The 51,449-nt window shown below is 61.2% G+C and carries 53 protein-coding genes, 1 tRNA gene and 2 pseudogenes; 23 read left to right on the top strand and 33 right to left on the bottom strand.

The genetic code is table 11. From position 1 onward, the window contains the following. The first annotated feature begins 399 nt into the window (after nucleotides 1-399). Nucleotides 400-1,362, top strand: a complete 963-nt coding sequence (locus SYN65AY6A5_RS12995) for a Gfo/Idh/MocA family oxidoreductase (RefSeq protein ID WP_240531073.1) — start codon at nucleotides 400-402, stop codon at nucleotides 1,360-1,362. 28 nt (nucleotides 1,363-1,390) lie between these two features. Here the strand turns inward: SYN65AY6A5_RS12995 and SYN65AY6A5_RS12990 are convergent, their stop codons facing one another. The 3 genes from SYN65AY6A5_RS12990 to SYN65AY6A5_RS12980 all read right to left on the bottom strand — a co-directional run bounded on the left by SYN65AY6A5_RS12990 (nucleotide 1,391) and on the right by SYN65AY6A5_RS12980 (nucleotide 2,902). Beyond that, nucleotides 1,391-1,954: a (2Fe-2S) ferredoxin domain-containing protein gene (locus SYN65AY6A5_RS12990; RefSeq protein ID WP_168174267.1), complete on the bottom strand. Its 564-nt coding sequence runs from the start codon at nucleotides 1,952-1,954 to the stop codon at nucleotides 1,391-1,393. Continuing rightward, nucleotides 1,938-2,204, bottom strand: coding sequence for an Asr1405/Asl0597 family protein (locus tag SYN65AY6A5_RS12985; RefSeq protein WP_041438578.1), 267 nt, complete (start codon nucleotides 2,202-2,204; stop codon nucleotides 1,938-1,940). The genes SYN65AY6A5_RS12990 and SYN65AY6A5_RS12985 overlap by 17 nt, the downstream gene beginning before the upstream one ends. Before the next feature lie 146 nt (nucleotides 2,205-2,350). Next, nucleotides 2,351-2,902 carry a Dps family protein gene (locus SYN65AY6A5_RS12980; RefSeq protein ID WP_011431259.1) on the bottom strand — a complete coding sequence of 184 codons (552 nt, stop codon included), beginning with the start codon at nucleotides 2,900-2,902 and terminating at the stop codon, nucleotides 2,351-2,353. Between the two features lie 248 nt (nucleotides 2,903-3,150). On the opposite strand from SYN65AY6A5_RS12980, the gene SYN65AY6A5_RS12975 reads away from it, so the two are divergent. Further along, nucleotides 3,151-4,404, top strand: a complete 1,254-nt coding sequence (locus tag SYN65AY6A5_RS12975; RefSeq protein WP_011431260.1) for a GTPase — start codon at nucleotides 3,151-3,153, stop codon at nucleotides 4,402-4,404. Nucleotides 4,405-4,411: 7 nt separating this feature from the next. On the opposite strand, the gene SYN65AY6A5_RS12970 is transcribed toward SYN65AY6A5_RS12975, so the two are convergent. Together SYN65AY6A5_RS12970 and hslO are read right to left on the bottom strand one after the other, a co-directional pair. After that, nucleotides 4,412-5,434: a glycosyltransferase family 2 protein gene (locus SYN65AY6A5_RS12970; RefSeq protein ID WP_011431261.1), complete on the bottom strand. Its 1,023-nt coding sequence runs from the start codon at nucleotides 5,432-5,434 to the stop codon at nucleotides 4,412-4,414. 49 nt (nucleotides 5,435-5,483) lie between these two features. Next, a complete protein-coding gene (hslO, locus tag SYN65AY6A5_RS12965) occupies nucleotides 5,484-6,446 on the bottom strand; it encodes an Hsp33 family molecular chaperone HslO (RefSeq protein ID WP_011431262.1) in 963 nt (320 codons plus the stop codon). Nucleotides 6,447-6,819: 373 nt separating this feature from the next. On the opposite strand from hslO, the gene SYN65AY6A5_RS12960 reads away from it, so the two are divergent. The 5 genes and pseudogenes from SYN65AY6A5_RS12960 to ribB form a co-directional block, all read left to right on the top strand. Continuing rightward, nucleotides 6,820-7,107 (top strand): DUF6464 family protein, encoded by a 288-nt coding sequence (locus tag SYN65AY6A5_RS12960; protein ID WP_011431263.1) that lies wholly within the window; start codon nucleotides 6,820-6,822, stop codon nucleotides 7,105-7,107. Between the two features lie 281 nt (nucleotides 7,108-7,388). Continuing rightward, the gene (locus SYN65AY6A5_RS12955) at nucleotides 7,389-7,877 is read left to right on the top strand and encodes a M67 family metallopeptidase (RefSeq protein ID WP_011431264.1); all 489 of its coding nucleotides are present in this window, start codon (nucleotides 7,389-7,391) and stop codon (nucleotides 7,875-7,877) included. Nucleotides 7,878-8,087: 210 nt separating this feature from the next. After that, on the top strand, nucleotides 8,088-8,369 hold the full coding sequence (locus SYN65AY6A5_RS12950; protein WP_011431265.1) for a MoaD/ThiS family protein: 282 nt from the start codon (nucleotides 8,088-8,090) through the stop codon (nucleotides 8,367-8,369). Between the two features lie 2 nt (nucleotides 8,370-8,371). After that, nucleotides 8,372-9,535 (top strand): molybdopterin-synthase adenylyltransferase MoeB, encoded by a 1,164-nt coding sequence (gene moeB / locus SYN65AY6A5_RS12945; protein WP_011431266.1) that lies wholly within the window; start codon nucleotides 8,372-8,374, stop codon nucleotides 9,533-9,535. A gap of 216 nt (nucleotides 9,536-9,751) precedes the next feature. Further along, nucleotides 9,752-10,873, top strand: a pseudogene (gene ribB / locus SYN65AY6A5_RS12940) (3,4-dihydroxy-2-butanone-4-phosphate synthase); the annotation flags it as partial. Nucleotides 10,874-10,948: 75 nt separating this feature from the next. Here ribB and SYN65AY6A5_RS12935 read toward each other — a convergent pair. The 6 genes from SYN65AY6A5_RS12935 to SYN65AY6A5_RS14840 all read right to left on the bottom strand — a co-directional run bounded on the left by SYN65AY6A5_RS12935 (nucleotide 10,949) and on the right by SYN65AY6A5_RS14840 (nucleotide 13,497). Next, nucleotides 10,949-11,374, bottom strand: coding sequence for a hypothetical protein (locus SYN65AY6A5_RS12935; RefSeq protein ID WP_011431268.1), 426 nt, complete (start codon nucleotides 11,372-11,374; stop codon nucleotides 10,949-10,951). 136 nt (nucleotides 11,375-11,510) lie between these two features. Beyond that, nucleotides 11,511-12,500, bottom strand: coding sequence for a GntR family transcriptional regulator (locus tag SYN65AY6A5_RS12930; RefSeq protein ID WP_041438581.1), 990 nt, complete (start codon nucleotides 12,498-12,500; stop codon nucleotides 11,511-11,513). Continuing rightward, nucleotides 12,497-12,778: a transposase gene (locus SYN65AY6A5_RS14585; protein WP_240527397.1), complete on the bottom strand. Its 282-nt coding sequence runs from the start codon at nucleotides 12,776-12,778 to the stop codon at nucleotides 12,497-12,499. Before SYN65AY6A5_RS14585 ends, SYN65AY6A5_RS12930 begins: the two co-directional genes overlap by 4 nt. Before the next feature lie 119 nt (nucleotides 12,779-12,897). After that, complete coding sequence (locus tag SYN65AY6A5_RS14580; RefSeq protein WP_240527330.1) at nucleotides 12,898-13,116, bottom strand: transposase; 219 nt, start codon at nucleotides 13,114-13,116, stop codon at nucleotides 12,898-12,900. Nucleotides 13,117-13,124: 8 nt separating this feature from the next. Next, nucleotides 13,125-13,352, bottom strand: coding sequence for a hypothetical protein (locus tag SYN65AY6A5_RS14575; protein WP_240531074.1), 228 nt, complete (start codon nucleotides 13,350-13,352; stop codon nucleotides 13,125-13,127). Further along, on the bottom strand, nucleotides 13,252-13,497 hold the full coding sequence (locus tag SYN65AY6A5_RS14840; protein ID WP_228375326.1) for a helix-turn-helix domain-containing protein: 246 nt from the start codon (nucleotides 13,495-13,497) through the stop codon (nucleotides 13,252-13,254). The genes SYN65AY6A5_RS14575 and SYN65AY6A5_RS14840 overlap by 101 nt, the downstream gene beginning before the upstream one ends. A 439-nt stretch (nucleotides 13,498-13,936) precedes the next feature. Here SYN65AY6A5_RS14840 and SYN65AY6A5_RS12920 point away from each other — a divergent pair, with 439 nt between their 5' ends. After that, the gene (locus SYN65AY6A5_RS12920) at nucleotides 13,937-14,515 is read left to right on the top strand and encodes a DoxX family protein (protein WP_041438584.1); all 579 of its coding nucleotides are present in this window, start codon (nucleotides 13,937-13,939) and stop codon (nucleotides 14,513-14,515) included. Between the two features lie 38 nt (nucleotides 14,516-14,553). On the opposite strand, the gene SYN65AY6A5_RS12915 is transcribed toward SYN65AY6A5_RS12920, so the two are convergent. Genes SYN65AY6A5_RS12915 through SYN65AY6A5_RS12905 form a run of 3 tightly spaced genes read right to left on the bottom strand, consistent with a single transcriptional unit; the run spans nucleotide 14,554 to nucleotide 18,603 of the window. Further along, nucleotides 14,554-16,785 (bottom strand): RNA degradosome polyphosphate kinase, encoded by a 2,232-nt coding sequence (locus SYN65AY6A5_RS12915; RefSeq protein WP_240527815.1) that lies wholly within the window; start codon nucleotides 16,783-16,785, stop codon nucleotides 14,554-14,556. 1 nt (nucleotide 16,786) lies between these two features. Then, a complete protein-coding gene (locus SYN65AY6A5_RS12910) occupies nucleotides 16,787-17,746 on the bottom strand; it encodes a branched-chain amino acid ABC transporter permease (RefSeq protein ID WP_011431272.1) in 960 nt (319 codons plus the stop codon). Beyond that, the gene (locus tag SYN65AY6A5_RS12905) at nucleotides 17,746-18,603 is read right to left on the bottom strand and encodes a branched-chain amino acid ABC transporter permease (protein ID WP_011431273.1); all 858 of its coding nucleotides are present in this window, start codon (nucleotides 18,601-18,603) and stop codon (nucleotides 17,746-17,748) included. Before SYN65AY6A5_RS12905 ends, SYN65AY6A5_RS12910 begins: the two co-directional genes overlap by 1 nt. A 105-nt stretch (nucleotides 18,604-18,708) precedes the next feature. Here SYN65AY6A5_RS12905 and lptC point away from each other — a divergent pair, with 105 nt between their 5' ends. Together lptC and SYN65AY6A5_RS12895 are read left to right on the top strand one after the other, a co-directional pair. Then, the gene (lptC, locus tag SYN65AY6A5_RS12900; protein WP_011431274.1) at nucleotides 18,709-19,710 is read left to right on the top strand and encodes an LPS export ABC transporter periplasmic protein LptC; all 1,002 of its coding nucleotides are present in this window, start codon (nucleotides 18,709-18,711) and stop codon (nucleotides 19,708-19,710) included. 82 nt (nucleotides 19,711-19,792) lie between these two features. Beyond that, nucleotides 19,793-21,439 (top strand): sulfatase, encoded by a 1,647-nt coding sequence (locus SYN65AY6A5_RS12895; RefSeq protein ID WP_099884707.1) that lies wholly within the window; start codon nucleotides 19,793-19,795, stop codon nucleotides 21,437-21,439. 3 nt (nucleotides 21,440-21,442) lie between these two features. Here SYN65AY6A5_RS12895 and SYN65AY6A5_RS12890 read toward each other — a convergent pair whose 3' ends face one another. Beyond that, nucleotides 21,443-21,931, bottom strand: coding sequence for a DUF3531 family protein (locus SYN65AY6A5_RS12890; protein WP_011431276.1), 489 nt, complete (start codon nucleotides 21,929-21,931; stop codon nucleotides 21,443-21,445). A gap of 431 nt (nucleotides 21,932-22,362) precedes the next feature. On the opposite strand from SYN65AY6A5_RS12890, the gene fabG reads away from it, so the two are divergent. Beyond that, entirely contained in the window at nucleotides 22,363-23,106 is a 744-nt protein-coding gene (gene fabG / locus SYN65AY6A5_RS12885) for a 3-oxoacyl-[acyl-carrier-protein] reductase (RefSeq protein WP_228375524.1), read from the top strand. 5 nt (nucleotides 23,107-23,111) lie between these two features. Here the strand turns inward: fabG and SYN65AY6A5_RS12880 are convergent, their stop codons facing one another. The 6 genes from SYN65AY6A5_RS12880 to panB all read right to left on the bottom strand — a co-directional run bounded on the left by SYN65AY6A5_RS12880 (nucleotide 23,112) and on the right by panB (nucleotide 28,134). Beyond that, nucleotides 23,112-24,767, bottom strand: coding sequence for a gamma-glutamyltransferase family protein (locus SYN65AY6A5_RS12880; protein ID WP_099884705.1), 1,656 nt, complete (start codon nucleotides 24,765-24,767; stop codon nucleotides 23,112-23,114). 37 nt (nucleotides 24,768-24,804) lie between these two features. Beyond that, nucleotides 24,805-25,539, bottom strand: a complete 735-nt coding sequence (locus SYN65AY6A5_RS12875; RefSeq protein ID WP_168173333.1) for an HAD family phosphatase — start codon at nucleotides 25,537-25,539, stop codon at nucleotides 24,805-24,807. 57 nt (nucleotides 25,540-25,596) lie between these two features. Then, nucleotides 25,597-26,259 (bottom strand): YqiA/YcfP family alpha/beta fold hydrolase, encoded by a 663-nt coding sequence (locus SYN65AY6A5_RS12870; RefSeq protein WP_011431280.1) that lies wholly within the window; start codon nucleotides 26,257-26,259, stop codon nucleotides 25,597-25,599. Between the two features lie 14 nt (nucleotides 26,260-26,273). After that, complete coding sequence (gene secG, locus SYN65AY6A5_RS12865) at nucleotides 26,274-26,513, bottom strand: preprotein translocase subunit SecG (protein ID WP_011431281.1); 240 nt, start codon at nucleotides 26,511-26,513, stop codon at nucleotides 26,274-26,276. 566 nt (nucleotides 26,514-27,079) lie between these two features. Further along, nucleotides 27,080-27,211 carry a hypothetical protein gene (locus SYN65AY6A5_RS14735; RefSeq protein WP_255322492.1) on the bottom strand — a complete coding sequence of 44 codons (132 nt, stop codon included), beginning with the start codon at nucleotides 27,209-27,211 and terminating at the stop codon, nucleotides 27,080-27,082. A gap of 137 nt (nucleotides 27,212-27,348) precedes the next feature. Then, the gene (gene panB, locus SYN65AY6A5_RS12855) at nucleotides 27,349-28,134 is read right to left on the bottom strand and encodes a 3-methyl-2-oxobutanoate hydroxymethyltransferase (protein ID WP_011431283.1); all 786 of its coding nucleotides are present in this window, start codon (nucleotides 28,132-28,134) and stop codon (nucleotides 27,349-27,351) included. Between the two features lie 166 nt (nucleotides 28,135-28,300). On the opposite strand from panB, the gene SYN65AY6A5_RS14090 reads away from it, so the two are divergent. Together SYN65AY6A5_RS14090 and SYN65AY6A5_RS12845 are read left to right on the top strand one after the other, a co-directional pair. Then, nucleotides 28,301-28,387, top strand: a tRNA-Ser gene (locus SYN65AY6A5_RS14090). Between the two features lie 227 nt (nucleotides 28,388-28,614). After that, entirely contained in the window at nucleotides 28,615-29,364 is a 750-nt protein-coding gene (locus SYN65AY6A5_RS12845) for a phycocyanobilin:ferredoxin oxidoreductase (RefSeq protein ID WP_099812816.1), read from the top strand. 6 nt (nucleotides 29,365-29,370) lie between these two features. Here the strand turns inward: SYN65AY6A5_RS12845 and SYN65AY6A5_RS12840 are convergent, their stop codons facing one another. After that, nucleotides 29,371-30,198, bottom strand: a complete 828-nt coding sequence (locus tag SYN65AY6A5_RS12840; RefSeq protein WP_206336831.1) for a hypothetical protein — start codon at nucleotides 30,196-30,198, stop codon at nucleotides 29,371-29,373. Between the two features lie 452 nt (nucleotides 30,199-30,650). On the opposite strand from SYN65AY6A5_RS12840, the gene prmA reads away from it, so the two are divergent. The 4 genes from prmA to SYN65AY6A5_RS12820 all read left to right on the top strand — a co-directional run bounded on the left by prmA (nucleotide 30,651) and on the right by SYN65AY6A5_RS12820 (nucleotide 35,221). Further along, nucleotides 30,651-31,556, top strand: coding sequence for a 50S ribosomal protein L11 methyltransferase (gene prmA / locus SYN65AY6A5_RS12835; RefSeq protein WP_099884756.1), 906 nt, complete (start codon nucleotides 30,651-30,653; stop codon nucleotides 31,554-31,556). After that, entirely contained in the window at nucleotides 31,526-32,344 is an 819-nt protein-coding gene (locus SYN65AY6A5_RS12830) for a 16S rRNA (uracil(1498)-N(3))-methyltransferase (protein ID WP_011431287.1), read from the top strand. The genes prmA and SYN65AY6A5_RS12830 overlap by 31 nt, the downstream gene beginning before the upstream one ends. Nucleotides 32,345-32,424: 80 nt before the next feature. Continuing rightward, a complete protein-coding gene (gene hisS / locus SYN65AY6A5_RS12825) occupies nucleotides 32,425-33,684 on the top strand; it encodes a histidine--tRNA ligase (RefSeq protein ID WP_011431288.1) in 1,260 nt (419 codons plus the stop codon). Between the two features lie 7 nt (nucleotides 33,685-33,691). Next, a complete protein-coding gene (locus SYN65AY6A5_RS12820; RefSeq protein WP_011431289.1) occupies nucleotides 33,692-35,221 on the top strand; it encodes a hypothetical protein in 1,530 nt (509 codons plus the stop codon). Between the two features lie 14 nt (nucleotides 35,222-35,235). On the opposite strand, the gene SYN65AY6A5_RS12815 is transcribed toward SYN65AY6A5_RS12820, so the two are convergent. The 4 genes from SYN65AY6A5_RS12815 to SYN65AY6A5_RS12800 form a co-directional block, all read right to left on the bottom strand. Next, the gene (locus SYN65AY6A5_RS12815) at nucleotides 35,236-36,072 is read right to left on the bottom strand and encodes a universal stress protein (RefSeq protein ID WP_099812813.1); all 837 of its coding nucleotides are present in this window, start codon (nucleotides 36,070-36,072) and stop codon (nucleotides 35,236-35,238) included. A gap of 101 nt (nucleotides 36,073-36,173) precedes the next feature. Then, nucleotides 36,174-37,025 carry a hypothetical protein gene (locus SYN65AY6A5_RS12810; protein ID WP_206336971.1) on the bottom strand — a complete coding sequence of 284 codons (852 nt, stop codon included), beginning with the start codon at nucleotides 37,023-37,025 and terminating at the stop codon, nucleotides 36,174-36,176. A gap of 98 nt (nucleotides 37,026-37,123) precedes the next feature. Further along, nucleotides 37,124-38,260: a hypothetical protein gene (locus tag SYN65AY6A5_RS12805; protein ID WP_099884703.1), complete on the bottom strand. Its 1,137-nt coding sequence runs from the start codon at nucleotides 38,258-38,260 to the stop codon at nucleotides 37,124-37,126. Continuing rightward, complete coding sequence (locus SYN65AY6A5_RS12800; RefSeq protein ID WP_240527939.1) at nucleotides 38,257-39,864, bottom strand: hypothetical protein; 1,608 nt, start codon at nucleotides 39,862-39,864, stop codon at nucleotides 38,257-38,259. The genes SYN65AY6A5_RS12805 and SYN65AY6A5_RS12800 overlap by 4 nt, the downstream gene beginning before the upstream one ends. 307 nt (nucleotides 39,865-40,171) lie before the next feature. On the opposite strand from SYN65AY6A5_RS12800, the gene SYN65AY6A5_RS12795 reads away from it, so the two are divergent. The 3 genes from SYN65AY6A5_RS12795 (at nucleotide 40,172) to SYN65AY6A5_RS12785 (ending at nucleotide 45,012) form a co-directional block, all read left to right on the top strand. Next, on the top strand, nucleotides 40,172-40,552 hold the full coding sequence (locus SYN65AY6A5_RS12795; RefSeq protein ID WP_346426066.1) for a cupin domain-containing protein: 381 nt from the start codon (nucleotides 40,172-40,174) through the stop codon (nucleotides 40,550-40,552). 137 nt (nucleotides 40,553-40,689) lie between these two features. Beyond that, nucleotides 40,690-42,633: a cellulose biosynthesis cyclic di-GMP-binding regulatory protein BcsB gene (locus SYN65AY6A5_RS12790; protein ID WP_240531062.1), complete on the top strand. Its 1,944-nt coding sequence runs from the start codon at nucleotides 40,690-40,692 to the stop codon at nucleotides 42,631-42,633. Nucleotides 42,634-42,717: 84 nt separating this feature from the next. Continuing rightward, nucleotides 42,718-45,012, top strand: a complete 2,295-nt coding sequence (locus tag SYN65AY6A5_RS12785) for a glycosyltransferase family 2 protein (RefSeq protein ID WP_099884701.1) — start codon at nucleotides 42,718-42,720, stop codon at nucleotides 45,010-45,012. A 55-nt stretch (nucleotides 45,013-45,067) separates the two neighbouring features. On the opposite strand, the gene SYN65AY6A5_RS12780 is transcribed toward SYN65AY6A5_RS12785, so the two are convergent. The 3 genes from SYN65AY6A5_RS12780 to SYN65AY6A5_RS12775 all read right to left on the bottom strand — a co-directional run bounded on the left by SYN65AY6A5_RS12780 (nucleotide 45,068) and on the right by SYN65AY6A5_RS12775 (nucleotide 46,382). Then, nucleotides 45,068-45,427 carry a hypothetical protein gene (locus SYN65AY6A5_RS12780; RefSeq protein WP_099812809.1) on the bottom strand — a complete coding sequence of 120 codons (360 nt, stop codon included), beginning with the start codon at nucleotides 45,425-45,427 and terminating at the stop codon, nucleotides 45,068-45,070. A 234-nt stretch (nucleotides 45,428-45,661) separates the two neighbouring features. After that, nucleotides 45,662-45,784, bottom strand: a complete 123-nt coding sequence (locus SYN65AY6A5_RS14730; protein WP_276307366.1) for a hypothetical protein — start codon at nucleotides 45,782-45,784, stop codon at nucleotides 45,662-45,664. Next, entirely contained in the window at nucleotides 45,762-46,382 is a 621-nt protein-coding gene (locus SYN65AY6A5_RS12775; RefSeq protein ID WP_240527812.1) for a PhoD-like phosphatase N-terminal domain-containing protein, read from the bottom strand. The genes SYN65AY6A5_RS14730 and SYN65AY6A5_RS12775 overlap by 23 nt, the downstream gene beginning before the upstream one ends. 284 nt (nucleotides 46,383-46,666) lie before the next feature. Between SYN65AY6A5_RS12775 and clpS the strand changes: the two genes are divergently transcribed. Further along, complete coding sequence (clpS, locus tag SYN65AY6A5_RS12770; protein WP_099812808.1) at nucleotides 46,667-46,948, top strand: ATP-dependent Clp protease adapter ClpS; 282 nt, start codon at nucleotides 46,667-46,669, stop codon at nucleotides 46,946-46,948. Between the two features lie 15 nt (nucleotides 46,949-46,963). Further along, nucleotides 46,964-47,764: a CPBP family intramembrane glutamic endopeptidase gene (locus SYN65AY6A5_RS12765; RefSeq protein ID WP_099835760.1), complete on the top strand. Its 801-nt coding sequence runs from the start codon at nucleotides 46,964-46,966 to the stop codon at nucleotides 47,762-47,764. Between the two features lie 60 nt (nucleotides 47,765-47,824). Here the strand turns inward: SYN65AY6A5_RS12765 and SYN65AY6A5_RS12760 are convergent, their stop codons facing one another. Both SYN65AY6A5_RS12760 and SYN65AY6A5_RS12755 read right to left on the bottom strand, forming a co-directional pair. Further along, on the bottom strand, nucleotides 47,825-49,312 hold the full coding sequence (locus tag SYN65AY6A5_RS12760) for a sodium:solute symporter family protein (protein WP_099812806.1): 1,488 nt from the start codon (nucleotides 49,310-49,312) through the stop codon (nucleotides 47,825-47,827). Further along, nucleotides 49,305-49,490, bottom strand: coding sequence for a hypothetical protein (locus SYN65AY6A5_RS12755; protein ID WP_240527811.1), 186 nt, complete (start codon nucleotides 49,488-49,490; stop codon nucleotides 49,305-49,307). The genes SYN65AY6A5_RS12760 and SYN65AY6A5_RS12755 overlap by 8 nt, the downstream gene beginning before the upstream one ends. 138 nt (nucleotides 49,491-49,628) lie before the next feature. Here SYN65AY6A5_RS12755 and dprA point away from each other — a divergent pair, with 138 nt between their 5' ends. Further along, nucleotides 49,629-50,786, top strand: a complete 1,158-nt coding sequence (gene dprA, locus SYN65AY6A5_RS12750) for a DNA-processing protein DprA (RefSeq protein WP_099834769.1) — start codon at nucleotides 49,629-49,631, stop codon at nucleotides 50,784-50,786. On the opposite strand, the gene SYN65AY6A5_RS12745 is transcribed toward dprA, so the two are convergent. After that, complete coding sequence (locus tag SYN65AY6A5_RS12745) at nucleotides 50,725-51,099, bottom strand: SOS response-associated peptidase family protein (RefSeq protein WP_240531061.1); 375 nt, start codon at nucleotides 51,097-51,099, stop codon at nucleotides 50,725-50,727. The two genes, dprA and SYN65AY6A5_RS12745, sit on opposite strands and share 62 nt — an antisense overlap. 101 nt (nucleotides 51,100-51,200) lie before the next feature. Then, nucleotides 51,201-51,335: pseudogene (locus SYN65AY6A5_RS12740) on the bottom strand (IS200/IS605 family transposase); the annotation flags it as partial. Nucleotides 51,336-51,449: the final 114 nt, after the last annotated feature.

The raw sequence follows: 51,449 nt of genomic DNA, 5'->3' as shown, positions 1-51,449 counted from the left end.
GAGAGGGCTGGAGCCAGGGATTTTCCCCAACAAGCTGGAGAAAGGGAGATCCCTGGGGCGGTGGTGGAAGGGATCTCTTCTTTGACACTCCCACCCAGGGGATTCTTACGCAGCCCAAAATGGACTCGCAAAGGCGCTGTCAAGACGCCCCTAGACAGTCCCTTGAGGCATAACCTCAAAGTTCTGCTTACTTCGGACTTAAGTTCCTCCAGGTTAGTTATTGCCGCGCGGGTTTTGCACCGCAGTAGGTCGTTTTCCTGGAGAAGCTCTGTACTAAAAGAAGCAACTAAAGTGGCTCAAGGGCTTTTCCGCCTCGCACCCAAGTACGGGGCTACCAAGCTATCCTTTTGTGTAATGCTACAGAAAGAGACAAGCAGGGGAAGGAAACAGGCCTTGCGGGTGGGGATCATTGGCACTGGCTATGCAGCTCGCTCACGGGCAGAAGCCTTGCGCAAAGATGGGCAGGTGCAGATTGTGGCAGTTGCTGGCCGAACCCCTGAGCGAAGTGCTGCTTTTGCCGCCGAGTTTGGGGCGGCGGCCTATTCCGACTGGTCTTCCCTGTTCTGCGAGCAGCCGCTGGATTTGGTGTTTGTTAGCACCATCAATCGGGATCATGCGGCCATCGCCCGTGCCGCCCTGGAGGCCGGGATCCACACCGTTGTGGAATATCCCCTGGCCCTGAGCGTTGCCGAAGCTCGCTCCCTGGTGCAATTGGCAGCGGAACGGCAGTTGCTGTTGCACGTAGAGCACATAGAGCTCCTCAGCGGCGTTCACCAGTTGCTGAGACGGGAGCTGGCAGGGCTGGGCAAGTTGTTTGCCGTTCGCTACATTACCCTCACTGCCGCCCACCCTGCCCCCGACCGCTGGACTTATCGGCCCGACCAGTTTGGCTTCCCCCTCACAGGGGCTGTCTCCCGCATCCACCGCCTGGTGGACTTGTTGGGAAAGGTAGAGCGGGTGAGCTGTCAACTGCGCTACGACGGTCCAGACTTGCCCCACCGCTACAGCAGTTGCTACTGCACAGCCCACCTAAGTTTTGCCAGTGGGCTGCTGGCGGTGTTGACCTATGGCAAAGGGGACTCCCTGTGGTGCTCCCAGCGCCTATTGGAGTTCCATGGCCAGCGGGGGGGCCTGCTGATCAACGGCGAAGAGGCGACCCTGTTGCGCCCTGGCAGCGCCCATCCCCTGGAGACCGGATCTCGCCACGGCCTGTTTGAGCAAGATACCCGCATGGTGCTGGCTCACCTGCGCTGCGGCAGCCCTCTCTACGTGGATCCGGAGAAGATACTCCACGCCCTAGCTGTGGCCGAGGCCGCCGAGCGGTCTGCCCAAACCCAGCAGGTTGTCTGCGTCCAGGATTAGATCCCTTAGCAGCAGGCGACGTTGCCGCTCAAGGAGAAGGAACTGGGTCTGCCAGCGGAAAGTGCCGCTGCAACAAAGCCGGGATCCCTTGCGGAGAAACGCTGCTGTAGCGAGCCTTGTCGGGCAGGAACACCACGTTGGGCCCCCGTTTGCAATCTTTCATGCAGCCCACTCCCTGCACCCGGATGGTCTCCGGGTAGGCCGCCAAGTGGGCCTGCAGAGCCTGCATCACCGCCATCGCCCCCCGCCGACAGCAATCAGACTTCTGACAGACCAAGACAACGCCTTTCCTCCCTTCCTCCGCTCCGGGAGCGGCCTTGGGGGAAGCCTGGACAGGAACCACGCGGCAGAGCACCCATTTCTCTCGCCCCTTGAATGGATCCACCTCCCGCTCCCCGGCGATCTGAAGCCTATCTCCGGGTTTGAGGCTGCGGTAGAGCTCAGAACGCAGCGGCTTGGGGATCTTGCCAGCAAACACTTCTGCCCCGGCCTGCCAGCGCAAGTACTTGAGCTTGCCATCCTTATCGGGAAGAAATCCCAGGAACTGGCCCTCTGCCTCAAACGGGATCCTTTGCTTAGCCAACTTGCTCATCTTGTCCCCCAGCGTTGAGCTGCCAACATATCTCTAGGCTGTCCAATAACTCCCGCCGCCGCGCCGTGTATTGGCGGATCACGCTGCGCACCTGCACCAGAGCCAAAGGCGTGTCCACCTGCACCTGCAAATGACCCTCTCCCGTACAAACCGCTGGGATCCCCAACTCCACCAGCCGCCGCCCAATGCGCCAGCGCTCCCCCAAGGGGATCTGCAAACAATAGCCGCTCCCAGAAGATACAAAGTTCATGGCCAGAAGCAACGCCTCATCAATAAGAGTAGACCTGGAAAGCTACTAGGGAGAGTAGTTCTCAATAAATGCTTACAAGAAAAACAAAAGCCAGCGCAGAGAGGGTAGCAGGCTCGCCGACCTGACGGGCCTGCCCTGGATCCCGACTAGGCTCTGCCGTCCATCAAGCCAAACACCAGGCTGTCGTTGGCCAGGAAGTGGCTGAGGTGGAAGGCCCGGTCTTCCGTCTTCAGCAAGATCTGCTCGTAGAGGTAGCGGGTGGCGCGATCCCCTAGGCTTTCCGCTTGAGCGGCCTGACGCCGCAGCAGATCAATGATGGCCTGCTCCGCGGCCAGATCGTTCTTCAGCATTTGCCGCGCCTCAAAAGCGCCATCCGGCTCAGGGGTAAAGCAGCAGAGGCGAGCCAAGGTGGCAAAGGTGGCTACCGGCACACCCCCTAGACCTTCAAGGCGTTCTCCCAGGTCGTGAACATGTTCCCTCACCTGCTCGTAGTGATCCTTGAATAACTGGTGCAGCGGGTAGAACTCGGTGCCCTCCACTACGAAGTGATGCTTCTGGTATTGCAAGTACAACCCTTGGAAGCTGGCCAGAAGGGCGTTCATCCCCTCGCAGATCGGCTGGGTCACCTCCAGGCCGAGGGAGACAGGGTTGTTGCGCACGCTGTTGAAGGCCTGGCGCAAGGTTGCGGTTTCAGACATAGGGCAAGGTTCTCCAAGGTAAAGAGGACACAGCTATCTACCCAGTCTACTTGATTGAGTCGATCCAGGAGATCTTGGGGCTGTCCCCACCCCAGCATAGTCCAACTCGGCGCTTCTTGTGAACAGCTCTCAATAAAGTGCTGGTTGTAGCAGAACCGGTGGGCCGGTCAGGGAGGAGTCGCATCCCTTCGCGATTTACACTAGACTGGGAGCGTTAGCCCAGTTGATCCCGTACTTGGGGATGGAGCATGTCTCAAACGGAGCCGGAAAGCCGCTCCTGGATAGAAAAACTGATTCGCCTAACCCATCAAACGGTTGCGCGAGCTCGGGGGCAACAGGGAGATCTAGAAGATTCGGCCGGCCACCTGTTCAAACGCCACCTGTTCAAACAGAGCCTGCTGGAAGCGGAGGCCGAAATGGGCCATTGCAACGTCCTGGTGATCGGCAAAAGCGGGGTGGGCAAGAGCACTTTGGTCAACGCGGTGTTTAAAGATGAGCTGGCCCGCACCGGCGTCGGCAGCCCCGTCACCCGCCACATTCGCCAATATTCCAAGCAAGGTTGCCCGATCACCATCTACGATACGCCTGGCATGGAGTTGGCCGGCGAGCAGAATACTCAGATCCGCCTCGAGGTGGCCCAACTAATCGACGAGCTGCGCCTCAAGGATCCTGAACATCACATTCACATTGTTTGGTATTGCATCCACCACGAGCTGAAGCGGCTGGAGGAAACCGAGCGCAGGTGGCTGAGGGAACTGGAACTCAAAGATGTGCCGGTCATCTTGGTTTTAACTCAATGCCTGGAATACCCCAATCCGGAAGAGAGCGAGTTTTTCCAGTATTTGCAGCGCCAAAATCTCCCTGTTCGCTACATTGTTCCTCTTTTGGCTAAGGACAAGGTCATTAACCGGCAACTCACCATCCCCGCCCACGGGCTGGAGCATCTGATCGGCTGCACCTTGGAGCTGCTGCCGGAAGTGGCTCGCCTTGCCTTTATCCGCCAGCAATTGCTGCGGGTAGATCTCAAAGCCGATGCTGCTTTTAAGTATGTATCGGGCTATGTGGCCAGCGCGGCCTTTATTGGGGCAACCCCCCTTCCTTTTGCCGATGCCCCTCTGTTGGTGGCTGCTCAGATTGGCATGATTGCCAATATCAGCTTTATCTTCGGCTACAAAGCTTCCCCTTCTTTTTATTACTCTTTGATGGCGGCTTTGGCAGGCGTTGGGGGCGCAGTGGTGACCGGGCGGGCCATTGTCTCGAACCTGCTGAAGCTGATCCCCGGCGTGGGATCCCTGGCAGGCGGCATCATCCAATCCACCACAGCCGCTACCCTGACCCTTTCCCTTGGCCTGGCCTATATTGAGCTGATGAAGGCCATCGCCCGCGCCGAAATCCAAGGAATCCAGCTTTCCCAGAAAGAGATGCAGGAGATCTTTGTGCGCGAGTACCAAGAATATGCCGGACGCAGAACCCAGAAAAATGAGGTGGGAATAAGAGCATAAGAGCTTTTCATCCCGGCTTTTGAGTGGGCAGCGAGCCCGAGCTGCAAACAGGATAGGATCCTGGAGAAGGCGAATGTCCTGAGGTCTCGAACCCAAAGGCGCCTTGGACTAGGTACAGTGGCCGGCCTTTCACCTCTTCAAAAACGCGGCCCAGATACTCTCCAATTACGCCCAGGCTGATCAACTGGATCCCGCCCAAAAACAAGGTCATCACCGCCAAAGAGGCGTAGCCGGGCACATCAGAGCCAAACAGCAAAGTGCGGATGATCAGAAAAAGGCCGTACAGCAAAGCCAGCACGGAAATCCCCAAGCCCAGATAGCTCCACACCCGCAACGGCCAAGAGCTAAAAGAGGTAATGCCTTCTATGGCCAGGTTCCACAACCGCCAGTAGTTCCACTGGCTTTTGCCGCGAAAACGGGGGGCGCGGTCGTAAAAAATGGCCACCTGACGATAGCCCACCCAGGCAAAGATCCCTTTCATAAAGCGGGTGCGCTCCCGCAGTTGCCTGATGGCGTCCACCACCTGCCGATCCAATAGCCGAAAGTCCCCGGTATTGCGCGGGATCCGCACCTGGCTGAGCTGGTCGATGACCCAATAAAACCCGTTGGCCGTCAAGCGCTTGAGCCAGCTCTCTCCCCGGCGGCTGCGGCGCACCGCATACACCACCTGATACCCCTGCCGCCACTGCTGCAGCATCTCCGGGATCAACTCCGGGGGATCCTGCAGGTCGGCGTCGATGGGCACAACGGCTCTGCCCGCAGCGTAGTCCAAGCCGGCGGTGAGGGCAATTTCCTTGCCAAAACCGCGGGAGAGGTTCACCACCTTGATGCGGGGATCCTGACGATGGAAAGCGATCAGCTTTTCCAGCGTGTCGTCCTCGCTGCCGTCGTTGACACAGATGATCTCGTAGGGGATCCCCAACGGATCCAAGGTTAGGCGCAGGCGCTCGAACAAATGTTCCAGGTTGTCCGCCTCATTTTTGCAGGGGATGACAACCGAGAGCTCAGGGGCAGCAGGCTCAGAGGACATAGGAGAGCAGGGATCCCGTACCTGGCGATTATTCTGCCATCACGGGGTGCTATGGGTTTGCCGACATCTCCGCCACAATCGAGCGCAGCTCATCCTCTGAGATGCGGTAGACCTCGTTGCAGAACTGGCAAACCGCCTCTGCTCCCTTATCGGTGCGGATCATGTCGATGAGCTCGTCCCGCCCCAACATGCGCAGCGCCCCCTTCACCCGGTCGGAATTGCACTGGCAATAGAAGCGGATGGTGCGCACCTCCGGCGCGATCTTGAGATCCAAGTCGCCCAGGCAAATTTGCAACAGCTCCCGCAAACCGCCGCCGTAGGCCAGCATTGGGCTGAATTCCTCTACTTTGGCCAAACGGGCCTCCATCTCCGGGATCAGACTGGCTGGCGCTCCCGGCATGAGCTGCATCAGCACTCCACCGGCGGCGCGCACCCGCTGGGAATCGAGGTTCACCCCCAAAAGAACTGCCGAAGGGATCTGCTCCGAGGAGGAGAGGTAGTAGCTGATATCATCTCCCACCTCTCCCGAAACCAGTTCCACAGCACTGGTGTAAGGCTGGCCGTAGCCCAAGTCCCGCAGCACATGGAGGTAGCCGTAACGCCCAACGGCCTGACCCACATCCAACTTGCTCTCAGGGGTGAGAGGAAGTTCAATGGCAGGGTTGCTCACATAGCCGCGTACCGTGCCGTCCATGCCGGCATCTACGTAGATGCCGCCCAAGGGGCCATTTCCCTTCAGTTGCAGGTTGATCCGCGCCTGGCGTCGCTTCAGGTTGGCCGCCAGCAACAGGGCTGCACTCATAGCCCGCCCCAGCGCCACTGTCGCCACATAGGAGAGCTTGTGCCGCTCCCGCGCTTCCTGGACTGCCTGGGTGGACACCAAGCCCACCACCCGAATCTTGCCCTCCGCCGCCGTAGCCCGGATCAGGTGATCCGGAAGAGATGAAGGCGGTGTACTCTCAGAAATATCCTTGGTTCGCTTCAATCGTTCTGACCCAGAGGCATCCGTCATCACAACCTCAACTCCTGCCTCGAAAGCAAGCCTGCAGGGATCCCCTGGCGACTTACTTCTTTCCCCGTAGGCTCGCTGCCACTTCGCTATAAGTCGGAGCCAGCCTCTACTATACCATCATAGGCGGCTTATCCCCCTGCCCACTAGCCAGCAGCTTGCTCCGCTAGTTTTTCGGCTCAAAGCCAATCACCTTGCCCATGCTGCCGCTCTGCCCTCCGGTTGGCAAAGCGGTTCTTCATCCCAAGTAAGATAGGGAGCGTTTGCAATTCTTCTGCAATTTTTCCCTCTCCTACCAGAGTGTGCCATCCTGAGGATCTAGGCTGATCCAACGCGACCCCCAGCCTGTTGGCCTTACTCTCTGGGTGACTGCTTCATGTTGGATAACCTCACTGCCTACGTCTCGGAACATGCGGCCAAGCGTCGCTGGCGGGAACGCGCCTACAGCCGCTTTTTGCAGGATTGGCGGCGACAAGTGGTGCTGCTGCGCCGCCAACGGGCCGGTGAATTCGGCCAGCCGCTGGGGGATCCCTCCTGTATTTTCAGCGCCCAGTCGACCTGGTTGCGCTGTGCCGTCAACCCGCGAGGGCCCTGCCAGGGCTGCCCCCACTATTCCCCGCTTGCCTCTCCGCTGCCGGATCCTCACCCTGATGTGCTCGGTTAGTTCGCCGGATCCAAATCTGTTCAGACTCCCACTCATGCCAAAGGAAAACCGGCGGCGAAAGAAGGGATCCCATCCCCAGTCAACCTTCGACACTCCCCCTGCCGACCGGCTGGTTAAACGCCAAGGCAACGGCATAGCTGTTTCCCCGGAGCGCTGGGGACTCTGCGCAGTTCCCCAGCTCATCAGCCCAGAGCTCTGCCCGCACCAAAGTACGGGGCTACCAAGCTATCCCTCTGTGTCAAAATGAAAGAACGGTAACTCCATCGGCAAAGGTGAGATTCATGGCCCTTCACCTCTCGGCAGAGCACCTCCGCGCCATCCGCCAGCATGGCGAGCAAGCCTTTCCCTACGAGGGCTGCGGCATTTTGATCGGCGAGCTCAAGGGAGCGGACAAAATCGTCCATGAACTCTGGGCGGTGGCCAACACCTGGGATCAAGCCGAAAACCCCTTGGCAGACGGCGAATCCAGCCGCCGCCGCTTCTTGATCGACCCGGCGGATTTCAAGCGGGCCAACGACCATGCCGTGCGCAAAGGCCTGGGGATCCTGGGCACCTACCATTCCCACCCCAACCACGCGGCTGTTCCCTCCGAGTTCGATCGCCAGCACGCTTTTCCCTGGGGCTTTTCCTGTGTGATCGTCAGCGTGCGCGAGGGCAAAGCAGAGGAGGTGGCCAGTTGGGTTTTGGATGAGCAGGAGCAGCCCCAACGGGAGCCGATGCAGATTTGGGAAGACAAATCTCTGCCCTCGCTTGTGGCTCGGGCTGGCTAGAGAAGCTGACTGCTGTTTTCCCGCCAACCTTCCTTCCAAAAATGAGGCTTATGGCTGAGAAGCTTTGGGATCCCTGGTGGGCAATGACTGGGGTGAGGGTTGTCGGAAAAAGCGGTACTCTGAACTTGATGAGGTGACACTTGGAATAGTTCAGCTCAGAACCTCAAGGTGTAGATCAACCAGATCGCTAGAACCCTTCCCCGAACTCCCATGGCAACCAAAGTCTTGATTCCCTCCCCCTTGCGTCCCTACACCGACAACCTGGAAGCTGTCGAGATCGAGGGCAGCAATGTCGGCGAAGTGATGAGCAACCTGATCGCCCGCTATGGCGAGCTAAAGCGCCACCTCTACACAGAAGACGGCAAGTTGCGCAATTTCGTCAACGTTTACCTCAATGACGAGGACGTGCGCACGTTGGCCCAAGGCGACAACACGCCGGTGGGAGAACAAGCCGTCATCAGCATCGTTCCTGCTATTGCCGGAGGGCGTTGACCATGTTGAACCTGGACACCAGCCAAGTCAGCCTCTCCCGCGAGGAGATGGAGCGCTTTTCTCGCCACCTTATCCTGCCAGAGGTGGGCCTGGAAGGGCAGAAGCGGCTGAAAGCGGGCAAGGTGCTGTGCATTGGCACCGGCGGGCTGGGCTCGCCCCTGTTGCTGTATTTGGCGGCAGCCGGTGTGGGGCGGATCGGCATCGTCGATTTCGATGTGGTGGATGTGTCGAACCTGCAGCGGCAGGTGATCCACGGCACCTCCTGGGTGGGCAAGCCCAAGGTGGAATCGGCCAAAAACCGCATCCTGGAGATCAACCCCTATTGCCAGGTGGACGTTTACAACACCGCTCTGAAGGCCCACAATGCCCTGGAGCTGTTTGCCAACTACGACGTGATCGTGGATGGCACCGACAACTTCCCCACCCGCTACCTGGTCAACGATGCCTGTGTGCTGACGGGCAAGCCCAATGTCTACGGCTCGATCTTCCGCTTCGAGGGGCAGGCGACGGTTTTCAACTACGAGGATGGGCCCAACTACCGCGATCTCTACCCCGAGCCACCGCCACCGGGGCTGGTTCCCTCCTGTGCCGAGGGGGGCGTGCTGGGGATCCTGCCCGGCATCATCGGCCTGATCCAGGCCACCGAGACGGTGAAAATCCTGCTGGGCATCGGCACGACCCTGAGCGGGCGGCTGCTGCTTTACGATGCTCTAAAAATGAGCTTCCGCGAGCTGAAGCTGCGCAAAAACCCCGCCACTCCCCCCATCACCCAGCTCATCGACTACGAGCAGTTCTGTGGGATCCCGCAAGCCACAGAACAAGCCAGCCAAGCGGAGATCCCCGAGATCAGCGTGGCTGAGCTGAAGGCGCGGATGGATGCTGGCCAAGACTTTGTGTTGGTCGATGTGCGCAACCCCAACGAGTGGGAGATCGGCCGGATCCCTGGCGCTCACCTGATCCCGTTGCCGCAAATCGAAAACGGCGATGGGGTGGAGCAGGTGCGAAAACTCCTCAACGGCTCGGAGCTAATCGTCCACTGCAAGAGCGGGGTGCGCTCGGCCAAGGCCTTGAAGATTCTGCAAGCAGCCGGGATCCAAGGGAAAAACCTGCGCGGGGGGATCCTGGCCTGGGCTGAGGCTTACGATCCCTCCATTCCCAAGTACTAGTTCAAAGCCCTGGCTGTCCCTTGCCCTGCAGTTGAAGGCACAAGCGGCCTGCCGCTGCGCGGAAGCCAGCCCAGTAGCAGTGCGGTCAAGGGCGGCTGTCTGTTTCGGCTTCTCTCCTGCCCTTTGTCCTGCTCTAGCATAGATCTTCGAGGGTTCCTCTCCCTTTTTCGCCTCCCCTTTTCCATGAGTGCCACTTTGCCGGCAGAGACAGAAACCATCTTTCACTCCATCCCCGAAGCCCTGGAGGACCTCAAGTGTGGTCGCATGGTCATCGTGGTCGATGACGAAAACCGGGAAAATGAAGGGGATCTGATCTGTGCTGCCCAGTTTGCCACGCCAGAGGTGATCAACTTCATGGCCACCTATGGGCGGGGCCTTATCTGTCTAGCCATGCAGGGATCCCGCCTCGACGAGCTGAAGATCCCGCTGATGGTGGGGCAAAACACCGACAGCAACCAGACAGCTTTTACCGTCAGCATTGATGCCGGGCCAGAGTTAGGGGTTTCTACAGGCATTTCCGCTGCCGACCGCGCTCGCACCATCCAGGCGGCCATCCATCCCCATACCCGACCGGAAGATCTGCGCCGCCCTGGGCATGTCTTTCCGCTGCGGGCGCGGGAGGGCGGGGTGCTCAAACGGGCCGGCCACACGGAAGCGGCAGTGGATCTGGCCATGTTGGCCGGGCTGTACCCGGCAGGGGTGATCTGCGAGATCCAAAACCCGGATGGCTCGATGGCCCGCCTGCCCCAGTTGATCGAATTTGCCCGTCAGCACAATTTGAAAATTATCACCATCGCCCATCTGATCGAGTACCGCCTGCGCACCGAACGGCTGGTGCACCGGGGGGCTATCGCCACTTTGCCGACGGAGTTTGGCCAGTTTCAGGTCTACGGCTACCGCGACACCCTTAACCAGGTAGAACACCTGGCGCTGGTGAAGGGGGATCCGACCCAATTTGCCGCCAAGCCCGTCCTGGTGCGGGTGCATGTGGAATGCCCCCTGGGGGATGCGCTGGGATCCCTGCGCTGCGACTGTCGCCGCCAATTGACCGCCGCCCTGAAGATGATCGACCACCAGGGCCAGGGGGTGCTGGTGTACCTGCGCCGGCAAGAGCTCAGCCTTATCGAGCAAATCAAGTCCTATGCTCGCCAAGATCTGGGGCTAGCTGAAACTGCGCCGCCAGCAGCGATGGATCTGCGGGATTACGGCATTGGCGCCCAGATCCTACGCGATGTGGGGGTGCGGAAGATGCGCCTGATCAGCAATACCTCTCGCCACATCAGCGGCCTGAAGGGATTTGGCCTGGAAGTGGCCGAGCGGGTGCCCCTACTGCTGGAAGAGGAGGACGTGAATTTGCACTTGAAGCCCTCCTGCCCCCTCAGCGGGAAATCCGAGCCGCAACTCTACTCCGGCTTAGGCCTGTAGAGCGTTGTAAGGCCGAGCGCCCCGGTAGAAGAGGGATCGCGCTGAAGGCAGCTCGGCATCGACCCTAGAGACCTCAGCAGCTCGCTCCCAGAAGCGCCAGAAGACTCGCCTGCGGGGGGAGGGAGACGGTGCCGCTGGCTGAGAAGAACCCCCCTGCAACAGTTGCTTCGGCAAAACCGGCACTTCCGATCCCACCCGCGACCACACCTCAAACCTAGGAGGGCGCACCACCACAATGCTGATCAAGGAGCCGCGATCCATCTCGCGGCGGCAACTGGCGATAGCGTCCTGCAGCCGAGCAAAGCTGCGGTTAAAAGCGTAGAAATAATCCTGAAAGCGGATGGCCTCCCAAAACCCTTCCTTTGTCACCGCCACATGGTCGTGGTCGGCGGAGGCGTAGTCGAGGATCACCATACGTGTAAAGACTGATTAGTGATGAATCAAATCAGGATGGTTTTTTACCGTATTTCCACTTAAGCACGACATTGCACAGCCCGTCATCCGCGAAATGGCTTGCTTGCAACAAAAGGAGTTTTCTCGCCCTTGCTGCTCATGGGATCCCGCCCAATTCCTGTTGCAGCTTGGCCATGGCTGCTTCTCCGATGTGAGGGGAAGCACAGACCAGGTTGGGCGTGCGGATCAGGTCGGATCGGGCTTGGCGCACCAGAGCGCGCAGGGTAGAGTAGCTGGCCTCGTCGCAGATGAGGGTGTGGGCGCGGCGAATCAGGGATCCCACCCGTTCCGTATCGGAAATCACCGCTGTCAGCACCAGCAGGTCTGCTCGCAAGCTTTGGACGATCACCTCGGCAACTTCTAGTAGGGCAGTGCTGATGCTCACCAGCCCCAGACAAGCGTGGGAAGGCAATTGGCGGATCAGGGCAATTTCGCGGGCGTAATCCGACACCTCCACCGGGAGCACACGGGCCCCCCGCGGCTGGGCAATGGCCTCGACAGCGCTGAGAAAATAGTGCAGCGTCACCACAGTGCCGGAATGGATCTGATCCAGCACGGCGGCCAGGTCTTCCAACAGCACCAACTGGACCCGGATGCCCAAAGTCTGTTGGATTTGTTGAGCCATGAGTTGTCCTGTGCCCAAGTCTCGGCGGGGCACGCACACCAGCACCTGAGCACTGCAGCGCAGCCGCCAGTCGATCTCGGCCAGCAGCAGATCCCGCACCTGCTCCAGAGAAAAGCCTTGCTGCTGAAGCTGATCGATGCCCTGACGCACCTGCTCCAGCGCCTGTTTGGATCGATCCAGGTTCTTGCTGAGACCGCGAGAACGGTTAACCGCCTGGCGAGCAGTGCCGCTCACGTAAATGCCGGAGGCGGCGCGAGTTTCCACCAGGCCCATGGCCTCCAGTTGGTGGTAAACCTTGTGGATGGTGTTGCGATGCAGGCCCGTCTGCATGGCCAACTGACGGGTGCTGGGCAGGCGACAGCCGGGAGGAAATTGCCCGCAGGCAATGCCAAAACAGAGCAAGTTGAAGAGCTGGACTGAGCCAGGGATCCCGCTCTCCGGCTGAATAGAAATGCGCATCATGGCCTGCTTTTCTCCGTGACGTACTCCCGCACCCATGCTGACGCATAGAGTGCAGGCTTCCCAGTGACTCCTGCCCGATAGCAGGACATTTCCTGAGCTTGAAGAACGGGACGCCCCACCGCTCTGGATTTGATGACCCTCGCCGAGTTGTGATCCCTGCCAATACTCAGCCCACAGTGCGGACAATCGTGCCACCGCTCATGCAGCTTTTTGGGCACATCTCGACCACACCCCGAGCGCTCTTGACTCGTGCCATTTGGATCCCCTGCAATCGTCAACAGCCCAGCTCTTTCAGCCTTGGCTGCCAAGATTTGCAGGAACTCACCCCAACCGGCGTCATGGATAGATTTGGCCAACCTTGTCCTTGCCAGACCTTTGATGTTCAGCGCCTCATGGGCTATATGTCTTGCAAAAGCTGATGAGCAACTTTGTGGTGAAAATCCCGGCGCTGGTTGGCTACTTTCTGATGCGCCTTGCTCAACCTCTTGACCGCTTTCTGGTAGCGGTTTGACCCCTTCTGCTTGCGCGATACAGACCGTTGCAGCCGCTTGAGGGGCTTTTGCGCTTTACGGTAATACTGAGGAACCTCGATAACCTCACCCTCATCGGTGACCAAGAAAGAGCTTAGCCCCAGGTTATCCCCATCGTGTTTTCCCACGTTGGGGGGTCAGGGCTCCATTCCGGGACAGACGGATCCTGCAGGCTCAAGGTGAAGTACCACCCATCCACCTTGCGGGTGATGGTGGCCGTTTTAATCACGAAGCCGTCCGGCAAAGGACGGTGTTGGATGAGCTTGACCGGCCCAATCTTGGGCAGATGGATAAACTTTCCCCGGATACAGTCCTGCTTCATCTGAGGGAAAGCGATTTTGCTCCCACCCGTTGAACCGTTCTGCCAAGCGATAGTTGTACTGCTTACGCAGCAGCTCCAGCCACTCACCCATCAGGGCGACTTGGCTAGCAGTGGGCCGCAAGCGGTACTGGTAAGCGGTTCTCATGATGAATGCATTGTACCTGTTGAACGCTCCCGCCTCTCATCCCGACTCTGACCGGCCCGCCCCCTATATCCCCCCGCCCCCCTATATCCCCCCGTATACGGGGGGACTGGGGGGCTGGGGGGCTGGGATATAGGGGGGTACAGAGCGGGGCTTCCAGGACTACGTCCCGCTAGCGCGAACGGCGGATTAGCTAAAGACAGGGATCGTCTGCCAGAAGAATTGCGCCAACACTTCACAAGGATAGGCACTCGAGAACGGCTCGGGCGCATCTTGTCCAAGCGACGCTGCGGGGGCAGGGATCCCCTCTGTTGCTGCGCCCACCCCCAACCCAATGGCCGACGATCCGGCCTCCGAAGGACAGGGGATCCCGCCCTGGTCTTGTTACAGAAATTTAGAATCGTTACAATAGTTAGCATCTTTGCATTGCAGGTTGCATCTCATGGCACTCACTCAGCAGTTTCCCGTGCTGCTCGTCTCGGTTTTGCGTCACGACAGCGTTCCTCCGCGGTGGTCCCAGTTGGGGTGGACCGTCTTGCGGGTGGTGGCGGGGCTATTCATGATTCACAACGGCCTCGACAAGCTGGCCGATATCGAAGGGTTTGCGGCGGCCTATGTGGAAGTGATCGGCTTGCCGTTCCCCATCTTTTTCTCCTATGTAGCCGCCTACACTGAACTGATCGCAGCTCCCCTGGTGGCCCTGGGCCTGTTCACGCGGCCCGCCGCATTGAGCCTGGTGGCCACGATGGCGGTGGCCATGTTTCACCACATCAAGGTGGCCGGCTTCAGCATTCCTTACCTGGAGCTATCGGCCATCTACGCGGCCATCTTCTTGGCCTTTGCCGTCAATGGCGGCGGTTGGTTCTCTCTGGATCAGCTCTTGGTGAACGGCATTGAGGCGGGGCTGAACCGCTCCAGCCGACAAAAGTTGGAGAGCTTGCAGTCTTCGCTGCAGGCCACCGAGCAGGTGATCGCCCTGGGCGAGCAAGAGGCCGAAGCTGCCCAAACCCCTCGCTCCTAAGCCAACTTCCCAGAGGGAGAGGGGACCGGGGGTGAGGGCTAAAGGCGGCTGGCGGCCCGCTCCATCAGGCGTTGGTGGGTGGAGCGTACCGGCTCTCCCGGCTTGGGCTGTCGCTGTACGTAGGTGCCATCGGGACGCAATTCCCAAGCTTGCCGGTTATCCGTCAGACAGATCTCCAAGATCGCCTTCAGCTCTTGCTGCAACAGGGGATCCTCTACAGGGGTTACCACCTCGACGCGGCGATCCAGGTTGCGGGTCATGTAGTCGGCGCTGCCGATGAAGTACTCTTCCTGGCCGCCGTTGTAGAAGTAGAAGATGCGGGAGTGCTCCAAGAAGCGCCCGATGATGCTGATGACACGGATGCGCTCGCTCAGGCCCGGGATCCCTGGCTTCAGGCAGCACATGCCACGCACAATGAGGTCGATCTCCACCCCTGCCTGGCTGGCCTCGTAGAGCACTTGGATCATGCGCGGGTCGGTGAGGGAGTTGACCTTGACGATGATGCGTCCCCGCTGGCCGGCTTGGGCATGGCGCATCTCTCTCCGGATCAAGGCTTCCATCCCCTGGCGCAGGGTGCGAGGGGCCACCAGCAGCTTGCGGAAGTGCCGTTGCCGCGAATAGCCCGTCAGCAGGTTAAACAATTCTGTTACATCGTTACAGAGAGTCTCATCGCAGGTAAACAGGCCCAAGTCAGTGTAGATGCGGGCGGTCTTGGGGTTGTAGTTGCCGGTGCCGATGTGGACATAGCGGCGCAGGGATCCCCCCTCTTCCCGCACCACCAGCGCCAGTTTGCAGTGGATCTTCAGCCCCGGCAGGCCGTAGGCCACGTGCACCCCAGCTTTTTCCAGCTTCTTGGCCCAGAGGATGTTGTTTTCTTCGTCGAAACGGGCTTTGAGTTCCACCAGGGCGGCCACCTGCTTGCCGTTCTCGGCAGCCTGGATGAGGGATCCCACCACCGAGGAGTCGCCGGAGGTGCGGTAGAGGGTTTGCTTGATGGTGAGCACCTGGGGATCGTTGGCCGCCTCCTCCAAAAACCGTTCCACACTGGCAGCAAAGGAATCGTAGGGGTGGTGCACCAGCAGATCCCCTTCCCGGATGACGGAGAAGATATCCACCGGCTCATCGCTGACCGAGGCAGTACGCAAGCGGGGAGGGGTGACGGGCCCCCAAGGGGGATCTTTTAAATCAGGGCGGTTGAGGTTGAGAAACGCCATCAGCCCCCCCATGTTGAGGAGCCCATCCACCTCGTAAACGGAGTCGGCATCCAGATGCAGCTCTTCGCACAGCCGTTGGCGAATGGCAGAGGGCATCGACTTGGCGATCTCCATGCGCACCACCGAGCCAAAGCGCCGTTTGCGCAGCTCTTCTTGAATGGCTGCCAGCAGATCGTCGGCCTCGTCCTCTTGGATCTCCAGATCGGCGTCGCGAGTGATGCGGAAGGGGTAGTACTCCAGCACTTCCATGCCCACGAACAGGGCCTCCAGGTGATGGGCGATCACCTGATCCAGCGGCACGAAGCTCACCCCGTCCCGCAGCGGCACAAAGCGGGGCAGGGTGTTGGGCACCTTGACGCGGGCAAAGTGTTCCTTGCCGGTCTCCGGATCCCGCACCACCACCGCCAAGCTGAGGCTGAGGTTGGAGATATAGGGAAAAGGATGGCCCGGATCCACCGCCAAGGGGGTGAGCACGGGAAACAGGCGGCGGTCGAAATACTCCCGCAGCTCCTGCCGCTCCGGTTCGGCCAGCTCGGAAAAATCGCGGATGTGAATGCCCTGTTCCGCCAGCTTAGGCACCAGTTCCTGCCGAAAACACTCGTGTAACTTTTGAATCAGGGGGCGCAGGCGATTGGAGATCTGCCGCAACTGCTGCTGCGGTGTGAGGCCATCTGGAGTCAGCACCAACACACCCGTCTCCAACTGACGGCGAATCACCGCCACTCGCACCATGAAGAATTCGTCCAGGTTGCTCTCGAAGATGGCCAGAAACTTCAGCCGCTCCAACAGGGGAGTGCGCTCGTCCAGAGCCTCGTGCAACACTCGGGCGTTGAACTCGATCCAGCTCAGCTCGCGGTTGAAATACTGCTCCGGCACGGCATAGCCCTCCTGGATGGGCGCAGTCGGGATCCCGGGCTGTCCGGCATCGGGATGGCAGCCTGTCGCGTCGGGGTTGTGGGGCGACAAGGGAGAGTCCGTTTCCTGGGGGCGCGGAGTCATGGTGGCAGAGGTCTGGGTTGTCTCAAACACGTCAACAACGGCTGCAGCCGACCCCATCCTATCCTGCTGGGTTCTGCTTAGACGAAACGGAAGTAGCCACAACAGGCTTGGGCGGACGTTCTGGCAACAGCCCTTGGGAGCGCGTGAGAAGAATCACCTGCAGCAAGATCCCGATCAACAAAATGCGCAAGGGGCCGGCCCGGGTGGCCCATTGGGGCGGCAGACGGTTGGTCAACCATTCGCTGCCCGACCACACGCCCCAAATCACCAGCGCCCCCAGCAGGGCGCCGCGGTTGTTGCCGCTGCCCCCGGCAATCAACATCACCCAGACGATGAAGGTGGCAAACTCCGGCTGGAAGGCTTCCGGGCTGATGAAGTTGACAAAATGGGCATAGAGCGCCCCCGCCAGCCCCATGAGCATGGATCCCAGGACAAATGCCTGCAAACGAAACTGGAGCACATCTTTGCCAGCGGCTAGGGCTGCCGGCTCGTCCTCGCGGATAGCCCGCAGCACCCGTCCCCAAGGAGAGCGATAGGCCCGCTCGCTCAGCCAGTAAACCACCGCCAAGACCAGCAGCACCAAGCCCAAGTACAGCAGCGTATCCTGTCCTGGGATCCAGCCGCGAAAGGGCCGCGGAATGCGGGTGATGCCACGCACGCCGTTGGTCAGCCAGCCCTCGTTTTTCAGGATTTGGCTGATGATCTCGGCAATGCCGATGGTGGCGATGGCCAAGTAGTCGGAGCGCAGCTTGAGGGTGATCAAGCCGATCAAGAAGGCGATCGCCCCGGCGGCGACCACCGCCATGGCAAAGCCCACCCAGAACGGCAGATCGAACCCGCCCAGGTGCTCAGGGGTGGGCGGCGTCGTGGCAATGGCGCTGGCGTAGGCCCCCACAGCAAAAAAGGCCCCCACCCCAATGTTGAACATGCCGGCGTAGCCCCACTGGATATTGAGGCCCAGCACCAGCACGCCGTAGATCCCCACCAAAACCAAAAAGAAAATGGCGTAGCTCAACATCAGGCCCGTCCTCCCAACAGCCCTGTGGGCCGCAAGATCAGCAACAGCACCAGAATGGCAAAGGCCACCCCCGTCTTGTAGGCTGGGCTGAGCACCAAAGTAGAAAACTCCTCCGCCAGGCCAATCACCAGCCCCCCGGCGATGGCCCCGTAAGGGCGACCAATGCCGCCGAGGATGGCTGCAGCGAAAACGGGCAACAGCAGCCGCCAGCCCATGGTGGGGTGCAGCCGCGTATCCAGGCCCAGGAAGATGCCCGCCACACAGGCCAAGGCGGCGCCAATGGCCCAAGTCCAGAGAATGATCCGCTCCGTATCGATGCCGGTCACCTTGGCCAAGTCAAAATTGTCGGCCATGGCCCGCATGGCTTTCCCCACCCGCGTGTGCTGCAAAAACAGGTGCAGCGCCACCACCAACAGCGCCGTTCCCACCAGAATCGCTACCCAATCCGGTTTGACGCGCAGCCCCCAAAACTGCCAGGGCAACTGGATGCCGCTGCGGTACACCTGGTTGTTGGGCCCCCAGAGAATCTGCACCAAGCTGCGCAAGATCAGGGCCGTGCCAAAAGAAGAGATCAGCAAAATCACCGGCGCTTCCCGGCGCAGGCGGCGATAGACCAGTTGGTCGATCCCCACCGCACACAGTGCTGTCGCCAAGGCCGCCGGGATCCAGCTCACCTCTAGCGGCCAACCCCAGCCGACAAACGTCAGGGCAAAGTAGGCCCCCAAGGTCATCAGATCCCCGTGGGCAAAGTTGGCAAAGCGCAAAATGCCAAACGTGAGAGACACCCCAATCGCCCCCAAAGCATAGATGCTGCCCAGGACGAGGCCGTAGATGAACAGTTGCAACAGTTGGGTCACACCTGCCCCCGCAATACCCTGCCCTGATGATGCCACAGCGGGATCCCATCCGGCCCAGCGGCAGGGTAAAGCTAGGGTAGGAGAAAGCGCGCAAGAGAGAGAGCCATGCAGCCCAGTTCTTCTCGGATCCTAGGTTGGCTAGTGGTTTTGGCCCTGCTGAGCGCTGCCTGTGGTGGGCCGGAGCCACCCCCGGCCAGGGATCCCGAGGCTCCTTCCGCACCCATCTCCACCCCCCAGTTGATCTACGAAGACATCACCCTCACCCAGGCCAAACCCGATGGTGGCCTGCTCTGGCGCCTCCAGGCTCGCCTGGCCGAATACGAGTCCCCCCCAGAAAATGGCACCACTCCCGTGCAGTTGGGATCCGCCCATTTGCAGTCTATCGAGGGAGAGTTTTTCGACGCAGAGGATCGCGCCATTCGCGTCCGGGCCGAGCGGGGATCCGCCTACCCCGGCGAGCGGCGGCTGGAACTGACGGGCCAGGTGGAGGTGGAATCGGAGCGGGACAACCTGCGCCTGCAGGCAGAGCGGCTGCAGTGGTTGCCGGAACAGCGCCTCCTCGAAGCCGAGGGCCAGGTGCAGGTGGAGCTGTTGGACGGCCGGGGATCTCTGGAGGGGGATCGCTTGCGCATCGACTTTGGCCAAGCCCAGATGCAACTGGAGAATCGGGATCCGAGCCAACCGGTGCGGGCCAAGTATCGGGATCCGGAGCTGGAGCTGGCCGCCCGCCGTTTCTTGTGGGAATTTGGCGCCGGCGAGGTGCAGGCGCTGGGAGCAGTCGAGGTGGATGCCCCCCAGCAAAGGGTGCGCCTCAGCGGCGAGCAGTTGCGGGCTCCGCTGCCCCTAACCGAGCTGCGCCTGCTGGGCAACGTGAAAGCCAAAGCCGTTCGCGTTGGCGGGACGGAGTCCCTGCAAACCGGCCAAGAGTTGCAGGCCCAAGAGATCCGCTGGCGCATCGGCTCCACCCAACTGCAGGCCCTGGGCAATGTGCGCTACCGCCAGCCCGGACAAGCCCTGACCGTGAGCGGCGACAGCGGCATCCTAGACTGGCAGGCCAACACCGCCCGGATCCAGGGCAACAGCCAAACCCAGCTCACTTTGCCCTAGGAGCCGGCGACAAAGGGCCGACAGGAGCATGTCAAGATAGTTTAAGAACCGTGTTGGGTGGGTTGTGGTGAGGAGTTCAGCAATGGCAGAGGCCGCCTTGGGGGAACGCCCCAACATTCTGTTGATCGTGCTCGATACCCAACGGGCGGATCGCCTTTCCTGCTACTGGTCAGAGGAAGAGCGGGCCCGCCAGGTGCCCACCAGCCCCAACCTGGATCGGCTGGCGGCAGAATCCACCCTCTTCGAGCGGGCCATCGCCCCCGCCCAGTGGACGATCCCCTCCCACGCCTCCCTGTTTACGGGGGAATATCCCAGCACCCACCAGACTGTCCAGGCAGACCTGGAGCTGAGCCCCGCCCTGCCCACCCTGGCGGAGCTGTTGAAACTGGGCGGCTACACCACCGTGGGCTTTTGCAACAACCCCCTGGTCGGGATCCTGAAAAACGGACTGCGGCGCGGCTTTGACACCTTCTACAACTACGGCGGGGCCCTGCCCACCCGCCCCCCCGAAGGCAATCCCTTGCCCACCCCCCTCAACCGCTGGCTGGCCGCCTACACCCAGTTTTGGCGCCGCCTCTCCTACCCGGTGCAAAACGCCTTTGCCCGCTCTGATACTCTCTTCCAACTGGCGCTGCACCCCTGGTTTGCCTCCCTCTGGACCCGGCTGATGAACTTCAAGGGCAACACGGCTGCCTCCATTGCTGACCTCAACGGTTACTTGCAGCAGATGGCCCGCCGCCAGTTGGATGGGCAAGCGCCGCCCTTCTTTTGCTTTGTCAACCTGATGGAGCCCCACCTGCCCTACTGGCCCCCGGAGCCCTTTGTGCAGAAATATGCTCCCTACTTCAAGACCAACCGCGAGGCGCGCGACTTTTTGCGGGAGTATAACGCCCAGCCCTACCGCTGGATGGCGCCCCTGCCCCAGCCGCTTTCCCCGCTGCAGGCCCAGGTGCTCAGGGACATCTACGATGCCGAGGTGGCCTACCAGGATCACCTGCTGGGATCCGTCTTCGAGACCCTGCGCCACACCGGCCTAGAGCAGAACACCCTGGTGGCCATCGTCGCCGATCACGGCGAAGGCTTAGGGGAACACGACTTTGTCGGCCACGCCTTTGTGGTTTACGAAGAGCTGATCCGCGTCCCCCTGATCCTGCACTACCCCGGCTACTTTCCAGCAGGAAAGCGCGTGGCCACCCCCGTTTCCACCCGCCGCCTCTTCCATACTCTCTTGGAAGCAGCCGGCTTCCGCCCCAGCCTTTCTCTAGCCAACGGCGCCCCCCGCGTCAGCCTCCAGCTTCGCCGCGAGATCGCCCGCCTCAGCCTGAGCCGCACCCTGGCCGGCGAGGATCCGGAGCAGGGAGTGGTGCTCAGCGAAGCCTTCCCGCCCCAGATTCTCCTGCGCGCCATGGAAAACCGCAACGACAACCTGCTGCAGGCGCGCGCCTGTTACGACACCCGCCGCGCTCTCTACGAAGGGGTGACCAAGCTGATCCAAACCGGAGATCGCCCCAGCCTCTACAACCTGGAGCAGGATCCGGCGGAACTGCAGGACTTGCTGGCGGCCGGGATCCCTTTCCCCCAGGCTTGGCTAGACCGCCTGCGGCAAGGGCTGAGGCAGTGGTTGGAGTGGGCAGAATCGCGCCGGCCCAGCACCGCTCCTCGCCGAGTTGACATGGAAAGCAACACAGACTTGGTGCGGCGGATGCAAGAGCTGGGCTACCTGGAGTAGGAGCTATTCCAGCTCTCCCTCTTCCCCCCAATGATCCCGCAGGTAGCCGTTGAGATCATCATAGACATCGGTCTCCTCGGGATCCGGTGTTGGCCAGTCCTCGTTCTGCCCGCCGATGATGACGCGGCTGAGGTTAATGTACTCGAGGCTGAGGGTGCGCAGGGCGTTGATCAGCACATCCAGCGCCAAGGCATCGGCCGTGCCCAGGTCAAACCAGCAGCGGGCCCAGTTGCCCTTTTCTTCCAAGGATCCCATGTTGTGCATCAGGGAGGTCAAGGGAGCTGAGTCGCTGGGGTACTCCAAATAGCTCAGATCCACCTCCGCCTCTTGGGCCACCAGGCGCTCGGCGTTGAATCCCCCCAGCTTGCCCAGCACATACCAGGATTCCAGCACCTCCTTGAGGTACTCCAGCTCCGCTGGAACCGGCGGCTCCGCAAACTCAAACCAGATCCAGAGATTTCCCGGATCGCACTCGCGAAACTCCACTTGCATGGACGGTTCCTCGGCTAGGCCTAGCCATCGATCTTAATCTGGCCCAGCTTACTGGTTTCTCCCCAGAGGGCAAGGATCCTCCTGGCGTCAGCGCTTAGGGAACACCGTTCCGCTTGCGCGAGCAGCGACAGCACCTACCGTTGGGGCCTGCGGCCCGCTGACGCGAGGGGGTCTCCCCAGCCAGTTGCTCAAACGCTCCGCGCTGCTGATGCGACCAGCCGCGGCCCCTCTCCCAAGAGGAGCTAGCCCTCACCCCCAGCCCCTCTCCCAAGAGGAGAGGGGAGTTTGGGATCGAGGCGACAGGCGGTCTCATCGCTGTTGGAACGGCCATAGGGGGGAGTCTCCCCGCCCCAGACAAGGCCAAAGCATCCTATACTGTTGCGGCGGTAGAAATAAGCGGGAAGCTGCTGCCTATGTCTGAACTTCTCCCCTTGCCCTCGCTCCATAACCAGGTGGCGGTGGTCACCGGAGCCAGCCGGGGCATTGGCCGGGCCATTGCCCTTCACTTGGGGGCGATTGGCGCCAAGGTGGTCGTCAACTACGCTCGCTCCGCCGCCGAGGCCGAGTCGCTGCTGCAGGAGATCGCCGCCCTGGGGGGCGAAGGGATGGCTGTGGCCGCCGATGTCTCCCAGCCGCAGGCGGTGGAACAACTCTTCGAGCAGGTGATGGGGCGCTGGGGCCGGGTGGACGTGCTGGTGAACAATGCCGGCATGGCCCGCGACACCTTGCTGCTGCGCATGAAGCCGGAAGACTGGCAGGCGGTGCTGGATCTCAATCTCACCGGCGTCTTTCTGTGTCTGAAGGCGGCCGCCAAGATCATGGTCAAGCAGCGGCAGGGGCGCATCATCAACATCACCTCGGTGGTGGGCCTGGTGGGCAATCCCGGCCAGGCCAACTACAGCGCCGCCAAAGCAGGGGTGGTGGGCCTGACCAAGACGGCAGCCCGCGAGCTGGCCAGCCGCAACATCACCGTCAACGCCGTCGCCCCCGGCTTTATCACCACCCAGATGACCGAGAAGCTGGATCCCGGCCCCATCCTGGCCCAGATCCCCCTGGGGCGACTGGGATCCCCGGCAGAGGTGGCGGGGCTGGTGCGTTTTTTGGCGGCAGATCCGGCGGCGGCCTACATCACGGGACAGGTTTTTGCCATCGATGGTGGCATGGTGATGAGCTAGGCACTCTACCACGCCAGGGCTAGGCCATCGGCACGGGGTTCGGAAGCCGCAATGAAGTGATCCCCATCCCGCAAGAGGATCTGTCCCCCGCCAAAAAGACCGCAATCCTCTTCTGCGTCCACCACCTGCACTGCATGGCCGCGGGCGGAGAGTTCGCGCACCACCTGGGGCGGCACCGTGCTCTCCAGCGCCACCTGCGGGATCCCCTGATCCCACAGCACTCGCCAGCGGGGCGCATCCAGAGCCGCCTGGGGGTTCAGGCCGTAATCCACCAAATTCACCACCACCTGCACATGGCCTTGGGGCTGCATTGCCCCCCCCATGACACCAAAAGGGCCGAGGGGGATCCCTTCTCTGGATAGAAAAGCGGGGATGATCGTGTGGTAGGGGCGCTTGCGGGGGCCCACCTGGTTGGGATGGCCGGGCTCCAGGGTGAAACCCGTGCCGCGGTTGTGGAGAGCAATGCCCGTGCCCGGAACCAGCAGACCACTGCCGAAGCCATCGAAATTCGACTGAATCAAAGACACCATCAACTCACCATCAGCTGCAGCCAGGTAAACCGTTCCCCCCTCCGGCAGCCCTGGCTGGGCCAGGGGGATCGCCTCCCTCCCGATCAACTGCCGCCGCCGCTGTGCATAAGCCTTATCCAGCATCTGGGCAGGACTGACCCGCACATACTCCGGATCCGCCACCTGTCGGCTCACATCGGCAAAGGCCAGCTTCATTGCCTCAATCTGCAGGTGATAGCGCTCGCCGGCATCGTAGGAGATCCGACCCAGCTCAAAACCCTCCAAAAGGTTGAGCGCCATCAAAGCGGCAATGCCCTGCCCGTTGGGGGGGATCTCCCAGACGGTGTAGCCGCGGTAATCTGTATGGATGGGTTCCACCCAATCGGCCTGGTGCTGGGCCAAGTCAGCGGGGGACAGGAAGCCGCCCGTGGCCTCCGAGAAAGCCAGCAACTTCTCCGCCAGCTCCCCTCGGTAAAAACTCTCCCCACCGCTACGGGCAATCTCTTCTAGGGTTTGAGCATGTAGGGGGCTGCTCCAGCGCTCTCCAGCCCGTGGGGCACGCCCTTGGGGAAAGAAAACGGCCTTGAAGGCGTCGTGGCGGGGATCTGGCAGGGGCAAATAGATGGACTCCGCCGCCTGCCACAGTTGGGCCACCCGGGGAGAGACCGGAAATCCCTCTTGCGCCAGACGAAGGGCAGGCACAAACAGACGCTCGAACGGCAGCTTTCCCCAGCGCCGGTGCAGGGCCTGCCAAGCGGAAACTGCCCCCGGCACCGTCACCGCTAACCAATCGTAGGGGGGAATCCGCCCATGGTCCCGGTACCGCTCCGGCGTCAGGGCGGCTGGGCTGCGACCGGAAGCATTCAACCCGTACAGCTGACCCTCCTCCCCCCCCTCCCACACCAGAGCAAAGGCATCGCCGCCAATGCCATTGGAGGTTGGCTCCACCACCGTCAAAGCCACCGCCATTGCCACGGCTGCATCCACAGCATTGCCGCCCGCCCAGAACATCTCCATGCCCGCCATTGCCGCCAAAGGTTGGCTGGTGGCCACGGATCCCTGTCTGCCCATCACCACCCGTCGCCGCGAAGCAAACGGATAGCGATCCAGGGCCTGCCGCAAAAAAGTGGGTGCTGGAGTGGGTGCTGGCATATCGCTACGCGACGCTCTCGCGAATGGGCTGGGCTCCCTACACAGGCAGGTTATCGCTACGCGACGCTCTCGCGAACAGGAGTGCGGCCAACTCCGCAAAGCTGTCCACCACCACATCTGCCCCGGCGTGGCGCAGTTCCTCGGCGGTGAAAGCCGTGGTGAGGCCCACCGCAAAACAGCCAGCCCCCTTAGCGGCGCGGATCCCATGGGTAGAATCTTCAATCACCCAACACAACGCCGGATCCAACCCCACAGCGGCAGCCGTTTTCAGGTAAGGCTCTGGGTCGGGCTTGGCCCGCTGAATGTCTTCGGCGGTAATCACCGCGTCAAACCAGCGGTGCAGGTCGAAGCGCTGGAAAATCTGCGCTTGATCCCGGCGGATGGCCGAAGTGGTGACGGCCAGGGCAGAAAAGCGCTGGCGGCTGGCCGCCAAAAACTCCAGCACCCCCGGCACCAGGGGTACCTCTGCCAGCAGCTCGCCAAAAGCCTTGGCCTTTTCCTCGATCAAGCGCTGCACCAGCAGGGGCTGTTCCGCAGGCGGGGTGTCTGTCTGGTGTTGGACGAGGTACTCGAACATATCGCGGTCGGTGCGCCCTTTGAACTGCAGGGAGATGGGGGCCAAATCCAGGGATAGGTGGCAGCGTTGCAGGGCAATGGCTCCGGCGCGGGCATGGATTGGTTCCGAATCCACAATCACCCCGTCCATATCGAAGAGCAAGCCGGCAGTCACGTCAGCCTTCCCCTGTTGTAGGCACAGCACTTTGGATTGCATAGACATTATCGCTACGCGACGCTTTCGCGAATGGGCAAGCACGGGACAGGGATCCTCTTAACAACCATACTGCCCCGTCTCCATCCCCCACCCGCAGAAGCGGCTGGTGATCTGCCAGATGGGATCCAACACATCCGTCAGGGCGTGGTCACTCTCCACCGCCACCAGTTGGGCCCAGGGGCGACGGGCCACATAGTCTCGGCTGGCTTGAATGGGGATGGTGTCGTCTTGGATCCCATGCACAATTAGGGTGGGCACAGGCCGTCGCAACGCCCCATCCGGGTAGCGTTGGGCATCGGCAACAAAGCCGTACTCCAAAGGGAGAGGGCGGCCTTCTCCGTAGTGAAACACCATGAGTTGTCCGGTTCGCTGCCAAGTCTCCACCGCCTCTGCCCCCAGCCGCGGCAGCCAATGGCCCAGAAAGCCAAAGGCCGGTGCCAAGAGCACCAGACGCTGCACGCAGGGTTGCTGCTCGGCCACCCAGGCGGCCACCAGTCCCCCCAAGCTCGAACCAATAAGGGTAACGGGAGGATGGCCCATTTGCGCCAACTGCTCAGAAACCTGCCGGATCTGGCGGGTCAAGGTAAGCTGGGCAAAGTTGCCCTGGTTGAGATCGGGCACCTGCAGAGGGATCCCAAGCTGCTGCAGCCGCTGCCGGAAGAAAGTAGCCTTAGCCGATTGAGGCCCAGAGCCGAATCCGTGCAAGTAGATGACCGCCACGATGACAGGGATCCCTAGGGGCCTGTGGCTGCCGAGAGCCAGCCTGCCCCCAACACCACGCTGATGGAGAGGAAGAGGGTGGCCACCGTCCAGGTGATGCGGTTGAGGTTCTGCTCGGCACTTTTGGAGCTGGAGAACAATTGGGCCTGGCCGCCAATGCCCGCCAGCCCATCCCCTTTGGGGCTATGCAACAACACCAGTATCACCAGCAAAACGGCCGAGGCAGACCAAAGGAACTCGAAGAAGGCTTCCATCGCAGAGGATCCCACTAGGGCACGTTGCTGAAGCTATTATCGCCTGTATCTCCACCCTGGCACACCCTGCGCTCCCCTTCCAAAATCCATTAGATTGGAGTTTCAGCGTGGGATCTCTCACTGCCAACTTTTCCCTCTCTGGGGGACGTTATACAGCCGAGCCTGACCCCGTCTTGACACTTCCCCGACTAAGGGGGGGGATTCTTACGCAGTTCAAAAACGAACTTGTAAAGGCATTGCCAAACCGCCTCTAGACAGTTCTTTCAGTCAAAGCCCCAAGGTTCTGCTTACTTGTCTGATCGCGTCAGCGGGACGGAGTCCTTGCAGGTTGGCCGAGAGGTTGGCATCTTGCAGACGCTTGCCACCGGTCGGGTTTTTCACCGTGATTAGAGGCTCGCCTGGGAACGGTACGCCTCGTCTACACTATTGGCAAGCAACTAAAGCTGCTTACGGGCTTTTCCGCTCCGCACTAAAGTACGGGGCTAGCAAGCTATCCTTCTGTATTGCTGGTGTCCTGTATGAGCTCTCTTCCGCCTCCTCTGAGCGGGGCCATCGCGTGGCTATTGCTACTCTTGCCGTTGTGGACGGTGGCCAGAGCAGTCGCGGACTTCTTGCATCAAGCTCAACAGATGCACCGCATCCCCTGCCACAAGTGCAGGTTTTACAGCGGCGATCCCCACCTCAAGTGCGCTGTCCATCCTCAGCAAGCTCTGACAGAGGCGGCAATCGGCTGCCCCGACTGGCTTCCAATTTCTGGAGATCCTCGCCAGGGGAGCGCAGTAACCAACAACTGAGCTGCCAGAAGGTGATACTTGCGAGTTTCCCAGGGGATCCCCTAAGTGGGGGGAAACAGTCTCTGATGAACATCGCCGACAAAGGCTTCCACCGCTTCTCGGATCACCTCTCGCAGGTTGGCGTAGGCTTTGGCGAAGGGCGGGATCCGCTCGCTGAGGCCGAGCAGGTCGTGGGTGACGAGAATTTGGCCGTCGCAGGCCGGGCCAGCCCCAATCCCCAGAGTCGGGATCCCGACTTGCTGGGTGATCTGGGCAGCCAATTCCGCCGGCATGTGTTCCAAAACCAGGGCAAAGGCTCCTGCTCGCTCTAGGCTCAGGGCTTCCTGGCGCAGCCGCTCCGCCTCCGAGGGGGTTTTCCCCTGCTGGCGATACCCCCCCAGTTGATGTTTGGCCTGTGGGGTGAGGCCGATGTGGCCCAAGACCGGGATCCCTCGCTGGACCAGAAAGGCCACTGTTTCCACCATGTCTGGGTAGCCCCCCTCCAGCTTCACCCCATTCACCCCTGCCTCCTTCATCAGACGTCCTGCCGAGAGGAGGGCCTGCTCTTTGCAGACTTGGTAGCTCAAGAAAGGCAAGTCGGCCACCAAAAAGGCTCGTTCTACGCCGCGGCGCACTGCCTGGGCGTGGTGGATCATCTGTTCCAGAGTCAGGGGCAAGGTGCTGCTGTGCCCCAAGCTGGTCATGGCCAGGCTGTCGCCTACTAAGATCAAGTCGATCCCGGCCCGATCCAAGATCTGCGCTGTGGCGTAGTCAGCAGCCGTGAGGGCCACCAACGGTTGACCCGCCTGTTTGGCCTGGCGAAAGTGGTGAATGGAAAGGGCAGCCATACCTCTATGATCTCATTTGCCCCGCCATTTCCGGCTGGCCGGGCCGTACCCCCCAAGGGCTTTGGCCCTGGGGTGCTTGGCCAGCTTGCATCTGCCCCATTCCACGAGAGGGGATCCGGGCAGGATAGCCCGTTTGCCGCTAAGATGGTAAAGCCCTATGCAGACTGGAAGGGTGACAGAGTGGTTGATTGTGACGCTCTCGAAAAGCGTTGTGGCCGCAAGGTCACCGTGGGTTCGAATCCCACCCCTTCCGTCCTCGATCAATCCAATGGCGCTCAACGCTGCCAACGCCCGCTAGGGTCAGCATCCGGCCCTCTCCACCTCCGCCAAAGCCCCCGGCAGCCCTGGACTGGCTGGGATCCCTCGCTTTATTAAGTCCCACCTCAGCTTCCTGAAACCTGGATCTCAGGAGGGCACCTTTGCGGATTGGCCCGGCAGGGCTTTCGAGGACTTGTCGCTTAACCGGTCTTCTTGGCTCCCATGTTCACCGCCCCTGCTCTGCAAGCGCAACTGCATCCCCTCATCCAGCGCCTTTCGGAGGCGATTCTGAGCATTTGGGGATCCCACCTCAGCCTGGCTCCCTATGCCCTGCCGGCGGAGCTGGGCTATGTGGAGGGCCGCCTGGAAGGCGAGAAACTGCAGATCGAAAACCGCTGCTACCAAGGGGATCCCTTTCGCAAGCTGCACCTGGAGCTGGCCCAGGCCGGGCAAAGCCTGGATATCCTCCACTGCGTCATGTTTCCGCAGCCGCAGTACCCGCTGCCGCTGTTTGGCTGTGACATTGTGGCCGGCCGCGGCCAGGTGAGCGCCGCCATCGTCGATCTCTCGCCGGTCACCCCCACTTTGCCGGATCCCTACATTCAAGAGCTGGAAGCCTTGGGAGCTCATCTCGCCCCTTTCCAAAACCGGCGCCAGTTGCCGCCGTGGGGGACGATTTTTTCTCCCTACTGCCTGTTCATCCGGCCCGGCGATGAGGCGGAAGCCGACCGCTTTTTGTATTTTGCCTGCCGTTACCTGGAAATCCACTGCCGGCTGGCGCAACAGATCCCCCCGCAGACAGATCCTGTCCAGATCCTGGCCCACTACCAAGGGCAGCAGCGCTACTGCAGCCAACAACAGCAAAACGACCGCACCCGCCGCGTTTTGGAAAAAGCTTTTGGCCCCGCCTGGGCCGAGCGCTACCTGAGCACCGTCCTTTTCGATTTGCCCCCCAGTCCTATGCAGATCTAGTGCCGATTAGACGGGATCCCCTTGCAGCCGCTGCTGGATGCTCAACGCCAATTTTTGCCCTAGGAACTCCGGCAGGGTTGGAGTTGCATCCGGCCCCAGCAAGTAGAAAATGAAGCGCGTCTGCTTGCGGCGGAGCATCAGATTGAGGTGAACAACGGTCAACTCCTCCTGCGCCAGAGCGGTCATCACCCGGTAAAACACGCCCGGCTGGTTGTCCACATCCACCAACAGCGTGGGCAGATGAAACACCGGGTCAAAATAAAAAGAAACCTGGGTGTCTTTCAAGCCGGCCTTGAGATCAAACTCCAGCGCCAAGGTTTCGTGAACGGGAAACACCCCCGCCAAGCACTCGTGAATAGCCCGTTCTAGGTTGAGCTTGGTCTGGGCAGAAAGGCTGTGGCCATCGCGCGAGACGGTGACGCGGATAAACACCAAGTGCGGTGAGTAGATCTGCCCGTAAAGGTGGATGCCGTGCACCGAGAGATTGAAAGCGGTGAGCACCCCAAACAGGTCGCTGAGCAGAGAAGGGCGGTTGCGATAGGCCAGACAAACCACCGTCTTGCTGCGCTCGTCCCGCATCTGTACCACGGCCTTGCGGGTTTGGTAGAGGGCATAGGCCAAGCGCAGATTTTGAGCCTGCACCTCGCTGCTGACGAACTGGCTATAAAAAGGCGGAAAGCTGCGGTTAAAGCGCTGCATGAGAGCCGTTCGCGCCAGCGGGACGGAGTGCTTGCGAGTGCTGACTGCGAGCGGCTGGGGATCCTCGTGGCCAGCCCTTTCCCCTCTGGCAAGAGGAGCCACCTTCGGCTGCTGCGCTGACTGCTCGGTTGACATCGACTTTGCCGCCTGCATTGCTTCCTCTCCATCGTTACTCAGCATGCCCCGGCCAAACCTCATCTATCAGTAAAATCACTGAGGCTGGAAAGCACGTCAACGCTGTACCCAATTCTTGTTCAATGCTTTTGGATTTAATCTATCTCACAAGGCCGAGCTGGGCATCCAAGGAACCGCTGAGGGCCATCCCCCAATTGGGGGGAAGTCCATCCCTGCGTCGCTGCCAAGCCGACGGGTGTGCGCCTTCAAATCCCAGACCAACCAGGAACAGTGGGGCAGGCTCTTAAAGCCTAAACTATGAATTGAGGGGAGAACTGCAATTTTTGATATAGAGTGCTGGATTAAGTGCTAGCCTGCTGGCAACTTGGAGCGCTATTCTGTTAGCCAAAACTTCGGTTTTCCTTAGGTTTGTTGAAGGGATCCCCGTGAGCACAACCGTTGCCGACCCCAGCCTGCTCTCGCCTGCCCAAGCGCCGGATCCCGGTGGGGCCTGGTGGGCTCTCAACATCATCGCTTCCCCTGCCCAGGAGGATCAGATCTTTTGGCGGCTGGAGAGCTTTGGCTGTCAGGGCATGGCCAGCCAGGCTTATGGGGAAGATCGAATCAGCATTCACGCCTATTTGCCCTGGTTCCGCGCCACCCTTTTGGATTTGGCCGCTCTGGCGCTGCGCCTGCGGCAAGACGCCCTTGTGGCTGGCCAGCCCATCCCCAAACTGCGCTGGGAACGCATAGAAGCGGAGGATTGGAGCAACAGTTGGAAGCAGCACTGGCAGCCCGAGCCAGTTGGGGACAAGCTGCTCATCTGTCCGGCCTGGCTGGATCCCCCCCCCCATCCCGGTCGTCTCCTGTTGCGGCTGGATCCGGGCATGGCCTTTGGCACGGGCACGCACCCCACCACCCAGCTCTGCCTGGAGGCTTTGGAGATGCGCCTGGGGGCGGGCACAGAGGGGGTAACAGTGGCCGATGTGGGCTGTGGATCGGGCATTTTGTCGGTGGCGGCGGCTCTTTTGGGGGCAAAGCGGGTGTTTGCGGTGGACATCGACCCGCTGGCGGTGCAGGCCACGCTCCACAACCGCGACCTCAACGGCCTCACCGATCGCATTGTGGTGGCCCAGGGGAGCCTGGAGCACATTCCCGAGATGGTGGACGGGCTGGTGTGCAACATTCTGACGGACGTGATCCTGGATATGATCCCAGAGTTTGGCCTGGTGGTGAAAAAGGGGGGGTGGCTGATCCTCAGCGGTATCCTCCTCGAGCAGGCCAAGTTGGTGGCGGAGATGTTGGAGGCCAACGAATGGGCGGTGGCAGCCCTCTGGCGACGGGGAGAATGGTGCTGTCTGAACGCACGCATGACCTGAGTTCTCTGCCCCGCCTGGCCATCGACCCGGCTCAACGGGATGCCGGCGGTGTTCTCCGTTTAACCGGCCCGCAAGAGCACTACTTGCAGCGGGTGCGCCGCCTCAAGCCGGGGGATCCGTTCTTGGTTTTGGATGGCTCCGGCAAGCTGTGGCTGGCCCATTGGCAGCCGCAGGGATCCCAGGTTATGGGCGAGGTGGAGGCGCTGCCGCGGGAGCTGCCCGTTTATTTGCATCTGGGCTTGGCAGTGGTCAAGGGGCCGGGGTTTGACGAGGTGTTTCGCCAGGTCACCGAGCTGGGAGCGGCGCGCATTACCCCTCTGCTGACGGAGCGCACCGTGGTGGAGCCGGGATGGGGCCGGCGGGAACGCTGGCAGAAAATTGTGCAGGAGGCCGCCGAACAATGTGAGCGGCTGCGCTGGCCCCAGGTTGATCCCCCTACCCCTTGGACAAGTTGGCTGGCCGAGCTCAAAGCCGATTGGTGGGGCATTGCTGTGGCGCGGGAGAACGCTCCCCTCCTGCTGCAAGCCCTGCCGAAGCTGAGGCTCTCGGAGAGGGATCCCGTCTTGGCGGTGGCCATCGGCCCAGAAGGCGGCTGGACGGAGGCCGAGCGCCGTCAGGCGGAAGCCCATGGCGGAGTGCCGGTTTCCCTGGGCACCACCATTTTGCGCTCCACCACCGCCGCTGTGGCTGCCAGCAGCCAAGTGGCCGCCACCTACTCCTGTTGGGGTTTAGCTCAGGCTCAGCTTGCCCCGTCGGCAATGGGGAACGCGGCTGCCGATAGCCGATAATCGATAATTGAGTTGATAGGAAAAAACTGACGCCGACCATTGGCGCAGCAAGCCGTGGTTCTGGGCGGGGGAGAACAGGCATGGAGATGATCCAGGCGGTGCGCGGCACCCGAGATATCCTGCCGCAGGAGGTACGGCTTTGGCAGCAGGTGGAGGCCAGCGCCCGCGAGATCTTGGGGCGAGCCAACTACCAGGAGATCCGCACCCCGATTCTGGAGCTGACAGAACTCTTTGCCCGCAGCATTGGCAGCGCCACCGACGTGGTGGGCAAGGAGATGTACTCCTTTAGCACCCGCGGCGAGCAGGAGGTGAGCCTGCGCCCCGAGAACACCGCCGGCGTGGTGCGGGCCTACATCCAGCATGGGTTGCAGGTGGCCGGCGATGTGCAGCGCCTCTGGTACTGTGGGCCGATGTTTCGCTATGAGCGTCCCCAGGCGGGGCGGCAGCGCCAATTCCACCAGTTGGGGGTGGAGCTGCTGGGCAGCCGCGATCCCCGCGCCGATGCCGAGGTCATCGCCTTGGCCTGGGATCTGCTGCGGGCAGTGGGGGCGGAAAACCTCACCTTGCGGCTCAACTCCCTCGGGGATCCGCAGGATCGGCGGGCCTATCGCCAAGCCCTGGTGGACTACCTTACCCCTTTGAAGGAAGAGCTGGATCTGGACTCCCAGGAGCGCCTTGTCCGCAACCCGTTGCGCATCCTCGACAGCAAGGATCCCCATACCCGCACCATTGCTGAACAAGGGCCCAAGCTGCCCGATTACCTCAGTGCTGACTCGCGGGCCTTCTTCGAGCAAGTGCAGGCCCATCTCCAAGCCCTAGACATTCCCTATGAGCTGGATCCCTACCTGGTGCGCGGCCTGGACTACTACACTCACACCGCCTTTGAGATCGTCTCGCCGGAGCTGGGATCCCAGAGCACCGTCTGTGGGGGTGGCCGCTACGACGGTCTGGTGGAGGAGCTGGGCGGGCCTCCCACCCCGGCGGTGGGCTGGGCCATCGGCCTGGAGCGGCTGGTTTTGCTGCTGCAGAAGAAACAACAGGAGATTCCGCCAACATCGGTCGAGGTTTACGTGATCTCCCGCGGCGCCAAAGCGGAGGCCCAATCCCTTCAGATTGCCCAAGCTCTGCGCCAAGCCGGCTTCTGCACCGAGCTGGATCTGAGCGGCAGCGCTTTCAGCAAGCAGTTCAAGCGGGCCAGCCGCAGCGGTGCGACCTGGGCTGTCGCGCTGGGGGATGCGGAAGCTGCGGCCGGGGAGGTGCAGCTCAAGCACTTGCCCACGGGGCAGCAGCAAACCCTCTTGCAAGCTGACCTGGTGAAGTATTTGGTGTCCCAGAGGTGAGGGAGCGATGTTGAGTTTTTGGGTGCGGCGCAACGGCCGAGAAGACTGGCAGCCGGTACCAGCCGAGGGAGCCATTCTGGAAGAGGACACCTACACCATCGTTGCCCGTTCTCCCCAGCCCCACTTCACCATCACAGTGGAAGTCCGCCAGCGCCCTCTGCCGACCGAAAATAGCGGATCCCCAGCGGTAGCCAACCCCAAGACAGCCGCCTCGCTCATGCAAACCCGTTCTGTTCGCACCAACGAGGAGGGGATCGGCGTCATCCTGCCGGCCACCCACCTCGCCCCTGGTTTTTGGGAGTTGCACTGCCGAGATGCCGATTTGATCGCCGAGTTATTTGGCGAGGCGGAGCTGAACAATTGCCTGCGCTTCCAGGTTGTGCCCGCCCCGGTGCAGCGGAAACAGGCACTATCCCCGGCGGCCCAAGAAGTCGCGTCTGAACCTCCTGAGCTGGCTCAGAAAAAAGAGGTTGCCATCCCGCCAGAGCTGTTTTCCCTGATGCACAGCGAATTGGAGGGATCTCCGGGGGAAGTGCTGGTGGTGACGGGGCGGATTGGCTGTAGTGGCGAGCTGCGGGTACGAGTTTGGCAAGAAGATGAAGGGGAGCAGAGCCCGGTTTTCGAGGGGCAACGGCTGATTCAATTTCCGACTGAAGCCCGGACGGCAGTGTTCAGCATTCCCATCACCCTGCCGAGCCATACCTGGAGCCGTCCGCTGCGGGGGGAACTGCGCCTCACTCCCTCTTCCTGGTCGGATCCAGAGCCGCTGCGGATCTCCTTTTCCGTTCGCTGTCGCGGCCAGGGGGAAGTCCTCCCACCCTCCCCAGGGATCCCTGCCGGTCAGCAGCGGCAAGAAGAAACGCCAGCCGCAGCCGGCAGTTCTTCCCCGCCCTCACCCTTGCTGTCCCCCGAACGCACCCTGCAGAAGTTGTTGCGCATCTCGCAGCGCAGCGCCCCTGCGGAAAAAGAGGAGGCTGGAGAAGTTTTGGGCCCGCTTCAGCCAGAAGAGCTCCCAGCCTCCCTAGCAGACACCGCGCCCGAACCTGCCGCCCAACCTGAGGTTGGGCCAGTGCCCATCTCATCCTCTTCTCCACCACCCCAACCTGAGCCACCTCGCGAGGAGGCGGTTCCGCCGCCACCGCTCGCCGCCGCCAGTCCGGGAACCTCGCCTCTTTCCCCGCAGGTGCCGGGAGCTTGCCCGGCGCCGCAACTGGTGGTGCCTGAGCAACTGCGGGCAGGTGACAACTTCGATGTAGTGCTGCGTTTGCCGGCTTCCGTCAATTCTGCCAGTAGCTCCACCGCTCAGCCTCCTTTGTGGATTAAGTTTTGGGTCAAGCACGGTCACACCCGCTCTTTGGTGGATGGCCCCCGGTGGTTGTTGGACTTCTCCCGCGACGAGCAGGGGCGGTGGCAAGCCCTCACCCGCATGACCATCCCCCCTGGCGTCCCTGAGCTCATCTTCGAGGCTTGGGCCGTCAGCCCGGATCGCCAGCAGCAAAGCGACCGCGTGACGGAGCGCCGTTCTATCCTGCCTTAGGGAGTGACCAGTCTCTAGTCTTGAGCAGAGCGCACCATCAGCACGGGGCAGCCGATGTGCACCCGCACATAGTCGGAGATGGAGCGCCCCAGCAGGCGATCCAAATCGGGGATGCTGCGGGCAATGCTGGGCCGGCGATCTGGGGATCCCATCACCAGCAGGTCGGCCTTGCTTTCTTCTGCCAGCCGGACAATCTCAGTGCCGGGATCCCCGACGGCAGTTAACACTCGGTGGCCAATTTGGCGACTTTTGAGGGTAGCGATTGCCCGGTCTAGGGTTTCGTCCCGAGCTTGGGCATCGGCATCCAGTTGCACAGAGGCTAGGAAAATCTGGGCTCCCGGGATGCCGGCCACTAGATCCAGGGCCGTGGCAAAGGCGGCTTGGGCGGCGGGGGAGTTGTTGAGGGCCACCATGACGTGGCTGGGGTATTTGACGTAGGCGTCGTCTTTGACCAGCAGCATGGGGCAGGAGGCAAGCTGGAACACGTATTGGCTCACCGAGTTCTGCAAAATGGCCATGATGCGGTTGCGCCCCCGCGATCCCATGACAATCAGGGGATTGGGTAGAGATTCAGCCACCTGCAGCACCACCACCTTGGGATCCCCTTCCACCAGTTGGGTGCTGATCTTCAGCCCAGGTCGCGGGGGAAAGGTCTGCAGCGTCTGGGCCAATAGCTCCTGCCCCCTTTGCCAGGCCGCTCGCATCTCCTCGGCAGAAGTCTGGGAAGGCACCGCATGCAGCAGCGTCACGTGGCACTGGGCAAAGGCCGGCAAGGACAGGAGAGTATGCACCATCTGCTCGGTGGGGCCGCTGCCGTCGATGGCGGCAATGATGTTTTCAAAGCGAGGCATGGGATCCGTTCTCCTGGCCAACAGCTGCCAAGACTCATCCTAGATCTGGCGCTGCGGATCCCTGTTACCGAGGCGGATATCCCGCAACATTTTGTTGGGTTTTAGTAACTCAGCCACACATAGCCGGTGAAGCCGCCGCCGGCATTGGTGTTGCGACCAGTCAAGAATTGAAACCCTCCTAGGCCCAGCGTTAACCCTCCCTCTAGTCGCCAGTTGAGCTGGCCGGAGAGCTTGAGGCTGTCGTAGTTGGGATCCTGAACGGCCAAATCCCCGAACAACAAAGGCGCACCGTTGCCCAGGGTGAAATCTCCATCCAAAGCCAGGATGGCCTGTAGCTCAGGAGTCAAATCAGCCCCAAGGGTTAAGTTGGCCTTGAGGCGATCGCCGGGATAGCCCAGGTAGTCCCGGAACGTGAGGCAGGAGTCGAAAAAGGCAGGCAGGGATCCCAGCTCGACATTGGCTGCCGCTCCTAAGCTGAAGTCGTAGCCAAAGACTCCGTACCCCAAGGGCAGGGGGGTATTTTCGGTGGCGTATCCAGGCGGGATGAGGGCCGTCAACTGAGCTGAGAAAAAGGGATCCCCCTCTCCCCAAGTATGGCGCAGGCCCAGTTCCAGATCCCGCAGGCCCTGGTTGCGCTGGGTAACGGTGTCAGCCCCGCTGGCAAAGCGATTTTCGATGAAAACGTAGCTGGTGTTGAGGTTGAGAGTGAGCTGATCGCTAAGGCCAGTTTCAGTAAACAGGTTAAGGCGGGTCTCGCCGTACTCGGAAAGGGCCTGCTGCAGGCGTCCCTTCTGGTCAAAGCGGGTGCGGGGTTGGTAGACCTCGGGCTGCAGCGAGAAAAACGTCTTCCCTTCTCCGCGAGGAAAGCCACAGCCTGCCCAGGCTGGCAGCTCCAGACCCAAGACAAGGCTTAGGCCCAGCAGCCAGCTTCTTGCTATGGCAAAAGGCTTCATCTGGGGATCCCTCTCTTCTTTTCCCGGCAACAGCAGCGCCGCCGAGGGGGATTGTATCGGCAGAAGGCCGCTTTGGGCCGTCGCCCACAGGGCTTTCCCTACACCCCCTGGGCCACAGCCGGCAAACCCACGCGGGCCCGAAATTGCCGCGCTGCCGTCAGCGCTCCATAGGGATCCCCTTTGTAGAGGCCGTAGTGCATCAGGGACAGGCGCCGCAGCCCCAGTTGCGACACCTCCTGCAGCCAGTCGGGCCGGCTCATGATCTCAAAATCCACCTGGACGGTGTCGGCCCGGCCGCCGTTGGGATGTTTGTCCTTAATCGAGGGCTCGTAGTGGGCCAGCATCAAGTTGCGGTGGATGGGGGCAAAGAGGCGGCAGCAGAGACGGATCTGCTCCGGGTTGCCCGGATCCGGGCCGTTCAGCTCCGGGTTAAACTCCCCCGGCCGCCGCTGGCGCATCGACTGGAAGGCGATCCCGTCCATCTGGCTCATCGTCTCGGCAAAAGGCGCCACCATGCTGCGGCCTGCCCCGCGGCGTGGGTCGTCGAAGGTGGCAATCCAGCCGCCCCAGCAGAGGGCCACCTCGGCCTCTGGCAGACGCTCCTTGATGGCCTGGCGAGCCCGCAAGACGTTGTCCATGAGGGCGCGGTAGTAGGGGGCGGTGTCGGCATTGTAGGCATCGGCGGGGATGCGCCAGTAGGAAAACTCGGTGGCCAGGCTCCAGTAGGTGGGGCGGCCTTGGGGATTGGCTTGAGCAACATACCCGGCCAGCTCGGCCACGTCCTGGACAAACTGCGGCGAGATGTGGTAGTCGCCGCAGGGGCGGTGGGTGTCGTCTTCCCAGGTGATGATGTGCAGGCTGTAGCCCCGCTCAAACCACTGCCGCAAAAGCCCCGCCTGGTGCCAGTTGCGCCAAAAGGAGAGATCCCCCTGGCGGTGGTCAAAGCTGTTGAGCCAGCCGCTCAAAAAATGGGGATCCCAGCCCCGCGCTACTGCCGCCACCTGCGGATCCGACTCGATCTCCCAGAGAAAGCGCCCCGGATCCTCGCCAATGCCCACCTCCCAGCGGGCCAGCAGCTCGGCCAAGCTCAGGCTTCCAGGCTCGCTATTTTCCGAGCTGCGGTTCCCTTGCGGCCCCAAAAGTGCTTGACCGCAGCCGCCCATCCCATAGCCGGCCAGCAGCGCTCCGCCCATCTGCAGCACCTGTCGTCGCCGCCATTGCCGTCTCCAGATCATCCCGTTTCCTCCCGAGGCTCTGCCTGGCGGGCCCACAGCCGCACCTGCGGGGAGCTATAAACCTCCCTAAAGCCCGGCAGCCCTTCAAAGGCGAGCTCAGGCCAAAATTGCAGGATGCGGTCAGCGCTCCGCAAGGGATCCGCCAGCCCCGCTACCAAGAGGTAGTCCACCCTTTCCTGGGGATGCTGAAGGGCCAGGGCAAACTCGTACTGGTGAGGAGTAAGGAAAGAGCGGGGATCCCCCGCCCAAAAGATAGCCTCAAAGTGGATGTCGTCGTCCACCAGCACCTTCTCGCCGGGCAAGAGGTGGCGGCGAAGGTATTGACCCACCCGACGCTTCTCCTGCCGCTGCCGGCGCCAGGCTTCTAGAGCTTGCCCGCTAGAGGTGACTTCATACAGCTCCTGGGCAGCTTCCAACTCGCGGCTGAGGGGCGCCACCCCTGCCACCAGCCGCTCCCAGAGATCCCGCTCTTCTGCCACCAGCGGGGCCAAAAACCCCGGCTCTTGGCTTACCCCATAGCCACCGGTCAAGCAGTTCAGCCCCAAGAGGGCCGTGATCAGCAGACGCTTGGCCCAGCCGGGGCCGGCTCCGCGGCAGAGATAGGCCCTCATCAGCAACGGCAGCGGCACCCACAAAAGGCCAAAGCGGCTCAGCTCCGGCAGAAACAGCCCCTGCCCCAGCGAAGCCAAGAGGACCACCAGCGGCATCCCCCAGATCAAAGCCCACACCCGGCGGCCCAGCAGGGATCCCATCCCCAACAGGAGATAGGCAGGGGCCAGCACCGCCAGCCACTTCCCCAGCTCCACCAGCCCCCGCCAGCCGCCGGCCTGCTGCAGGTCTTCTCGCAACTGCGGCAGGCGCAGGCCGCTGCCCACCTGGTAGGTAAAAGCCCAGGGATCCCCTACTGCCAGCCAGTTGACATACAGCCAGCTCAGGATCAAGGCCAGGCTGATAAACCCGGCCACCAGCAGCGAGGTCCAGCGAAATCCCCAGGACTGTTGGCGAAAAGCCACCAGCAGCACTCCTGCCAGCCAGGGCAGCAGCCAGACATTTTCCCAGCGCAACACCATCAGCGGCCCCAAGGCCAGGCCCAGCAGCAGCAGCCGCAGGGTAATCGGCAGCTCCTCCTTCTCCGCTGCTTGTTTCTCGTCGGCCAGAGGGAACAACAAGGCCATGTTCACCCCCAGCAGCAGCGAGGTGGCCGTCCAAACCGGGCTGCGCAGCAGCATCAGGATCAAAGCTGGCTGCAGCAGCAGCAACAAGCCCCACAGCCAGCGCCATCCCAGGCCGGCGGGCAGACGGCGCAACTGCTGCCCCACCCAGCCCACCAGCAGGGATCCCAAAATGGCCTGCAACAACAGCGGCGAGCGCCCCAAAATGGCCGTGGCCAGCACCAGGGAAGGGGGAAAAGTGGTGCCCACAATGGGCAGGCGCGGATCCGGCCCCAGGGCGGCTACGGATCCCTTGTAGCCAAGAAACTGCATCTCCAGGCTCACCCAGCCCCAGCCTTCCTTCAGCCCCCACAAGAGACCAGCCAGGAGCAGCAAGGGGATCCCTACCGGCGCAACGAGCCTCCAGAAGGCTTTAAGCTGAGTTGCAAACATAGATGCTTCACGAACAAACTTAGCTAAACTTCACAATTAGTTCTAGGAGACTTGAACACCTCATCGAATCCCAAGGAGTGACTTAATGCCAACAAGTTTCAGAAAAACTATTTGGGATCGATGGACGTGTTTTGGGATCCCTACAAAGCTAGACTAGTTTTCCCTTTTTTGAGGCGTTTTTTCTACGCATTTTGGCGTATTGGGTTCAGCAAGATGGTCGATGAACAGTGGCCGGGCTGCAGGTGAAGATAGGGAAGTCTTTGAACTGGAACAAGGTGTGACCTCAATGCTACAGTCTGTGCGGGACATGAACGACGCGGCAATTCCGGCGCTGGAGCTTTTGCCCTCCCAGGCTGAGACCCGCCCCTGGGGCTCCTTCTGCGTCTTGGATGAAGGCCCGATGTATAAGATCAAGCGCATCGAGGTCAAGCCCGGCCATCGCCTCAGCCTGCAGATGCACTACCACCGCAGCGAGCACTGGATCGTGGTTCGGGGTACGGCGCGCGTCACCCGGGGCGAGGAGGTAATGCTGCTCAACTCCAACGAATCCACCTACATTCCCCCCTGCACCAAGCACCGCCTGGAAAACCCCGGCACCATTCCCCTGGTGATCATCGAGGTGCAGAACGGAGAATACCTGGGCGAGGACGACATCGTGCGCTTCGAGGACGACTACGCCCGCGCCTAGGCCAGTTCCTGAGCGAGAGGGCTCTCCTGTGGCCAATTGATAACTATTGCGCCATATACTTCTAAAAGCTTGGCAGTTGCCCCTGCTTTGGGTCTAGGCTTTTTTTGTCGTCGGGGCAGGTTCTGGGGATCCAGCAAATGGCTGAGGTGAGGCAGGCAAGAAGGCGGTGGGGATGGCTGGTGGCCGGCTTGCTCTGCTGCGTGCCGACCCAGGCAGTGGGGGCGGAGCCTCTTTCTTTCCAGAGGCTGGGCTACGAGCGTTCGGTGCTGCTGCAGGGATCCAACCCGCGCCTGGATGTCACCGTCCCTGCGCCCATCAACGGCATCGACCCGGAAGCCAGCTTTGTCCAGTTGCGCCTGGATCCCTCGCCGGTGCTCAAGCCCACCTCTACCGTGCGGGTGCTGATCAACGACGAGCTGGCGGGGATCTTTCTGGTGCGGGATCTGCGGCAGGAGCCGGTGGTGCGGGTGCCGATCCCGGCCCTGCCCCCAGGGGAGCGCTTCATCACGGTGTCGGTGCAGCCGTTTTTGAGCATCACCGACGACATCTGCGCCGACCTCAACACCGGCAACCTGCTGCTGAGGGTGGGGCGCGATAGCTTCTTTGAGCTGGTGCCCCGCGTGCCCGATGCTACTGTGGCCGGCTTTCTGCGCCTGATGTACCCCCAGCTCACCCTGGTGGTGCCCGCCAACCCCTCTCCTGAGGTGGCGGAAGCAGCTCTGGGCCTGTACAGCTTGCTGGCCCACCTTTTTCCCCAAATGCCCATCCTCTGGAGCAGCCGTCCAGCCAAAGGACCTCAGGTGATTCTGGAACCGGCCAACTTTACCCCCCACCTGCAGCATCAGATTACCCCAGAGGGATCCCGGCTGCGGGTGGCCGCCCGCCGCGAGGCCATTCTTGCCCTCTATGAAGAGTGGAAGCGGGCCGGGCTGGTCAGCCGTGGGATCCAGGTAGCGGCGGTGGCAGACTGGGAGAGGGCCCTCAGGGCCAACCGCCTCAGCTTGCGCGAGCTGGGGATTGTGGATCCCCTGCTGCGGGGGTTTGGCAGCCAGTCTTTGGTCTTCAACTTCAACTTGGCCCAGTTGGGGGGGCGCCCGCGGGATCTGGCGGCCCAACTGGATGTGATCATGAACCCGGTGGATGGTCGGGCCGGGGATCGCCTGACGGGCTACGTGTTCTTGAATGGCGTTCTGCTGCGCACCTACAACCTAACGGGCCGCACCCAGCTCAACGACACCGTCACCCTGCCCACCCGCCTGCTGCGCCGCTTCAACCAATTGGAGCTGCGCTTCGACTACGGGGCCAGCCCCGGCAATTGTCAGGGATCCCTGACGCCGCTGACGGTTCAGGTGCGCTCGGATAGCTCCGGCTTCCTCTGGAGTGGCTACCAAGCCCCCAACGGCGAGCTGCAGGAGATCCCGGCGGTGCTGCAGGGATCTGGACGGGTTGGGCTGGGGGATCCCGCCTTGTTGCCGGCTGCCGCCTATCTGGTCGGGGCCTTGAGCCGGCTATCTGCCCGGCCGCTGCTGCCTACCCTTCAGTTTCTCCCCAAGGAAAAGACCAAGCTGGAGACAGGGGATTTTGCCTGGCAGATCCTAGTGGCCGCCTCGGAGCAGGTGGAGCTGAATAGCCCCATCCGGCTGGGATCCCAGTTTGAGATCCTCAATCCCTTAAACCAGCAGGTGGCCCTGGCTGCTCAACCACAAGAAAACCTTGGCCTGCTGCAGTACTTTTTGGTTCGGGGCAGGCCTACCCTCTGGCTGTCTTGGTGGGGATCTGATCCGGCCTTGGCGGAGCGCCTCAGCCGTGGCCTTGCCGATCCGCGCAGTCGCCTAGCCAACCAACTGCAGGGAAATGTGCTCACTGCCTACGCTGCCACCCCCCAGCTCACCCAGGTACAGAGTTGGGATCTCACACCCCAAGGCTATCGGGTGCGCTACCCAGGCCGCTTCAGTTGGCAGCTTTTGGTGTGGCAGTACCGCTATTGGCTGCTGCTGCTGCTGGCCATTCTGCTGGCAGTGGGAGCCTGGAATACCTACCAGCGCTTGGCCCGCCGCCCCGAGTCGCCCATTCCTTCCTAGGGGGGTTGGGCATGGGCTTGCGCTTGAGCCAGACTGGAGCCGAGCAAGGACTCCGTCCCGCTGACGCGCCCAGGGTTTTAGGCCATGCTCCAGTCTCTCAAATCCTCGCTTTTGCGCACGGGCTATCTCACCCGCCAGCAACTGGCGGCAGCCGAGGAGTACCGGGAAGAGGTGGGCTGCTCCTTGCCCAGGGCTCTTTGGAGCCTGCGGGTCATGCACCCCGACAAGTTCGCCGACCTGTGTCGCCAGATTTTGGATCGGCCCAAGCTGCGGGACTGGCTGCTCAAGCACCCCCTGGATCTGGAGCTGCCTTGGCTAGTCGAGCCCGGCGATCTCATACCGGTGCGCTTTTTGCCCTGTGGCTGGCTCAACCCGCAAACCGTGGTGGTGGCCACGGAAGAGCCCGGCTACCCCGGCGTTTGGCAGGCCGTGAAATCCCTATGCCCGGAAGTGGAAAAACTTTGGGAGATCCCGGCTACCGAAAAGCAGATCCTGACGGTCATCCTTGAGCGCAAGCTGGCCGCCGAGCTGCTGGGCAGCCGTCTTACCTTAGAGCAGTGGCAGCAGGCTTTGGAGATCCGCCGCCGCACCGGCTCCAGCCTGGGGCAGGTGCTGACCCGGCTGAGCTACCTCTCCACCCCCGAGTATCTCAGCATCCTAGCCCATTTGCTGGGCTACCCCGCTGTCTCAGAACTAATGGGGACAGGGCTGCTCCACCGCGACGAGAGCCTGAGCCGGCAGTTTGATCCCGAGGTGATGATGCGCCACCTCTTCTACCCCTTGAGCTGGACGGATGAGCACACCCTTACAGTGATGGTCAATGACCCCCTGGACGGGGTGGTGGATGAGCTGCTCTACAGCTGGCGGCCAGGCTTGCGGATTGAAAAGGTGCTGGGCACCGAGCAGGATATCACGCAACTGCTCAGCCAAGACCAGGGATCCCGCTTCAGCCAAGAGGCGGTGTACAAGCTGATGGCCCGCCTGCCGGAGGAATCGGCCTCGCGGGTGTTTACTCCTTCTCAGATTGCAGTGGGCTACGGCCTGCTGCTGCTATTTCTATTGGGGTTGGCCACTGCTCCCTGGACGACTCTGACCATTTTGGTGCTGCTGATCAATCTTTTTTACGTCGCTTCGATCCTGTTCAAACTGCTGCTCAGCCTAGTGGGATCCGCCGATCGCTTCCACCAGATTACCGATGAAGAAGTGGCCGCCCTCGATGACCGCACCTTGCCCATCTACACCATCCTGGTGCCGGTCTACAAAGAGCCGGAAGTAATGCCGATTTTGATCAAGTCTCTCTCTAAGCTGGATTACCCCCACGAGCGGTTGGATGTGCTCATCTTGCTAGAAGAAAACGACCGCGCCACCATTGAGGCAGCTCGAGCTGCCAAGCCCCCCCGCTACGTGCGCCTGCTCATCGTGCCAGATAGCAAACCCAAGACCAAGCCCAAAGCCTGTAACTATGGACTGGCCTTTGCCCGCGGCGAATATCTCACCATCTACGACGCTGAAGATATCCCCGACCCCGACCAACTCAAAAAAGCGATCATCGCCTTCAAAAAAGGGGATCCCAGCTTGGTCTGCGTCCAGGCTGCTCTCAATTACTTCAACCGCAACGAGAACTTCCTCACCCGCATGTTTACGCTGGAGTATTCCTACTGGTTTGACTACCTCCTGCCAGGCTTGGAAACTCTGAAAATGCCCATCCCCCTGGGAGGCACGAGCAACCATTTCCGCACCGACCGCCTGCGGGAATTGCAGGGGTGGGATCCCTTTAACGTTACCGAAGACGCCGATCTAGGCATCCGCGCCAGCCAGCACGGCTACACGGTAGGGGTGATCAACTCCACCACCTACGAAGAGGCCAACTGTGCCCTCAAAAACTGGATCCGGCAGCGCTCCCGCTGGATCAAGGGCTACATGCAAACTTGGCTGGTCCACAACCGCAACCCCCTGCGCTCCTTGCGCAAGCTGGGCCTCAAAAACTGGCTGGCCTACCAATTTTTTATCGGGGGCAGCTTCTTTACCTTTCTCACCAGCCCCATCATGTGGCTGCTGTTTATTTACTGGCTGCTCACCCGCGCCCATTGGCTGCAAAACCTATTTCCCAGTTGGCTGGTTTATCTGGGCTTGTTTAACCTCCTGGTGGGCAATGCCATTGGGATTTACCTCAACTTGGTGGCCGTTTTCCGGCGAGGGTACTACGATCTAGCCTTCTATGCCCTGCTCAACCCCATCTACTGGCAGCTCCACTCCATCGCAGCCTATATGGCCCTGTGGCAGCTCTTTACCAAGCCCTTCTACTGGGAAAAGACCATCCACGGCCTGAGCAAGTTTACCCACGCCAAAGTCCAGGAAGCTGCTCACAAAGCAGCCTAGGCTACGGACTGAGTTCCTAAGCAGTAGCAGCGAAGTGAGGACAGCCAGCACCCTTCTAGAAGCTGTAGTCCGAGTCTACGATCACAGCACAACCACTGGGGTGGAGACAGCTAGCCATGATCACCTTGACAGAAAAGTTGCCCTCGTAGGGCGCCTGCACGATGGGGAAATCGTCCAACAGTTCGTCTGCAGCCACCACCTGACCGCTGGCATCGTAAAGCACCAGATCCACATCGAAGCAATCCTGGTCGCACTGCGCCCAGATGTTTTCACCTCGGTAGAAATAGCCTGTAACTACGGTCGATTGTCCATTAAGAAGCCACAAACTACGGCTCTGAGCCCAGGCGGCAGCGCCCCCGATAACTGTGGCCGCTCCTATTAAACTTGCCACCAACCAGCCCCGCACCGAAGCCATAAGACTGCCCTCCTACTGAAAAACGGAGAAAGAATAGATTTTCTACAGAGATCCACCTCAACGCCCACACTCTAGCACCCGGATCCGTCTTTCCCGAATGATCCAGATCACGTTAAGGATCCCACGTTAAAAATCGCGAAAAAGGGATACAAAAAAGGGATCCCGAGTAGAGCAGGGATCCCTCAATTCTGACCAGAAATCCGGCGAAGCTCCCGCATCGGTCTGGCCGACTTCTCATTGCGGCAAATTCAGTTCCCCCCTTCGCCCTAAGGGATCCGTCAAGACATTGCCGGCGGGGCCTTTGATTTGAATGGTGCAGCGGCTGCCGGACACTTCAATAACGTTGTAGTTGGGCACCGCCAGCTCCAAAAAGCGCAGGTTGCCTGTGGTTACCCCTGGGATCCCGCTCACTTGCGGATTGGTCGGGTTCACCGGTGCCAAAAAGCCGTTCACAATTAGGAAAGGGAGGCTCGTTGGCACAACTGATGTGTAAGAAGCGAATGGGTCGTCCATCTCCAGGAGCCGGCAGGGTGCGGAACTGTCCCACGGGACTGGTAAACCCCTCGCTGACAAACCGGTAGAAGTAGCGCTGCGCTGGCCTCAAGCCGGTGACGACGGCACGAGCAATGTAGTCGCCTGGCTCAGTGCGGTAGTTGCGGCCCGCCACACGGCGAGCAGTAAGCGAAACTTGTTGCGAAATGGGGTTGAACTCGGAATTCTCAGCCACCTGCAACGTCACCGCAACCGTGTCTGTTGCACTGGCCGGGATCACCCGCGTGGAAAGCACCGCCCCTTCTGCGGTGGGATCCCCGGCAAATACCCCTTGGGGAAATCCAGGCACTCCCAGGGGGGGAATGGAGGAACTGGAGGTGCCCCCACAGGCAGCCAGGGCGGCTGCCCCACCTCCAAACATAAGCAGTTGCAGGAAAAAGCGACGGGAACGCAGGGAACTCATAGGGCCCACCTCAGGGACGCAGGCAAATGTAAAGGGATCCGCAGCAGAGGCCAATCGCCTTTTTAGTCAAGCACCTTTGCCCCCAAGCTGAGGTTGTGGGCAGGTGAAGGCTGGGTTAGGGTTGGTTTAACGGCTCTGACCCCTGCGCCCAGGTTCCCCACGGCCTTTTCACAGAGCTTGCTGAGAAGGCTAAAATTTCATTACAGTTTTTCCTGCTTTTGCCCCATTTTTGCGGTTTTGCGTTCCTTAGACTTCTTGTTGACCCTGCCGAAGGAGGGATCGTTGTGGCTACAGAGACCCTGGTCAAGCCTTCTGTAACCCCGAAGCACATGCCCATGTACCGGGTGTTGCTGCACAACGACGATGTCAACACCATGGAGTACGTGGTGCAGGTGCTGGTGAAGGTGATCCCGGCGATGATGCCGCCGCAAGCCACCGAGATCATGCTAGAGGCCCACAACAACGGTGTTGCTGTGGTGATCGTGGTGCCGCGGGAGCACGCGGAGTTTTACTGCGAACAGTTGCGGCAACATGGCCTGACCAGTTCCATTGAGCCGGAACGCTAAGCAGGAGCGGTTGGGGTGGGCCTGCTGATTGCAAAACTCAAGGCTTTGCCCTTGCCGCTGCGGCTGTTGCTGTTTTTGGGGATCCCGCTCTTGGCCTGGCTGCCGTTGCTCGGGCTGGGGAGTTGGCTTCTTCCTGAACGACGGGAGTACCTGTGGCTGCCCCTGTATGCCTTGCTGCTGGTCTGGCTGGGGCTGTGGAGATCTGGATTTGCTGCCTATGGGCTAGATAGCAGTTGGGCCTGTCGGGGCGGGATCCTGTGGGGCCTGGGGATCGGGGTCGGGGGGCTTTTTCTGCTCTTTGGCCTAGAGGGTGCCCTGGGCTGGCTGAGCTGGCAGCCGGTGGCAGGGGGATCCCTGCTCGGCTATGGCTTGCTGGGGTTAGGGGTGGGCCTGGCGGTGGCGCTGGCGGAAGAGCTGTTGTTCCGCGGTTGGCTGCTGCAGGAGATGGCCTTGGACTACGGCTGGACAAGCGCTCTGTGGGGATCCAGCCTTCTCTTTGCTTTGGCCCATTTCTTAAAGCCGCTGGCGGAGATTCTCGCCACCTGGCCCCAGTTTCCGGGGCTATGGCTGATGGGCTTGCTGCTGGCCCAGGCCAAGGTGTGGAACCAAAACAAGCTAGGACTCAGCCTGGGGCTGCACGCCGGCTGGGTGTGGGGCATCACCTGGGTCAACAACTTGGCTTGGATCGAATACACCGGCAAAGCGCCAGAGTGGCTCACCGGCATCGGCGGCAACCCGCTGGCCGGCTTGATGGGCCTGTTCTTCCTAGTCGGCACCTTCCTTGTTCTCAAGAGGTTGGCTGCCGGCAGAAGCTGAGCAGCGCCGCAGCATCTCCCCTCTCCCTGAGGGAGAGGGGCTGGGGGTGAGGGCCGCCATCTAGGTCGAGACAACTGAAGATTCCGGGATCCCTTCCTCCGCCCAAGGGCCGTTCTCATAGTAGGCGGCCACCCTCTCCCGGTCGGGCTGGGTTAGCAGGCTGACCACAACCAGCACGGCTGTGCCGGCGACCACCGCCGGGATGACCGGCAGCCAGCCGCCCGTCCAGCCTTTGGGCAACAGGCCCGACAGCCAGCCCAAGGTGAGGCCGCTGGAGACCAAAGCTCCGGCCACGGCCCCGGCGCGAGTCGCCCGCTTCCAGTACAGGCCGGCGATCAAGACGGGAAAGAGCATGGCGTTGCCCTGGAAGCTCCAGGTGGCAATCTGGGCAATCAGCCCCGGCGGCCTGACGGCAATGGCAAAGGAGACCAGCCCAATCCCCAGCACCACCCAGCGGCCCAACAGCTCCTCCTGGTGCGGGGAAAGCGGGCGCTTGAGGAAGGTGACCACCAGATCCCGCGTCACTAGGGAGCTGGCCGTGAGCAGTTGCGAGTCCGCCGTGGACATCAAAGCCGCCAGCGCGGCTGTAATCACCACTGCCGCCACGCCGCTGGGCAAGCTCTGCAACATCAGCGGCATGATCTGGTCCGGCTGCTGCAGGTTAGGAAAAGCCAGCCGGCCCCAGACGCCAATGAGGGCTGCCGGGAAAAACACCAGCAGAATGAGCAGCGGCCAGACCACCATCAGAGTCTGGAAGGGACGGGCACTTTTGGCCATGTAGAAGCGCTGGAAAAACTGGGGAAAAAGGGGCGTGGCCATGAAAAACAGCAGCTGGTTGCCAAGCAGCGTCTGCCAGCTCCAGCGCCCCTGCGGGCCGGGCAAGCTCAGCCAGGGATCCAACTGGCTGCCAGCCTCCTGGCCCCACCTCAAAGCCACTGCCACAAGAGCCACCCCCATCCCCAAAACCAAGATGATCCCCTGCACCACGTCCGTCCAGACCACCGCCTGGGAGCCGCCGAAGAGGACATAGCCCAAGATCACCAAGGCCACCACCACCGCCAGGGGCCAATAGGGGATCCCCTCCCCCAACACCGCCGCCAGGGTGCGGGCTCCGCCAATGATCTGGATGCTGATGTAGGGGGCGGTAAACGTCAGGGCGCTAAGGCAGTAGAGTAGAGCCAAAAGAGGGCTGTTGAAGCGGTGGCCGAAAAACTCGGAAGGGGTGATGAAGCCAAAGTGTTGGGCTGCTAGCCATACCCGGTAGCCCACCCACAAAAACAGCCCCGAAATGAGGGCGGTGGTCACCCCCACCCCCAGGAAGATCCCTAGGCCATGGGTATAGGCATCTGCCGGCACCCCAATGAAGGTAAAGGCGCTGAGCAAGGTGGCCAGCGTCGTCAAAGTTAGAGCCAGGGATCCCAACCCCCGCCCTGCCAAAAAATAGCTCACCGGATCCTGGCCGCTGTGGCGATAGCTCCAGAAGCCAATGGCCGCCAGCAGCAGCAAGTACACCCCCACCACACCCAAACTTAAAATGCTGTCAGTCATCTCCAGGCCAGCAAACGCGCACAATGTAGAAGTTAAGAGGTACCAACAGCAGGACAGCCAATCCCGCCAGCCAATACCAGGCCGGGATCCCCAAAAACTGGGGCTGGGCCGAGCGGGATCCCACCCAGGTCAACAGCCACAGCAGGGGATAAAACCCCCACACCCAAGCTTGGCGCATCCGCCCAAACCGCAGCTGCCTTGATCCTTGAAGGTTACCGGCGGGATCCAACCCTGACATCTACCCATCTCCTGCTTTTTTGCCAAGCGTTCCTTTTGCCAATCATTTAAGATACAGCCACTACTGCGCAGAGCTAAATTGTCTTTTCCCCTTTCCCCTTCAGATCCTGTTGGCAAGAGGGAGCCTTCCCGTGGGCCAGGCCATGAAGAACGGGAGCGGCCCTACTGGCTAGCTTGGGCCCGCATCAAAGGGATTGGCCCGCACCGGCTCAAACGGCTGGCGGAGTTTTTTGGATCCCTGAAGCAGGCCTGGCAGGCGGACGCCCTGGACCTGCAGCAGGTAGAAGGCATCGGCCCTACCTTGGCCCAGGCAATTGTCTCTGCCCGGCCTGGCCTCGATCCTGAGGAGATCCTGGAGCAGACCCAAAAGCCTGGGATCCCTTTCCTAACCCCGGCGGATCCCGGCTATCCGCCGCTGCTGTGGGAGCTGCCGGATCCGCCGCCCCTTCTCTATGTCTTAGGGGAATGCCCCGATTGGCAGCAGCCGGCCATTGCTGTTGTCGGCACCCGCGCCCCCACCTCCTACGGTCGGCTCTGGACTCAGAAAGTTAGTGCCGCCCTGGCAGAAGCCGGCTGTGTGGTGGTCTCGGGGCTGGCCACCGGGATCGACGGCATTGCCCACCAGGCCTGCCTAGAGGCAGGCGGCAAGACAGTGGCCGTGGTGGGAACGGGGGTGGATCAGGTTTACCCCGCCCACCATCGCTCCCTCTACCGGCGCATCTTGGAGCAAGGAGCCGTCCTCAGCGAATATCCTCCCGGCACGCCGCCGGCCAAGGAGCACTTTCCCCAGCGCAACCGCATCATCGCCGGCCTCTGCCGCGCCACCTTGGTGATGGAGGCCCCAGAGCGCTCGGGGGCGCTGATTACCGCCCACCTGGCCAACCACTACGGTCGGGAAGTGTACGCCCTACCGGGGAATATCGACACAGCGGCGGCCCGCGGCTGTCTGCAGCTCATCCGCAACGGCGCCGGCATGATCCTGGGGATTGAGGAGCTGCTCCAAGAGCTGGATTTGGTTCAGGGATCCCCTCCCCCAGAACAGCCCCCCTCCTTCGGCCCCAGCGATCCCCAGCAGCAGCTTCTCTGGCAGCTCCTGGGCAACGAAATCCTCAGCCTCGACGCCCTGGTCCAGGCCACCCAGATGGACATTGCCACCCTCTCCAGCACCCTGCTGCTTATGGAACTGGAAGGCTGGCTGGTGCAACTGCCGGGGATGCGCTACCAGCGGGCTCGCTGAGGTTGGATCCCTGCCCAGCTTCTCCGATGGGAGCACGACACGTGGGATCCTCGTGGCGCGGGTTGTTCACATGGGTGCTGACGGGGTAGGCGGCCATGGCCTCTGCCGGGTAGGGGCGGAGCAGGGGCAACAGCAGCTTGGGATCCCGCACCCGTGGATCCAGCCAGAGGTCGTAGTCGTTTTCCGTCAAAATGGCCGGCATCCGCTCGTGGAAAGGCTCCATCATGGCCGGCGTGTTGAGGATGGCGCAAGTTTCTATCTCCACCCCTTGTGGGCTGCGCCAGCGCTCCCAAATACCGGCAAAGGCAAACACAAGAGGATAGCTTGCTAGCCCCGCACTTGAGTGCGCGCCGGAAAAGCGCGCTAGCCACTTTAGTCGCTTACCCATGATGGGGGGTCGTTGATATAGTTTCATAGCTCAAACAACCTCTTCCTGACTTCTCCTACCAACACCTTTTTCCTTCTCTTTGGCCAAAAAATAAGATAAACAACCGCTAGCCCCACACCATGGTTGTAGTGATTGTACCGTTGACTTCCCTCTCGCGCTATCGCTTACTTAGGTTGGAACAAAGAACAAAAACAAGAATGCGGTTTTAACCAAAACTTTGTTTTCATTCCAACAGGTCGGTTCAAGGAGCGTATTGCGCAATTATGTCGGCATTA

The sequence above is a fragment of the Synechococcus sp. 65AY6A5 genome, from assembly GCF_002760415.1.
Lineage (GTDB): Bacteria > Cyanobacteriota > Cyanobacteriia > Thermostichales > Thermostichaceae > Thermostichus.
Note: the sequence above shows the minus strand (reverse complement) of the source record. Positions and strands in the feature narration are given on the sequence as shown.

Bases quoted from the DNA above. Each gene is read 5' to 3' on its own strand.
- SYN65AY6A5_RS12915 (WP_240527815.1), bottom strand. From the start codon at position 16,785: ATGGGGTCGGCTGCAGCCGTTGTTGACGTGTTTGAGACAACCCAGACC.
- SYN65AY6A5_RS12755 (WP_240527811.1), bottom strand. From the start codon at position 49,490: ATGCGCCAAGCTTGGGTGTGGGGGTTTTATCCCCTGCTGTGGCTGTTG.
- SYN65AY6A5_RS12785 (WP_099884701.1), top strand. From the start codon at position 42,718: ATGCTCCAGTCTCTCAAATCCTCGCTTTTGCGCACGGGCTATCTCACC.
- SYN65AY6A5_RS12820 (WP_011431289.1), top strand. From the start codon at position 33,692: ATGTTGAGTTTTTGGGTGCGGCGCAACGGCCGAGAAGACTGGCAGCCG.
- moeB (WP_011431266.1), top strand. From the start codon at position 8,372: ATGTTGAACCTGGACACCAGCCAAGTCAGCCTCTCCCGCGAGGAGATG.
- SYN65AY6A5_RS14840 (WP_228375326.1), bottom strand. From the start codon at position 13,497: ATGAGAACCGCTTACCAGTACCGCTTGCGGCCCACTGCTAGCCAAGTC.
- lptC (WP_011431274.1), top strand. From the start codon at position 18,709: ATGCAGCCCAGTTCTTCTCGGATCCTAGGTTGGCTAGTGGTTTTGGCC.
- SYN65AY6A5_RS12985 (WP_041438578.1), bottom strand. From the start codon at position 2,204: ATGAACTTTGTATCTTCTGGGAGCGGCTATTGTTTGCAGATCCCCTTG.
- SYN65AY6A5_RS12810 (WP_206336971.1), bottom strand. From the start codon at position 37,025: ATGAAGCCTTTTGCCATAGCAAGAAGCTGGCTGCTGGGCCTAAGCCTT.
- SYN65AY6A5_RS12895 (WP_099884707.1), top strand. From the start codon at position 19,793: ATGGCAGAGGCCGCCTTGGGGGAACGCCCCAACATTCTGTTGATCGTG.
- SYN65AY6A5_RS14575 (WP_240531074.1), bottom strand. From the start codon at position 13,352: ATGAAGCAGGACTGTATCCGGGGAAAGTTTATCCATCTGCCCAAGATT.
- hisS (WP_011431288.1), top strand. From the start codon at position 32,425: ATGGAGATGATCCAGGCGGTGCGCGGCACCCGAGATATCCTGCCGCAG.
- SYN65AY6A5_RS12920 (WP_041438584.1), top strand. From the start codon at position 13,937: ATGGCACTCACTCAGCAGTTTCCCGTGCTGCTCGTCTCGGTTTTGCGT.
- SYN65AY6A5_RS12760 (WP_099812806.1), bottom strand. From the start codon at position 49,312: ATGACTGACAGCATTTTAAGTTTGGGTGTGGTGGGGGTGTACTTGCTG.
- SYN65AY6A5_RS12890 (WP_011431276.1), bottom strand. From the start codon at position 21,931: ATGCAAGTGGAGTTTCGCGAGTGCGATCCGGGAAATCTCTGGATCTGG.
- SYN65AY6A5_RS14735 (WP_255322492.1), bottom strand. From the start codon at position 27,211: ATGGACAGCGCACTTGAGGTGGGGATCGCCGCTGTAAAACCTGCACTT.
- SYN65AY6A5_RS12790 (WP_240531062.1), top strand. From the start codon at position 40,690: ATGGCTGAGGTGAGGCAGGCAAGAAGGCGGTGGGGATGGCTGGTGGCC.
- SYN65AY6A5_RS12980 (WP_011431259.1), bottom strand. From the start codon at position 2,902: ATGTCTGAAACCGCAACCTTGCGCCAGGCCTTCAACAGCGTGCGCAAC.
- SYN65AY6A5_RS12875 (WP_168173333.1), bottom strand. From the start codon at position 25,539: ATGCAATCCAAAGTGCTGTGCCTACAACAGGGGAAGGCTGACGTGACT.
- SYN65AY6A5_RS12935 (WP_011431268.1), bottom strand. From the start codon at position 11,374: ATGGTGATCCTCGACTACGCCTCCGCCGACCACGACCATGTGGCGGTG.
- SYN65AY6A5_RS12840 (WP_206336831.1), bottom strand. From the start codon at position 30,198: ATGTCAACCGAGCAGTCAGCGCAGCAGCCGAAGGTGGCTCCTCTTGCC.
- SYN65AY6A5_RS12930 (WP_041438581.1), bottom strand. From the start codon at position 12,500: ATGATGCGCATTTCTATTCAGCCGGAGAGCGGGATCCCTGGCTCAGTC.
- SYN65AY6A5_RS12990 (WP_168174267.1), bottom strand. From the start codon at position 1,954: ATGAGCAAGTTGGCTAAGCAAAGGATCCCGTTTGAGGCAGAGGGCCAG.
- SYN65AY6A5_RS12805 (WP_099884703.1), bottom strand. From the start codon at position 38,260: ATGATCTGGAGACGGCAATGGCGGCGACGACAGGTGCTGCAGATGGGC.
- SYN65AY6A5_RS12880 (WP_099884705.1), bottom strand. From the start codon at position 24,767: ATGCCAGCACCCACTCCAGCACCCACTTTTTTGCGGCAGGCCCTGGAT.
- SYN65AY6A5_RS12845 (WP_099812816.1), top strand. From the start codon at position 28,615: ATGTTCACCGCCCCTGCTCTGCAAGCGCAACTGCATCCCCTCATCCAG.
- SYN65AY6A5_RS12780 (WP_099812809.1), bottom strand. From the start codon at position 45,427: ATGGCTTCGGTGCGGGGCTGGTTGGTGGCAAGTTTAATAGGAGCGGCC.
- SYN65AY6A5_RS12970 (WP_011431261.1), bottom strand. From the start codon at position 5,434: ATGTCCTCTGAGCCTGCTGCCCCTGAGCTCTCGGTTGTCATCCCCTGC.
- SYN65AY6A5_RS12800 (WP_240527939.1), bottom strand. From the start codon at position 39,864: ATGTTTGCAACTCAGCTTAAAGCCTTCTGGAGGCTCGTTGCGCCGGTA.
- SYN65AY6A5_RS12830 (WP_011431287.1), top strand. From the start codon at position 31,526: ATGGTGCTGTCTGAACGCACGCATGACCTGAGTTCTCTGCCCCGCCTG.
- SYN65AY6A5_RS12975 (WP_011431260.1), top strand. From the start codon at position 3,151: ATGTCTCAAACGGAGCCGGAAAGCCGCTCCTGGATAGAAAAACTGATT.
- SYN65AY6A5_RS12955 (WP_011431264.1), top strand. From the start codon at position 7,389: ATGGCCCTTCACCTCTCGGCAGAGCACCTCCGCGCCATCCGCCAGCAT.
- SYN65AY6A5_RS12950 (WP_011431265.1), top strand. From the start codon at position 8,088: ATGGCAACCAAAGTCTTGATTCCCTCCCCCTTGCGTCCCTACACCGAC.
- SYN65AY6A5_RS12910 (WP_011431272.1), bottom strand. From the start codon at position 17,746: ATGTTGAGCTACGCCATTTTCTTTTTGGTTTTGGTGGGGATCTACGGC.
- panB (WP_011431283.1), bottom strand. From the start codon at position 28,134: ATGGCTGCCCTTTCCATTCACCACTTTCGCCAGGCCAAACAGGCGGGT.
- SYN65AY6A5_RS12775 (WP_240527812.1), bottom strand. From the start codon at position 46,382: ATGAGTTCCCTGCGTTCCCGTCGCTTTTTCCTGCAACTGCTTATGTTT.
- hslO (WP_011431262.1), bottom strand. From the start codon at position 6,446: ATGACGGATGCCTCTGGGTCAGAACGATTGAAGCGAACCAAGGATATT.
- SYN65AY6A5_RS12815 (WP_099812813.1), bottom strand. From the start codon at position 36,072: ATGCCTCGCTTTGAAAACATCATTGCCGCCATCGACGGCAGCGGCCCC.
- SYN65AY6A5_RS12960 (WP_011431263.1), top strand. From the start codon at position 6,820: ATGTTGGATAACCTCACTGCCTACGTCTCGGAACATGCGGCCAAGCGT.
- SYN65AY6A5_RS12795 (WP_346426066.1), top strand. From the start codon at position 40,172: ATGAACGACGCGGCAATTCCGGCGCTGGAGCTTTTGCCCTCCCAGGCT.
- secG (WP_011431281.1), bottom strand. From the start codon at position 26,513: ATGGAAGCCTTCTTCGAGTTCCTTTGGTCTGCCTCGGCCGTTTTGCTG.